The sequence below is a fragment of the Streptomyces odontomachicola genome (assembly GCF_039605595.1).
GTDB lineage: Bacteria > Actinomycetota > Actinomycetes > Streptomycetales > Streptomycetaceae > Streptomyces.
Genome location: NZ_JBCFOK010000017.1, coordinates 170892 through 215548 on the forward strand (window position 1 = coordinate 170892; position 44657 = coordinate 215548).

40 protein-coding genes (1 of these 40 only partly in view) are annotated in these 44657 nt (G+C 72.4%); 17 read left to right on the forward strand and 23 right to left on the reverse strand.

Going from position 1 to position 44657, the window contains the following annotated elements:
- The 3 genes from ABEE00_RS28220 to ABEE00_RS28230 form a co-directional block, all read right to left on the reverse strand.
- Positions 1 to 848 carry the 5' portion of an EamA family transporter gene (locus ABEE00_RS28220; RefSeq protein ID WP_345748520.1) on the reverse strand. The gene continues 49 nt to the left of window position 1, outside the view, so only the first 848 of its 897 coding nucleotides appear in the window; it begins with the start codon at positions 846 to 848; its stop codon lies off the left edge, out of view.
- A gap of 224 nt (positions 849 to 1072) precedes the next feature.
- Positions 1073 to 2035 (reverse strand): methylmalonyl Co-A mutase-associated GTPase MeaB, encoded by a 963-nt coding sequence (gene meaB / locus ABEE00_RS28225; RefSeq protein WP_345748521.1) that lies wholly within the window; start codon positions 2033 to 2035, stop codon positions 1073 to 1075.
- A 127-nt stretch (positions 2036 to 2162) separates the two neighbouring features.
- Positions 2163 to 3365 (reverse strand): acetyl-CoA C-acetyltransferase, encoded by a 1203-nt coding sequence (locus ABEE00_RS28230; RefSeq protein ID WP_345748522.1) that lies wholly within the window; start codon positions 3363 to 3365, stop codon positions 2163 to 2165.
- A gap of 141 nt (positions 3366 to 3506) precedes the next feature.
- Here ABEE00_RS28230 and mce point away from each other — a divergent pair, with 141 nt between their 5' ends.
- The 5 genes from mce to ABEE00_RS28255 all read left to right on the forward strand — a co-directional run bounded on the left by mce (position 3507) and on the right by ABEE00_RS28255 (position 10919).
- Entirely contained in the window at positions 3507 to 3950 is a 444-nt protein-coding gene (gene mce, locus ABEE00_RS28235; protein WP_345748523.1) for a methylmalonyl-CoA epimerase, read from the forward strand.
- Between the two features lie 244 nt (positions 3951 to 4194).
- The gene (gene scy / locus ABEE00_RS28240; protein WP_345748524.1) at positions 4195 to 7845 is read left to right on the forward strand and encodes a polarized growth protein Scy; all 3651 of its coding nucleotides are present in this window, start codon (positions 4195 to 4197) and stop codon (positions 7843 to 7845) included.
- 125 nt (positions 7846 to 7970) lie between these two features.
- On the forward strand, positions 7971 to 8921 hold the full coding sequence (locus ABEE00_RS28245) for a coiled-coil domain-containing protein (RefSeq protein ID WP_345748525.1): 951 nt from the start codon (positions 7971 to 7973) through the stop codon (positions 8919 to 8921).
- 207 nt (positions 8922 to 9128) lie between these two features.
- On the forward strand, positions 9129 to 10145 hold the full coding sequence (locus ABEE00_RS28250; protein ID WP_345748526.1) for an ABC transporter ATP-binding protein: 1017 nt from the start codon (positions 9129 to 9131) through the stop codon (positions 10143 to 10145).
- A gap of 3 nt (positions 10146 to 10148) precedes the next feature.
- Positions 10149 to 10919 (forward strand): ABC transporter permease, encoded by a 771-nt coding sequence (locus ABEE00_RS28255; protein ID WP_345748527.1) that lies wholly within the window; start codon positions 10149 to 10151, stop codon positions 10917 to 10919.
- Positions 10920 to 11009: 90 nt separating this feature from the next.
- Here the strand turns inward: ABEE00_RS28255 and ABEE00_RS28260 are convergent, their stop codons facing one another.
- Positions 11010 to 11354: an ATP/GTP-binding protein gene (locus tag ABEE00_RS28260; RefSeq protein ID WP_345748528.1), complete on the reverse strand. Its 345-nt coding sequence runs from the start codon at positions 11352 to 11354 to the stop codon at positions 11010 to 11012.
- A gap of 265 nt (positions 11355 to 11619) precedes the next feature.
- Here ABEE00_RS28260 and ABEE00_RS28265 point away from each other — a divergent pair, with 265 nt between their 5' ends.
- Complete coding sequence (locus ABEE00_RS28265) at positions 11620 to 12663, forward strand: LLM class flavin-dependent oxidoreductase (RefSeq protein ID WP_345748529.1); 1044 nt, start codon at positions 11620 to 11622, stop codon at positions 12661 to 12663.
- A 192-nt stretch (positions 12664 to 12855) separates the two neighbouring features.
- Here ABEE00_RS28265 and ABEE00_RS28270 read toward each other — a convergent pair whose 3' ends face one another.
- Positions 12856 to 13248: an SCO5389 family protein gene (locus ABEE00_RS28270; RefSeq protein WP_345748530.1), complete on the reverse strand. Its 393-nt coding sequence runs from the start codon at positions 13246 to 13248 to the stop codon at positions 12856 to 12858.
- Between the two features lie 370 nt (positions 13249 to 13618).
- On the opposite strand from ABEE00_RS28270, the gene nucS reads away from it, so the two are divergent.
- The gene (gene nucS / locus ABEE00_RS28275) at positions 13619 to 14296 is read left to right on the forward strand and encodes an endonuclease NucS (protein ID WP_345748531.1); all 678 of its coding nucleotides are present in this window, start codon (positions 13619 to 13621) and stop codon (positions 14294 to 14296) included.
- Between the two features lie 370 nt (positions 14297 to 14666).
- Here nucS and ABEE00_RS28280 read toward each other — a convergent pair whose 3' ends face one another.
- The 4 genes from ABEE00_RS28280 to ABEE00_RS28295 form a co-directional block, all read right to left on the reverse strand.
- Complete coding sequence (locus ABEE00_RS28280) at positions 14667 to 17273, reverse strand: ATP-binding protein (protein WP_345748532.1); 2607 nt, start codon at positions 17271 to 17273, stop codon at positions 14667 to 14669.
- A 122-nt stretch (positions 17274 to 17395) separates the two neighbouring features.
- A complete protein-coding gene (locus ABEE00_RS28285) occupies positions 17396 to 17728 on the reverse strand; it encodes an STAS domain-containing protein (protein ID WP_345748533.1) in 333 nt (110 codons plus the stop codon).
- 418 nt (positions 17729 to 18146) lie between these two features.
- Entirely contained in the window at positions 18147 to 18995 is an 849-nt protein-coding gene (locus ABEE00_RS28290) for a 3-hydroxyacyl-CoA dehydrogenase family protein (protein ID WP_345748534.1), read from the reverse strand.
- 329 nt (positions 18996 to 19324) lie between these two features.
- A complete protein-coding gene (locus tag ABEE00_RS28295) occupies positions 19325 to 20062 on the reverse strand; it encodes a TetR/AcrR family transcriptional regulator (RefSeq protein ID WP_345748535.1) in 738 nt (245 codons plus the stop codon).
- An 81-nt stretch (positions 20063 to 20143) separates the two neighbouring features.
- Here ABEE00_RS28295 and ABEE00_RS28300 point away from each other — a divergent pair, with 81 nt between their 5' ends.
- Together ABEE00_RS28300 and ABEE00_RS28305 are read left to right on the forward strand one after the other, a co-directional pair.
- Complete coding sequence (locus ABEE00_RS28300) at positions 20144 to 20959, forward strand: ABC transporter ATP-binding protein (RefSeq protein ID WP_345748536.1); 816 nt, start codon at positions 20144 to 20146, stop codon at positions 20957 to 20959.
- 52 nt (positions 20960 to 21011) lie between these two features.
- Entirely contained in the window at positions 21012 to 21776 is a 765-nt protein-coding gene (locus ABEE00_RS28305; protein ID WP_345748537.1) for an ABC transporter permease, read from the forward strand.
- Positions 21777 to 21836: 60 nt separating this feature from the next.
- Here the strand turns inward: ABEE00_RS28305 and ABEE00_RS28310 are convergent, their stop codons facing one another.
- Together ABEE00_RS28310 and ABEE00_RS28315 are read right to left on the reverse strand one after the other, a co-directional pair.
- The gene (locus ABEE00_RS28310) at positions 21837 to 22253 is read right to left on the reverse strand and encodes a hypothetical protein (protein WP_345748538.1); all 417 of its coding nucleotides are present in this window, start codon (positions 22251 to 22253) and stop codon (positions 21837 to 21839) included.
- Complete coding sequence (locus tag ABEE00_RS28315) at positions 22250 to 24667, reverse strand: hypothetical protein (protein WP_345748539.1); 2418 nt, start codon at positions 24665 to 24667, stop codon at positions 22250 to 22252. The genes ABEE00_RS28310 and ABEE00_RS28315 overlap by 4 nt, the downstream gene beginning before the upstream one ends.
- A 236-nt stretch (positions 24668 to 24903) precedes the next feature.
- Here ABEE00_RS28315 and ABEE00_RS28320 point away from each other — a divergent pair, with 236 nt between their 5' ends.
- Both ABEE00_RS28320 and dapF read left to right on the forward strand, forming a co-directional pair.
- Entirely contained in the window at positions 24904 to 25476 is a 573-nt protein-coding gene (locus tag ABEE00_RS28320; RefSeq protein WP_345748540.1) for a cob(I)yrinic acid a,c-diamide adenosyltransferase, read from the forward strand.
- Positions 25477 to 25589: 113 nt separating this feature from the next.
- Complete coding sequence (gene dapF, locus ABEE00_RS28325; protein WP_345748541.1) at positions 25590 to 26618, forward strand: diaminopimelate epimerase; 1029 nt, start codon at positions 25590 to 25592, stop codon at positions 26616 to 26618.
- A gap of 63 nt (positions 26619 to 26681) precedes the next feature.
- Here dapF and ABEE00_RS28330 read toward each other — a convergent pair whose 3' ends face one another.
- A complete protein-coding gene (locus ABEE00_RS28330; protein WP_345748542.1) occupies positions 26682 to 27299 on the reverse strand; it encodes a hypothetical protein in 618 nt (205 codons plus the stop codon).
- A gap of 167 nt (positions 27300 to 27466) precedes the next feature.
- Here ABEE00_RS28330 and ABEE00_RS28335 point away from each other — a divergent pair, with 167 nt between their 5' ends.
- The 6 genes from ABEE00_RS28335 to ABEE00_RS28360 all read left to right on the forward strand — a co-directional run bounded on the left by ABEE00_RS28335 (position 27467) and on the right by ABEE00_RS28360 (position 34439).
- Positions 27467 to 28708, forward strand: coding sequence for a sensor histidine kinase (locus ABEE00_RS28335; RefSeq protein WP_345748543.1), 1242 nt, complete (start codon positions 27467 to 27469; stop codon positions 28706 to 28708).
- Positions 28705 to 29421, forward strand: a complete 717-nt coding sequence (locus ABEE00_RS28340) for a response regulator transcription factor (protein WP_345748544.1) — start codon at positions 28705 to 28707, stop codon at positions 29419 to 29421. The genes ABEE00_RS28335 and ABEE00_RS28340 overlap by 4 nt, the downstream gene beginning before the upstream one ends.
- Positions 29422 to 29741: 320 nt before the next feature.
- Positions 29742 to 31592 (forward strand): glycoside hydrolase family 18 chitinase, encoded by a 1851-nt coding sequence (locus ABEE00_RS28345; RefSeq protein ID WP_345748571.1) that lies wholly within the window; start codon positions 29742 to 29744, stop codon positions 31590 to 31592.
- A 205-nt stretch (positions 31593 to 31797) separates the two neighbouring features.
- Positions 31798 to 32721 carry an AEC family transporter gene (locus tag ABEE00_RS28350; RefSeq protein ID WP_345748545.1) on the forward strand — a complete coding sequence of 308 codons (924 nt, stop codon included), beginning with the start codon at positions 31798 to 31800 and terminating at the stop codon, positions 32719 to 32721.
- Between the two features lie 99 nt (positions 32722 to 32820).
- A complete protein-coding gene (locus tag ABEE00_RS28355; protein WP_345748546.1) occupies positions 32821 to 33813 on the forward strand; it encodes a GlxA family transcriptional regulator in 993 nt (330 codons plus the stop codon).
- Complete coding sequence (locus ABEE00_RS28360; protein WP_345748547.1) at positions 33810 to 34439, forward strand: DJ-1/PfpI family protein; 630 nt, start codon at positions 33810 to 33812, stop codon at positions 34437 to 34439. The genes ABEE00_RS28355 and ABEE00_RS28360 overlap by 4 nt, the downstream gene beginning before the upstream one ends.
- Before the next feature lie 27 nt (positions 34440 to 34466).
- On the opposite strand, the gene ABEE00_RS28365 is transcribed toward ABEE00_RS28360, so the two are convergent.
- From ABEE00_RS28365 to ABEE00_RS28415, 11 genes are all read right to left on the reverse strand, one after another.
- A complete protein-coding gene (locus ABEE00_RS28365) occupies positions 34467 to 34928 on the reverse strand; it encodes a DUF2550 domain-containing protein (protein ID WP_345748572.1) in 462 nt (153 codons plus the stop codon).
- Positions 34929 to 35055: 127 nt separating this feature from the next.
- On the reverse strand, positions 35056 to 35433 hold the full coding sequence (locus ABEE00_RS28370) for a F0F1 ATP synthase subunit epsilon (RefSeq protein WP_345748548.1): 378 nt from the start codon (positions 35431 to 35433) through the stop codon (positions 35056 to 35058).
- A gap of 124 nt (positions 35434 to 35557) precedes the next feature.
- Entirely contained in the window at positions 35558 to 37000 is a 1443-nt protein-coding gene (atpD, locus tag ABEE00_RS28375; RefSeq protein ID WP_345748549.1) for a F0F1 ATP synthase subunit beta, read from the reverse strand.
- A 2-nt stretch (positions 37001 to 37002) separates the two neighbouring features.
- The gene (locus ABEE00_RS28380) at positions 37003 to 37947 is read right to left on the reverse strand and encodes a F0F1 ATP synthase subunit gamma (protein WP_345748550.1); all 945 of its coding nucleotides are present in this window, start codon (positions 37945 to 37947) and stop codon (positions 37003 to 37005) included.
- 3 nt (positions 37948 to 37950) lie between these two features.
- Positions 37951 to 39522, reverse strand: coding sequence for a F0F1 ATP synthase subunit alpha (gene atpA, locus ABEE00_RS28385; RefSeq protein WP_345748551.1), 1572 nt, complete (start codon positions 39520 to 39522; stop codon positions 37951 to 37953).
- Positions 39523 to 39610: 88 nt separating this feature from the next.
- Complete coding sequence (locus ABEE00_RS28390) at positions 39611 to 40426, reverse strand: F0F1 ATP synthase subunit delta (RefSeq protein ID WP_345748552.1); 816 nt, start codon at positions 40424 to 40426, stop codon at positions 39611 to 39613.
- Positions 40423 to 40953 carry a F0F1 ATP synthase subunit B gene (locus tag ABEE00_RS28395; protein WP_451918687.1) on the reverse strand — a complete coding sequence of 177 codons (531 nt, stop codon included), beginning with the start codon at positions 40951 to 40953 and terminating at the stop codon, positions 40423 to 40425. The genes ABEE00_RS28390 and ABEE00_RS28395 overlap by 4 nt, the downstream gene beginning before the upstream one ends.
- A 59-nt stretch (positions 40954 to 41012) precedes the next feature.
- Positions 41013 to 41252: an ATP synthase F0 subunit C gene (gene atpE, locus ABEE00_RS28400; protein WP_345748554.1), complete on the reverse strand. Its 240-nt coding sequence runs from the start codon at positions 41250 to 41252 to the stop codon at positions 41013 to 41015.
- A 76-nt stretch (positions 41253 to 41328) separates the two neighbouring features.
- A complete protein-coding gene (gene atpB, locus ABEE00_RS28405; protein ID WP_345748573.1) occupies positions 41329 to 42123 on the reverse strand; it encodes a F0F1 ATP synthase subunit A in 795 nt (264 codons plus the stop codon).
- A 261-nt stretch (positions 42124 to 42384) separates the two neighbouring features.
- Positions 42385 to 42825 carry a Cg1360 family ATP-synthase-associated protein gene (locus tag ABEE00_RS28410; RefSeq protein ID WP_345748555.1) on the reverse strand — a complete coding sequence of 147 codons (441 nt, stop codon included), beginning with the start codon at positions 42823 to 42825 and terminating at the stop codon, positions 42385 to 42387.
- A 234-nt stretch (positions 42826 to 43059) separates the two neighbouring features.
- Entirely contained in the window at positions 43060 to 44433 is a 1374-nt protein-coding gene (locus ABEE00_RS28415; protein WP_345748556.1) for an MraY family glycosyltransferase, read from the reverse strand.
- Positions 44434 to 44657: the final 224 nt, after the last annotated feature.

Below are 44657 nucleotides of genomic sequence, written 5' to 3' on the forward strand. Positions count from 1 at the left end.
ACGACGAGCACGGCGCCCGCCAGCACGGCGGCGGTGAGGTGCTCGTCCAGCACGAGCCGGCCGAGCAGCAGGGCCACGGCGGGATTGACGTACGTGTACGTCGTGGCGATCGAGGCGGGCGCGCGGGACACCAGCCACACGAACGAGGCGTACGCGAGGACCGAGCCGGGCCCGATCAGATACAGCAGCCCCAGCACGCTGCCGGCCGTCCACTTCCCGGGTGCGAACTCCTCGCCCGCCGCTAGCCCGGCCACCAGCAGCACGGGACCGGTGATCAGCATCTGCACGGCCGCCGACAGCACCGGGTCGTCGGGGAGCGAGAAGCGGGGCGTGTAGTACGAGCCGAGCGCCTCGGAGAGCGCGGCCAGCAGCAGGACCAGCACTCCGGCGACGGCGGCGCCCGACGCGTGCCCCGTTCCGCCGAGCAGCGCCGTCCCGCCGAGCCCGAGCACCACCCCGGCCCAGGTCAGCGCCCGTACGCGCTCCCCGTGCAGCGCCCGCAGCAGCACCACCCACGCCGGTACGGAGGCGATGAGCAGCGCCGCGAGCCCCGAGGGCACGGTCCGCTCGCCGACGGTCAGCAGCCCCAGACCGCCGCCGATCACCAGCAGCCCGACGAGGGCCGTACCGGCGAGCGAGCGGCGCCCGATGCGCGGCAGTCCGCCCCGCCGCAGAGCACACCACCCGTACAGCAGCACCCCGGCGACGAGAAACCGCACCCCCGCCCCCACCAGCGGCGGAACAGTCTCGACCATGACGCGAATGGCGAGATAGGTGGACCCGAAGACGACATAGACGACAACAAGATTGCCGACAAGAACAGCAGGCCGCGCAACAACAGCACCCATCGCCCCACGCGGTACCCCCACCAAGGCGCGGACAGTCGTCCCGCAAAGTCCACGCCCCTCCCCCCACCGAGGTGTGGGCAATCGTTCCGCAGGGGCGGAACGGGTGGGCACACCGGAACCGCAGCCCCCGGCCCCCACGCAACCACGCACCCAACGGGGCACGGGGCGAAGCCCCGAACAAGGGGGTCCGGGGCGAAGCCCCGGTTCAGAAAGCGGGGGGCCGCTCAGCCCTGCTCGGTCACACCAGCGACCAGCTCGTCCGCCGCGGAGTACGGGTCCAACGACCCACCCACCACACGCTCGGCAAGCGCATCCAGCCGCTTCCCCCCACGCAACTCCCCCATCTTCTCCCGCAACGCCGTCACCGCGATCGTCTCGATCTCCCGCGCGGCCCGCGCGGCCCGCCGCTCCGTGAGCACCCCGTGCTCCTCCATCCACGCACGGTGCTTCTCCAGCGCCTCCACGACCTCGTCGACGCCCTCACCCCGCGCCGCGACGGTCTTCACGACGGAGGGCCGCCAGTCGCCGGCCTCCCGCGCCTCGCCGAGCCCCAGCATGTGGTTGAGCTCCCGCACGGTGGCGTCGGCGCCGTCCCTGTCGGCCTTGTTGACCACGAAGACGTCGCCGATCTCCAGGATCCCGGCCTTGGCCGCCTGGATCCCGTCGCCCATGCCCGGCGCGAGCAGCACCACGCTGGTGTCCGCCTGCGCGGCGATCTCCACCTCGCTCTGCCCGACGCCCACGGTCTCCACGAGGATCACGTCGCACCCGGCCGCGTCCAGCACCCGCACCGCCTGCGGGGCCGCCCAGGCGAGCCCGCCCAGGTGGCCGCGGGTGGCCATGGAGCGGATGTAGACCCCGGGGTCGGAGGCGTGCTCGCCCATCCGCACCCGGTCGCCCAGCAGCGCGCCGCCGGAGAACGGCGAGGAGGGGTCGACGGCGAGGATGCCGACCCGCTTGCCCGCGCGCCGGTACGCGGAGACCAGGGCCGAGGTCGAGGTCGACTTGCCGACACCGGGCGACCCGGTGATGCCCACCACGAACGCGTTCCCGCAGCGCGGCGCCAGCTCCGCCATCACCTCGCGCAACTGCGGAGACGCGCCCTCCACCAGGGAGATCAGCCGGGCCACCGCCCGCGGCTGCCCCTCACGCGCCCGGGCCACCAGTTCGGGGACGTCCACCGCCATGCGTGCCGCGCTCCTCGCTCTCGTATCCGCTCGCGTACCCGGCGAACCGCCGCCGCACGCGCTGAACCGCACCGGCCGTCCGGCGCCGGGAGCCGCACCTCTCCGGCGCCGGAACGTGCCCCTGCGCCTACTTCCCGGGCACCTTGACGATCAGCGCGTCGCCCTGACCGCCGCCGCCGCACAGCGCCGCCGCCCCGGTGCCGCCGCCCCGGCGCTTCAGCTCCAGCGCCAGGTGCAGCACGATACGCGCGCCGGACATCCCGATCGGGTGGCCGAGCGCGATCGCCCCGCCGTTGACGTTCACCTTTTCGGTGTCGACCCCGAGGTCCTTCATTGACTGCACGGCGACGGCGGCGAACGCCTCGTTGATCTCGATCAGGTCGAGGTCGGAGACGCCCAGGCCGTCCTTCTTGAGCGCGTGCTGGATCGCGTTGGAGGGCTGCGACTGGAGGGAGTTGTCCGGGCCCGCGACGTTGCCGTGCGCGCCGACCTCGGCGATCCACTCCAGGCCCAGCTCCTCGGCCTTGACCTTGCTCATCACCACGACGGCGGCGGCGCCGTCGGAGATCTGCGAGGCCGAACCGGCCGTGATCGTCCCGTCCTTGGCGAACGCGGGCTTCAGCTTGCCCAGCGACTCGGCCGTGGTCTCGCCGCGGATGCCCTCGTCCTTGCTGAACAGGACCGGGTCGCCCTTGCGCTGCGGGATCTCCACGGGGGTGATCTCGGCCTCGTACGTGCCGTTCTTCTGCGCGGCGGCGGCCCGCTGGTGCGAGAGCGCGGAGAACTCGTCCTGCTCGGGCCGCTCGATGCCGAGCCGCGTGTTGTGCCGCTCGGTCGACTCGCCCATGGCGACCTTCTCGAAGGAGTCGGTCAGCCCGTCGTACGCCATCGAGTCGAGCATCTCGACCGCGCCGTACTTGTACCCCTCACGGGACTTGGGCAGCAGGTGGGGCGCGTTGCTCATGGACTCCTGGCCGCCCGCGACCACCACGTCGAACTCCCCGGCGCGCACGAGCTGGTCGGCCAGCGCGATCGCGTCGAGGCCCGAGAGGCACACCTTGTTGACGGTGAGCGCGGGCACGTTCATCGGGATGCCGGCCTTCACGGCGGCCTGCCGCGCCGGGATCTGGCCGGCCCCGGCCTGGAGCACCTGGCCCATGATCACGTACTCGACCTGGTCGCCGCCGATGCCGGCCCGGTCCAGCGCGGCCTTGATGGCGAAGCCGCCCAAGTCGGCGCCGGAGAAGGACTTCAGGGACCCCAGCAGCCGCCCCATCGGGGTGCGCGCGCCGGAGACGATCACGGAGGTGGTGCTGGACGTGGCGGTCATGAGGGTCCCTTCGAAGGTTCGAGCGGGAGTTAACGAGGGTTATCGCCAATGTACTGAGCAGTACGGGCCGAGGTCACCGGTCGGTCGGTGTGACCGTGCGCACGTTGCGTAACCGCGCCCGCAGGGGCTGCACTTGTCTCCATGCTGACGCGGATCGACCACATCGGGATCGCCTGCTTCGACCTGGAGCGGACCGTCGACTTCTACTCCCGGACCTACGGTTTCACGGTGTTCCACACCGAGGTCAACGAGGAGCAGGGGGTGCGCGAGGCGATGCTGCGCATCAACGGCACCGACGACGGCGGCGCCTCCTACCTCCAGCTCCTGGAGCCCGTACGGGAGGACTCGGCCGTCGGGAAATGGCTGGCCAAGAACGGCGAGGGCGTCCACCACATCGCCTTCGGCACGGAGGACGTGGACGCCGAGTCCGAGTCCATCCGCGACAAGGACGTACGCGTCCTCTACGACGAGCCCCGCACGGGCTCGATGGGCTCCCGCATCACCTTCTTGCACCCGAAGGACTGCCACGGTGTGCTCACGGAACTGGTCACATCCGCCGAGTCCCTGCGGGCGCAGGAGGACTGAGCGGCGCGGCCGCGGCGCACCCGACCGAGACGATCACCTCTGCCCCTCGGGTCCCCCGGGCACATAGGACCACTGACGTCCGCTTCCCGGGCCGGTAGAGTGACCACTCGGCCGGGGCGGACCCTCGCCTTCGACAGGGGGTCCCGGGCAGGGGCTCGGTCCACGTTCCGCCGATGATCTGACACCATTTGCACGATGGGCCAGTTCACCTTCACCACGACCAGGGGACGGATGGGACCGCGCAGTGCGGGGCTACGACCGCTACGAGGCTGACGACCACCTCTCGCAGTTCGAGGCCGAGATGGAGCGGCTGAAGAAGGAGCGGGAGAAGGCTGTACAGCACGCCGAAGACCTCGGCTACCAGGTCGAAGTGCTGCGCGCCAAGCTGCACGAGGCGCGCCGCACGCTCGCCACGCGCCCGGCCGGGTACGACAACCTGTCGCAGCAGGCCGAGCAGCTTCTGCGGAACGCGCAGATGCAGGCCGACCAGATGCGCGCCGACGCGGAGCGCGAGCTTCGCGATGCCCGCGCCAGGACGCAGTCGCTGCTGCAGGAGCAGGCCGAGCGCCAGGCGCAGCTGGAGTCCGAGCTGCACGCCGAGGCCGTGCGCCGCAGGCAGCAGCTCGACCAGGAGCTGGCCGACCGCCGCTCCTCGGTCGAGGCGCACGTCAATGAGAACGTGCAGTGGGCCGAGCAGCTCCGCGCCCGCACCGAGCAGCAGGCCCAGCGGCTCATGGAGGAGACCAGGGCCGAGGCCGAGCAGTCGCTGTCCGAGGCGCGCGCCGAGGCCCAGCGCCTGACCGAGGAGGCCCGCGCCCGGCTGAGCAGCGAGGCCGAGAACGCCCGCAGCGAGGCCGAGGCGATCATGCGCCGCGCCCGCAGCGACGCCGAGCGCCTGCTGAGCGCCGCCTCCACCCAGGCCCAGGAGGCCACCGACCACGCCGAGCAGCTGCGTACGAGCACCACCACGCAGTCCGAGGAGTCCCGGCGCGAGGCGGCCGAGCTGGTCCGCAAGGCCGAGCAGCGCATGCAGGAGGCCGAGACGGCGCTGCGCGAGGCGCGCACCGAGGCCGAGCAGAAGATGACGGAGGCCGAGGAGGCCGCCGCCAAGCGCCTCGCGGACGCCGAGTCGGAGAACGAGCAGCGCACCCGCACCGCCAAGGGCGAGGTCGCGCGCATGGTCTCGGAGGCCACCAAGGAGTCCGAGGCGATCAAGGCCGAGGCCGAGCAGCTCCGCGAGGACGCGCGCACGGAGGCCGAGCGGCTGATCGCCGAGGCCAAGGAGGAGGCCCGCGCCAAGACGGCGGAGGAGTCGGCCAACCAGCTCGCGGAGGCCGCGCGCACCGCCGAGGACGTGCTGAACAAGGCGTCCGAGGAGGCCCAGGCCACCACCAAGGCGGCCAACGAGGAGGCCGAGCGGCTCCGCAAGGAGGCCGAGGAGGAGGCCGACCGGCTGCGCAGCGAGGCCCACGACGTGGCCGAGCAGCTCAAGGGCGCAGCCAAGGACGACACGAAGGAGTACCGCGAGAAGACCGTCGAACTCCAGGAGGAGGCACGGCGGTTGCGCGGCGAGGCCGAGCAGCTGCGCTCCGAGGCCGTCGAGGAGGGCGAGCGGATCCGCGGCGAGGCCCGCCGCGAGGCCGTGGAGAAGGTCGAGGAGGCCGCGAGCCGCGCCGAGGAGCTGCTGGCGAAGGCCAAGTCGGACGCCGAGGAGACCCGCACCGACGCGGCGCACGAGAGCGAGCGGGTGCGCACCGAGGCCATCGAGCGCGCCACCGCGCTGCGCACCCAGGCCGAGGAGGCGCTGGAGCGCGCCAGGGCCGAGGCCGAGGAGCTGCGCGCCGGGGCCGAGGAGCAGGCCGAGCAGACCCGCGCCGAGGCGGACGAGGCCGGGCGCCGGGTCCGCGAGGAGGCCGAGCAGGCGGCCGAGGCCCGCAGGGCGGAGGCCGCGGCCGAGCTGGAGCGGCTGCACGCCGAGGCGCAGGAGAAAGTCGAGGGCGCCGAGCGGGAGTTGACCGAGGCCCGCACCGAGGCGGAGCGGCTGCGCGAGGAGGCACGCGAGGAGACCGAGCGGCTGCGCACCGAGTCGGCCGAGCGGATCCGCACGCTCCAGCAGCAGGCCGAGGAGGAGGCCGAGCGGCTGCGCACGGAGGCCACTTCGGAGGCCTCGGAGACCCGCGCCGAGGGCGAGGCGTACGTCGTACAGCTCCGCAGCGAGGCGGCGGCCGAGGCCGAGCGGCTGCGCACCGAGGCCCAGGAGACCGCCGAGCGGGTGCGCGCCGAGGCCAACGCGGCGGCCGAGCGCACCAACGCCGAGGCCGCGCAGGCCCTTTCGGACGCGCAGGAGGAGGCGGCGCGGCGCCACCGGGAGGCCGAGGAGGCCCTGGCGTCGGCGCGCGACGAGGCGCATCAGGAGCGCACCGCGGCCCGCGAGCAGAGCGAGGAGCTGCTCTCCTCCGCGCGCCAGCGGGTCGAGGAGGCGCAGGCCGAGGCCGAGCGCCTGGTCGAGGAGGCCGAGCGCCGGGCCGCCGAGCTGGTGTCGGCGGCCGAGGAGACCGCGCAGCAGGTGCGGGACTCGGTGGCCGGGCTGCACGAGCAGGCCGAGGCGGAGATCGCCGAGCAGAGGGCCGCCGCCGAGGACGAGGCGACGCGTACGCGTACCGAGGCCGAGGAGGCCGCTTCCGCGCTGCGCGCCGAGGCCAAGGAGGAGACCGACGCGGCCAAGGCGCTGGCCGAGCGCACCGTTGCCGAGGCGCTGGAGGAGGCCGAGCGCACCCGCGCCGAGGCCGACCGGCTGCGCACGGAGGCGTCGGAGGAGTCCGAGCGCCTGCGTACGGAGGCTTCCGAGGAGTCGGAGCGGCTGCGCAGCGAGGCCCAGCAGGAGTCCGAGCAGGTGCGCGCCGAGGCGCACGAGGAGTCCGAGCGCCGGCTCACCGAGGCCCAGCAGGAGTCCGACAGGCTGCACGCCGAGGCGCAGCAGGAGTCGGAGCGGCTGCGCGCGGAGGCCCAGGAGGCGTCCGAGCAGGTGCGCGCCGAGGCCCGCGAGGAGTCGGACCGGCTGCTGGACGAGGCGCGGCAGGCCGCGTCGAAGAAGCGGAGCGAAGCGGCCGAGCAGGCCGACCAGTTGGTCACGCAGGCCCAGGAAGAGGCGCTGCGCAGCCAGACCGCCGCCGAGGAGCAGGCGGACCAGATGGTCGGCGCGGCACGCAAGGAGTCCGAGCGGCTGGTGGCCGAGGCGACGGAGGAGAGCCGGGAGCTGGTCGAGAAGGCCCGTTCGGACGCCAACACGATGCTGGAGGAGGCGCGCAACGACGCCTCCGCGATAAGGGAGCGCGCCGAGGAGCTGCGGGCCCGCATCGAGGGCGAGGTCGAGGAGCTGCACGAGCGGGCACGCCGGGAGTCCGCCGAAGCCATGCAGAACGCCGGCGAGCGCTGCGACCAGCTCGTCAAGGCCGCCGAGGAGCAGCTCCGCGAGGCCGAGGAGAAGGCCACCGAGATGGTCAACGAGGCGAACGCGGAGGCGGGCAAGGTCCGCATCGCGGCCGTGAAGAAGGCCGAGGGGCTGCTCAAGGAGGCCGAGCAGAAGAAGGCCGCGATGCTCAGCGAGGCCGAGCGCACGCGCAAGGACGCGGAGGAGGAAGCGCGCTCCACGGTCGACGCCGGACAGCGCGAACTCGACCTGCTCGTAAGGCGCCAGGAGGACATCAACGCCGAAATCTCCCGCGTCCAGGACGTGTTGGAGGCGCTGGAGTCCTTCGAGTCGCCCGCGGGCGGCAAGGACGGCGCGAGCGGCGGAGGAAAGAAGGGCGGTGCCGACAACGGGTCAAATGGCGGTGTCAAGGCGGGGGTTGGTGCCGGTTCGGCCCGTTCGGGTGGCAAGGACTCCGGCAGTTAGCCACTCGAACGAGCGAGCATTCTGCACAGCAAACCCGCAATGGCTCGCTGCCACGCCGCTCAGGCCCCTAGGATTCCCTCTATCACTCCCCGTCTGACACACCCGGCTGACTCGACAGGAACCTCATGAGCGACACTTCCTCCCCCTACGGCTTCGAGCTCGTGCGGCGTGGTTACGACCGCGGGCAGGTTGACGACCGCATCGCGAAGCTCGTCGCCGACCGTGACAGCGCACTGGCCCGGATCACATCCCTGGAAAAGCGCATCGAGGAGCTCCACCTCGAGACGCAGAACGCCCAGGCCCAGGTGAACGACAGCGAGCCGTCGTACGCCGGCCTCGGCGCCCGCGTCGAGAAGATCCTCCGCCTCGCCGAGGAGGAGGCCAAGGACCTGCGGGACGAGGCGCGGAAGGCTGCCGAGCAGCACCGCGAGCTCGCCGAGGGCGCCGCCCAGCAGGTGCGCAACGACGCCGAGGCGTTCGCCGCCGAGCGCAAGGCGAAGGCCGAGGACGAGGGCGCGCGCATCGTCGAGAAGGCCAAGGGCGAGGCGTCGTCGCTGCGTTCGGAGGCCGAGAAGGACGCCCAGTCCAAGCGCGAGGAGGCCGACTCGCTCTTCGAGGACACCCGGGCCAAGGCGGCGCAGGCGGCGGCGGACTTCGAGACCAACCTCGCCAAGCGGCGCGAGCAGTCCGAGCGCGACCTGGCGTCCCGTCAGGCGAAGGCGGAGAAGCGCCTCGCCGAGATCGAGCACCGCGCCGAGCAGCTCCGCCTGGAGGCCGAGAAGCTGCGCACGGACGCCGAGCGGCGCGCGCGCCAGACGGTGGAGACCGCGCAGCGGCAGGCCGAGGACATCGTCGCCGACGCGAACGCGAAGGCCGACCGGGTCCGCAGCGAGTCCGAGCGCGAGCTCGCGGCCCTCACCAACCGCCGCGACAGCATCAACGCACAGCTCACCAACGTGCGCGAGATGCTGGCCACGCTCACCGGCGCCGCGGCGGCCGCCGGCGCCCAGCAGGGCGGCGAGGAGGCCGCGGCCGAGGAGACCACGCGCGGGGTTCCCGCGCAGCAGTCCCGCTGAGCACAGCAGCATCCTGAGGTCCCTGGCGGCCCAGCTTCTCCGCGCGGCGGGGACCGGCACACACGTGACCGGTCCCCGCCGCGCGTTGTGCCGCGTGCGGGGTGTGCGGGGGTCACGCGGGGTGTCGGGGTCACGCGGCGTGCGCCCCGCGGCCGGCCACGGCCTCCCGAGTCGCGGGCCCCCTGTCCTGCGCTTACCGTCGCTGCTGTGATCGAACTGCGCGGCCTGACGAAGCGGTACGGGGAGAAGACCGCCGTGGACGGGCTCTCCTTCACCGTGCGCCCCGGCATCGTCACCGGGTTCCTGGGGCCGAACGGCGCGGGGAAGTCCACGACGATGCGCATGATGCTCGGCCTCGACCGCCCCACCAGCGGCGACGTACACATCGACGGCAAGCGGTACGACCAGCTCCAGGAGCCGCTGCACCACATCGGCGCGCTGCTGGAGGCGAAGGCCGTGCACCCGGGCCGCAGCGCGTACCACCACCTGCTGTGCATGGCGCAGTCCAACGGCGTTCCGCGCCGCCGCATCGACGAGGTGCTGGACCTGGTGGGGCTCACGCAGGTCGCCAAGAAGCGGCCGAAGGGCTTCTCGCTCGGCATGGGCCAGCGGCTGGGCATCGCGCAGGCGCTGCTCGGCGATCCGCGGATCCTGATGTTCGACGAGCCGGTCAACGGGCTCGACCCCGAGGGCATCCACTGGATCCGCACGCTGATGCAGCGGCTCGCGGCCGAGGGCCGCACGGTGTTCGTCTCCTCGCACCTGATGTCGGAAATGGCGCTGACCGCCGAGCACTTGGTGGTGATCGGCCAGGGCAGGCTGCTCGCCGACACGTCGATGGCGGACTTCATCGCGGCCAACTCCCGCACCTACGTACGCATTCGTACGCCGCAGCCCGAGGGCATGCGGGAGGCGCTGCGCCGAGAGGGCATCGCGCCGGTGACGGTGGCCGAGGACGTCCTGGAGGCGGAGGACGTGGAGTCGGCGCGGATCGGCGAACTGGCCTCCCAGCACCAGGTGGTGCTGCACGAGCTGAGCCCCCAACGGGCCTCGCTGGAAGAGGCGTTCATGCGGCTGACCGCGGGGTCCGTGGAATACCACGCGCACGCGGCGCCGGATCCTGGCGCCTCCCCCGCCCCGCAGGCCGCACAGGACGGGAGCGGGGCCGGCGGCGCCGCATGGGGCGCCGGCTGGGACAAGGGACGCGGGCGGAAGGAGCGCTGAACGATGGCGCATGCGACGCGGGTTCTGCGCTCGGAGTGGACCAAGGTCAGCACGGTGCGGTCCACGCCGTGGACGCTGCTGACGGCGTTCCTGGCGACGACCGTGCTGGCCGGGGTGATCTGCTACTTCACCCGCTCCCAGGTGCAGGACATGCACCCCGTGCAGCGGATGTCCTTCGACCCGACCTTCACCAGCTTCGCCGGGATGGGCCTCGGGCAGTTGGCGATGATCGCCTTCGGGGTCATGTCGGTGTCGGCCGAGTACAGCACCGGCATGATCCGCAGCTCGCTGTCGGCCGTGCCGCAGCGCGGCACGTTCATGGCCTGCAAGATCGCCGTCACCACCCTGCTGGTGCTGGTCGTCGGGCTGGTCACCAGCTTCCTCAGCTTCTTCGTCGGCCAGGCGATGCTCGGCGACTACGGGGCGGACCTGGGCGATCCCGGAGTGCTGCGCGCGGTGTTCGGCGGCGGGCTCTACATGGCGCTGATCGCGCTGTTCTCCATGGGCGTCGCCTTCGTGCTGCGCAGCCCGCTGCTCACGCTGGCGATCCTGATGCCGTTCTTCTTCCTGGTGTCCACGATCCTCGACAACGTCCCCGCCACCAAGAAGGTCGCCCAGTACCTCCCCGACCAGGCCGGCACGGCCGTGATGGCGGTGCTGCCCGAGTCCCTGGACCGGCCGTACGGGCCGTGGGGCGGGCTGCTCATCCTGATCGTCTGGACGGCGGCGGCGCTCGTCGCCGGGTATGCGGTGCTCAAGCGCAGGGACGCCTGAGCGGGCCCGCGCACGGGGCGCGCTGCATGACGGCGCGCGTATGCCATCGGCGTAATTCCGGTGCCCCCGCGTCCGCCGCGGCCGCGCGGGTCAGTAGCGGGGAGCGTTGCGGGACCGCTGGAGCCGTGCGCCCCTGCGGTCCCGCGCGTTCCAGCACGCCTTGTGCCAGTGCCGTCTGTCGTCGCCGTCGCCGTGCGCCGGCCAGGCCACCAGATGCGGGACGCCGGGCGGAATCTCCTGGTCGCAGCCGGGGCAGCGGTAGTGCTTGGCCGCCGCGCCGCCGCTGATCTGGCGCACCGACCACTCCTCGCCGCGCCACTCCACGGTGTTCTGCAGCCCGTACCTGTCCTGTCCCTCCTCGCCCTCGCCGCGCCGTGCGGCGGACGGACGGGATGAGGCGGCACCGCCTCGCGGGCGGTTACGACGCGGGGACACAGGGCACCTCGACAAGTCGGCGTACGTACGGCACGGGCGTGGCCGATGACGGCACCAGCCTACGCATCCGCCGAGGCTCCGCTCACGTCAGACCACGGGCGGCGGCGCGGGTGTGAGCGGTCGGGCGGTGAGCGGTCGGGAGGCGGGCGGAAGGAACTTTCCGTTTCATCGGAAGAGCTCCCCCGGTTGCCGTGCCTTTGGCACGTGTCAGACGTTATTGCCTGTAGGGGGAGACGTGAGTCGCACTCCAAGGAGGGGGAAGGACATGCGAGTTGGAGTTTTCGTTCTGGGCGCGCAGTTCCCCGGCCAGGGCCAGGGGGAGGCGCTGCACCGGGCGGTGAGCACCGTGGAGGCGGCGGAGGAGTTCGGCCTCGACTCGGCCTGGCTGGCCGAGCACCACTTCGTTCCGTATGGCGTCTGCCCCTCCGCCGTGACGCTGGCCGGACTGCTCCTCGGCCGCACCCGCAGGATCGGCATCGGCACGGCCGTCTCCGTCCTGCCCAACCACCACCCGGTGGCGCTCGGCGAGCAGACCGCGCTGCTGCACCTCACCTCGGGCGGCCGCTTCACGCTCGGCGTGGGCCGCGGCGGCCCGTGGGTCGACCTGGAGGTCTTCGGCGGCGGCCTGCCGGCGTATGAGAAGGGCTTCCCCGAGTCGCTGGACCTGCTGCTGCGCTGGCTGCGCGAGCCGCGGGTCGGCACCGACGGCGAGCGGTACGCCTTCCGCGAGGTCGACGTCGTCCCGCGCGCCGACGAACCGTTTCCCGGGCTCGGCGCGTCCGACGGGCCGCCGGTCGTGGTCGCCTGCACCTCGCCGAATTCGGTGCGCCTGGCCGCGCGGCACGCGCTGCCGATGCTGCTCGGCATGCACTGCGGCGACGAGGAGAAGGCCGAGGTCGTCGCGCTGTGGCAGCGCGAGGTGCGGGAGGCGGGGCACTCCGCCGAGACCGTCGAGCGCGCCGCGGCCCAGCACGTCTCCGCCGGCGTCGGCCAGATCGCGGACACCACGGAGGACGCCAGGGAGGCGCTGGCCAAGGCCATGCCCGGCTGGCTGCGGCAGGGGCTCGGCGCGCACCGCACCGTCGACGGCCGCCAGCGCTCCATGCGCGACCCTGTCGCCTATACGGAGCTGCTCTGCGACCTGCACCCGGTGGGCACGCCGAAGCTGTGCGCCGACCGGCTCGCCGCGACCTCGGAGCGCACCGGGATCACCCGCTTCGCGCTGCTCACCGAGGGCTCGGGCGATCTCGTGGGGACCCAGCGCAATGTGCAGCGGCTGGGCGAAGAGGTGCTGCCCCAGCTGTCCTGAGGGAGCTGTCCTGAAGGTCGGGCCGAGCTTTCGTGAGAGCCGGGCTGCCGTGAAGGGCGGGCCCTCCCGCGAGCCGAGGGGGGACACGGCTGCGCGAGGGAGCGGTGTCCCGGCCGCCGGGGCGTGCCCGGCCAGGAGGGCCTGGCCGCGCGGTGCCCCGGCGGACCGGGACGGGCCTTTCAGCCCTCCGGATCAGCAGTCACGCAGCTCCGGGGACTGGTTGAGAAGCTGGCCGCGGATCGAGGTGAAGCGGGCCAGCCGGTCATCGGCCGAGGCGTCCAGGGGGAAGACGGCGACGCGATGACAGTTCTGGAAGGCGAGACGCACACCGAAGTGCCGCTCCAGCGCACCACGTATCGCGTCACTCGCCATGGCACGCAGCAGTTGGCCGCGCGCCTGTTCGTCCGGAGGCGGCGTCTGGTTGTCGGCGAACTCGCCTCCGTCCACCTTGAGTTGGGCCACTAGTGAGCTGACCATCTCCCACGCGAAGGGGAGGGATGTACGGACGCAGTCGACGAAGGACGCTTCGTCGACATCGCCTCGCTCGGCCTGCTCCAGAAGGGCCGGTGAGACGTCGAGCGACATGGGTTCTCCTCTCGCGATCCCGAGAGCGCGGGATCTTCCGGACCGTACGAGGCCCACCGCGCGGCGTAGTCACGCATACCCGGACGGCGACGCCCCGTCCTCTCACGGTAAGGGCTGACGGACTCCGCTTCAGGGGAATGGACATACATCGGCCATCCGTTGGCCTGTCATGCCACGATCCCCGGCGTGCCCGGGGGAAATGCCTCCGGAAACAGGGGATTTGCCGCCCGCGCGGCCGACGGCTTCCGGTTGCCTGCGGGGGCGCCTCGACGGCGTACGGGTGCCGAGGTGCGCCGCGCCCTCGCCGACGGGTGACCGGGGCCGGGGGCGAATCGCGTCCGATGCCGGATGTCCAGTAGCGTTTCCGACCATGCGTCTCGTCATCGCGCGCTGCTCCGTCGACTATGCGGGCAGGCTCACCGCTCATCTTCCCTCGGCCCCCCGGCTGATCCTGGTGAAGGCCGATGGCTCGGTCTCCGTGCACGCGGACGACCGCGCCTACAAGCCCCTCAACTGGATGTCGCCGCCCTGCACCCTCAAGGAGGCGGACGGCGAGGGCGAGGCCGCGGCCAAGTGGACGGTGGAGAACAAGGCCGGCGAGAAGCTGATCATCCACATGGAGGAGGTTCTGCACGACTCCTCGCACGAACTCGGCGTCGACCCCGGCCTGATCAAGGACGGCGTGGAGGCGCACCTCCAGGAGCTGCTCGCCGACCGCATGGAGACGCTGGGCGAGGGCTGGAGCCTGATCCGCCGGGAGTACCAGACGGCGATCGGGCCCGTGGACATCCTGGGCCGGGACGCGGACGGTACGACGGTGGCCGTGGAGATCAAGCGGCGCGGCGAGATCGACGGCGTGGAGCAGCTCACCCGCTACCTGGAACTCCTCAACCGCGACCCGCACTTGGCCCCGGTCAAGGGCGTCTTCGCCGCGCAGGAGATCAAGCCGCAGGCGCGGGTGCTGGCGGAGGACCGCGGGATCGAGTGCGCGGTGCTGGATTACAACGCGCTGCGCGGGGTGGACGACGACAAGCTGCGGCTGTTCTGAGCCGCCCCCGTTCCGCTCCGGTTGCCTTGCGCTCAGGGGTGCCCCCTGAGCGCCCCCTTTTCGGGGCTGCGCCCCGGGCCCCCTTTGAGCGATTGCTTGCTGCGTGCTTCGTGGCTTGGGAGCCCGGGGCCTCGTGGTGACGGTTGGCTTTTGACCGCCGGCCGCTTCTGCTGTGGGTGCTTTCCGCTGCGGCGGAGTGAGTGTGTTGGCGGCTGGCGCGTCGCCGGGCGGCGCCCCGGGGCCCCTTTGCGTGATTGCTTGCTTTGTGGCTTGGGAGCCCGGGGCGCTGACGTGTGTGCGGGCCGGGCTTTGACCGCCGGCCGCTTCTGCTGTGGGTGCTTTCCGCCGCGGCGGAGGAGTTTGTGACCGTCTAGCGCGTCGTTGTTGTTGTCGGGGTCGAGCCCAGCGTTCCCGTGCTGCTCGGGGTCGTGCCTGCTGTGGTCTGGCCGCCGGTCGGGGTGCCGCCCGTTGTCGGGCCACCCGTGGTGGGGCCGCCGGTCGTCGGGCCACCCGTTGTCGGGCCGCCGGTCGTTGGGCCACCCGTCGTGGGGCCACCCGTGGTCGGACCGCCCGTCGTGGGGCCGCCCGTGGTGGGACCGCCGGTACCCGAACCACCGCTGCCGGAACCGCCGCTGCCCGAGCCGCCCGTGCCCGAGCCGCCTGTGCCGGAACCTCCGCCCGTACCGCCGCCGTTGGCGCCGCCGGTGCCGCCTCCGTGGCCGCCCGTGCTGCCGCCGGAAGCGCCGCCCGAGGTGCCCGAGCCTCCGGTGCCGCCGGTCGTGCCGGTGCCCGTCGCGGCGTCGCCGTTCGGGGGCCGGTGGGAGGAGCTGCCGTCCCTGCCGGGGGTCCTGCTCCCGTAGCCGCCGGCCGGGGCCTCGCGTGGCCTGCTCGTGGAGCCTGTCAGGGTGTCGTTGCCCGAACCTGTGCCGCCCGAGCCCGCGCCGGGGCGGTCGGCGGTGAGGTCGTTGTCGCCGCCCTGCTGGGAGGCGGAGTGCTCGGGCTTCACGCGCTCCGCCGGCTTGTCGCCGCCGTGCGACATGTTGCCGAGCGTGACCACCGTGCCCAGCACCGCGGCGAGCAGCGCGCCGGCGCCGGCGGCGATGAGGTTGCGGCGGGTGCCGCGTACCGCGAGACCCCGGGTCGGGGGCTCGGCGCCGAACGCCACCTCCTGCTCCGCCGCGCCGCCCGCCGGCCAGGCGCCCTCGGCCGGAGGGAGCGAGGACTCGTCGGCCGAGACCGTCTCCGCGTACGCCTGCGAGACGCCGGGGGACACAGGGGGCGAGACCTCCGTCGCCGGGTGCGGCTCCTCGGCCGGGCCCGCCCCCGTACGAACCCCCGCCGTGCCGCCCAGCAGGTCACGCACCAGTGCCAGCGCGCGCCGTCCCGCGACCGCGCCGCGCTGGTCGGCCAGCGCCTCGCGGAGCCCTAAGGCCCGCTCCAACTGGCCCTTCGCACGCCCTGGTTCGCCCTCGCACAGGGCGAGCACCCCCGACTCGTGCCGGAAGTACGCCTCCTCGGCGACCTCGCCCGCGGTCTCGGCGGCCTCGGCCCCGTACCGCAGCGCCCTCTCCCAGGCGCCCCAGCGCAGCCCGGCCGCCAGCACCGGGGCCGCCGTGCGGCACAGCAGCACGGCGACGCTCGGGTTGCCGCCGCGCTGGGCGCCGCGCACGGCGGCGAGCACCGCCTCCGACTCGGCCGCGACCCGCTCGGGCGGCACCGAGGGGTGGCCCGCCCAGAACGCGTAGTGCCGCGCCGCGGTGAGCGCGCGGTGTGCCGCGCCCGCCGCGTACCCGGCGGTGGCCAGCTCGACGGGGACGCCGTCCGCCAGTCTGTAGTGCCCGTCGGCCGCCGTGACCAGCCCGGACGCCGCCAGCTCCGCGACCGCCTCGTCCGCGCGCGGGTCGCCGACCAGGGCCGGGAGGTGGGTGTGGTGCGGGAGTTCGCCGTCGAGCGCGAGGGCGTACCGCAGGGCCTCGCGGGCCGGGTCGCCCAGGCCGCGCGCCGCCGCGTCCGCCAGGCCCTGCGCCGGTGTGCCCTCCGGCGCCCCGCCCGCGCGCAGCACCGCGGCCGCCTGCACGAAGCGGAGCGGCAGGCCCTCGGTCTCGAACCACAGGTCGGCCGCCCAGTCCGCCTCGGCGTCCGTCAGCGGGCGGCGCACGGCGTGCTCCAGCAATTCGAGCCCGGCGTTCCTGCTGATGCCGGGGAGGAAGACCTCGGCGACCGGTGCGTCGGCGGGCGGCGCGGGGACCTCCGGGGTGGCCGAGAGCAGGAAGGCGCACTCCGGCGTCGCGGACAGCAGCCGCCCCAGCCCCTCCCCGCCGAACTCCAGGTCGTCGACGAGCACCACGGCGCCGACCGTCTGCAGGGCGCCGGCCAACTCGCCCTCGCCAGGCCGGTACAACGGAGCCTCGTGCACCGCGGCGAACAGGTCGTGCAGCAGGTCGTCCGGCGTGCGCCGATAGCCGCTCAGCCGTACGAGGCCGTCCGGCGCGAGGGCCGCGACCCGCCCGGCGACCGCGTCCAGCAGGGTGCTGCGCCCCGAACCCGCGGGACCCGTGAGCCGCACGGAACGGCCCTGCGCGAGCAGCCGCGCCAGCTCCTCGCACTCCTCCTCACGCTCGAGTACGGGTAACGGCCGGGCGGCGGCCGGAGTTCCGCCCGTGGGCGCCGCCGCGCAGCCCTGCTCGGGGCGCTCGTCGGGGGCCAGCTTCTCGGGCCTGCCCGGGAGTTCGCCCGGCGGGCAGGGTTCGATCTCGCTGCCGTCGACCGGGTTGACGGTCAGCAGGTAGGGGCCCGCGAGGAGTTGGACGGCGCGGGCGAGTCCCCCGCCGCCCGATACGCCACCGCCCGATACGCCGCCCGCCATGCCGCCGTTCGGTATGCCGCCGCCCGCCGGGGCGCCGTCGGCCCCGCTGCCCCCGTTGTCCTTGCCGCCATTGCCGTGTTCGCGCTCGTGTGGTGCCCCGTGCTGAACCATCGTCAATGCCCCCCATTAACCCGTGTGGTGAGCGGCGCGGTCCGTTTCCCCACCCCTTGGCGGACGCGCGTCACCCGGCTCAGTATCGCGGAGCTCCCCCTCCCGGAGCCCCGCGCGAGACGTCACGACTTGGTGAGAATGTGCGCCCCCACGGCGCCCGTACCACCCTCGATGGCGAGAATCCGGTGCAGCCTGGTGGCGACCAGCAGGCGCTGCATCTGCGGCGGCACGGCGCGCAGCACCAGCCGCCTGCCGCAACGCCCCGCACGCCGGTGCGCCCCCATGATGACCCCCAGGCCCGTGGCGTCCCAGGAGTCCAGCTCGGCCAGGTCCAGCACGAGATCGCCGACGCCGTTGTCGACCGCGGTGTGCAGGGCCGTACGGGCGTCCGCCGCGCTCCGCACGTCGAGGCGACCCCCGACGGCCAGCTCGGCGTGGTCGCCCCTGATGTGCATATCCGCTCCCCGGATGTGTGGCTGTCGTTGTCTTCGTCTTCGTGCGCCCGGTCTTCGTGCGCCCGGTCTTCGTGCGCTCAGTCTTCGTGCACTCGGTCTTCGTGCGCTTCTCGGTGCGCCTCTTCGTGCGATGCGCCGTGCGCCGTGTCCCGCGCGCTGTCCCCGTACGCCGCGGTCCGTGCGTGCCGCCGCCTGTGCCGGGCACGCGTCCTTGCGTCCGGCCCCGGCCGCGGGCTCCGAGTGGTCACCGCCCGCGCCGGCGGTCACCGCCGGGGCATCCGTACGTACGAATGCCCTTACACAACTGACTCCCGAACCGGCGGCGAAGTTGCCGCCGGCGGCGGAACCGGTCCCGATTTCACCCCTGGGGGCGAAGGCGTTCCCGGTCCGTTCCCCGTCGGGGGAAGGAGGTCCGCTCTCAGTGCGGGTAGAAGCCCCGGCCGCTCTTCCTGCCGAGGTCGCCCGCGTCGACCATGCGCCGCATCAGCTCCGGCGGCGCGAACTTCTCGTCGTGCGACTCGTCGTAGATGTTCTCGGTGGCGTGCAGCAGGATGTCCACGCCGGTGAGGTCGGCCGTCGCCAGCGGGCCCATCGCGTGCCCGAAGCCCAGCCTGCAGGCGGTGTCGATGTCCTCGGCGCTGGCCACGCCCGACTCGTGCAGCTTGGCCGCCTCCACGACGAGCGCGGAGATCAGCCGGGTGGTGACGAAGCCGGCCACGTCGCGCTCGACGACCACGCAGGTCTTCCCGGCGGACTCGGCGAACTCCCGCGCCGTGGCGAGGGTTTCGTCGCTGGTCTTGAGTCCGCGTACGAGCTCGCAGAGCGCCATCATCGGCACCGGCGAGAAGAAGTGCGTGCCGACGACCTGCTCGGGGCGGTCCGTCGCCGCCGCGATCTTGGTGATCGGGATCGCGGAGGTGTTGGACGCGAGCACCGCGCCGTCCTTCGCCAGCTTGTCGACCGCGGCGAAGATCTCGCGCTTCACGTCGATCTGCTCGAAGACCGCCTCGACGACGATGTCGGCGTCGGAGACCGCGTCCAGCTCCGTGGTGGGGGTGATCCGCGCGAGCGCCGCCTCGGCGTCCTCCTGCGAGAGCTTGCCCTTGGCGGCGAACTTCTCGTACGACGCCTTGATTCCGTCGGTGCCGCGGGTCAGCGCCTCGTCGGTCACATCGCGGAGCACCACGTCCCAGCCCGCCTGCGCGGAGACCTGTGCGATTCCGGAGCCCATCAGTCCGGCCCCGATGACGGCGAGCTTCTTCGCCACGACTACACCCACCTTGCTCTGACTCTGCCGAGTCGCCGTAGTAAGCGGTCCAGTGCGCCCCGCGCGGAACGGGTCCGGCGCGCGGCTGCTGCGCTGTACACAGTTCCCGTGGAGTCGGGCGGCGTGCGCGCCGCGGCTTCCCGTCCCGTACGCCCGTGCGCTGACGGTGCGTTGACACCCGATGACTCCCCCGGGGTCCGGACTTTATCCGCTCCGGGGGCGGCCTGGGGAGGCCGGAGGCGCGTGTCACGCCCCACAGGACGTAGGTCACACCCGGCGTACGGCCGTGGGTACACCCGGCGTACGGGGGCGTGCTCGGCCGGGGCGGCTCAGCCCCCGTCGCCCGGGGTCTCCGCGCCCGCCTCCGCGCCCGTCTCCCCGCGCGTGGCATAGCGCAGCAGCCGCGGGGACGTCAGGCTCTCGAAGGCGTCCAGCTTGGCGCGCGCGGCGCGCTCCACGTCCGCCGGCCGCCCACCGCCGTCCAGCGCGCGGGTGGCATCGCGGAAGACGAGGTTGGCGATCTCGACGAGCTGGCTCGCCACCAACTCCGGTACGGGGTCGTCCGCTTCGGCCCCGGTCTCGGCGCGCAGCGTCCGCGCGAGCCGGTCGGCGGTGTGCTGCTGCATCAGGAAGAGCCGCGCCATCAGCGAGGGCGCCTCATGGATGCGCTGCATGAACCGGTCGAACCCCTCCATCATCCCCGCGTAGACGGCGCGTTCGCCGATGTCCGCGCGCAGCTGCCCGAGGACCGCGTCGGCCGCCGACTGCCCGTGACTCCGCTCCCGTACGAGGCGGGACGGGCGGTCCACCATCTCTTCGGCGCGGTCGAAGAAGAGGTCTTCCTTGGAGGGGAAGTAGTTGTAGACCGTGTTCACCGAGACGTCGGCGGCCTCCGCGATCTCGGCGATCGTCACCTGGTGGAAGCCGCGCTCGAGGATCAGGCCCGTGGCGATGTCGGAGAGCCGCTGCCGGGTCTGGCGCTTCTTGCGCTCCCGCCGCCCCTCGGGCTCGTGCGCCACGTCCGCGGCGCCCCTTTCACGCTCTTCGCTGCTCCGCTGCCTGGCCATGCGGCCATCGTAGATCGTGTTGGTCACGGTCAAAAATTGGTGACATTGCAATTTTGGGGAGACTCTGTTTTTCTGGGCCGCATGCCTGCTTCCTCAGCCGACTCCGGCGCCGCTCTCCAACTCACCGGCCTGGCCAGGAGCTTCACCACCAAGTCCGGCACCGTGGAGGCGGTGCGCGGCATCGACCTGACCGTCGCGCACGGCGAGATCCTCGGGCTGCTCGGGCCGAACGGCGCCGGCAAGACCACCACCCTGCGGATGCTCACCACCCTGCTCGCGCCCACCGGCGGCAGCGCGACCGTGGCCGGCGCCGACCTCGCCGCCGACCCCGCGGGCGTACGGCGGCGGATCGGCTACGTCGCGCAGTCCGGCGGCGTCGACCCGGCCGTCTCGGTGCGCGAGGAGCTCACCACCCAGGCGCGGCTGTACCGGCTGCCCAAGGCCGAAGCCGCCGCGCGCGCCGAGGAGTTGGCCGGGCAACTGGACCTGCGCGACCTGCTGGACCGCAAGTGCGCCGCGCTCTCCGGCGGCCAGCGGCGGCGCCTGGACATCGCGATGGGCCTCACCCACCGCCCCGGCGTCCTCTTCCTCGACGAGCCCACCACGGGGCTCGACCCGGGCAGCAGGGCGGCGCTGTGGGACCTCGTACGGGGGCTGCGCGCCGAGCACGGCATGACCGTCTTCCTCACCACGCACTACCTGGACGAGGCCGAGGCGCTCGCCGACCGGCTGGTGATCGTCGACCGGGGCCTGGTGGTCGCCGAGGGCACGGCGGAGGAGCTCAAGCGCGCGTACGGCGGCGGTCCCGGCGCCTCGCTCCAGGACGCCTTCGTCGCGATCACCGGGCGGCACGCGGCCGGGCGGGACGCCGCGCAGGACGCGCCCCTCGCGGTGTGAACGCCGCGGTCCGACGCCCCACCCCTGTCCGAGTCACGGAGGTACGTACGCCATGACCCCGCTCCCCCATCTGCTCGCCGACACCCGGGTCGTCTTCGGGCGCTATCTGCGGCAGACGGCGCGCTCGCGTCCCGCGATGCTCTTCGGGCTGCTCCAGCCGATGCTGTTCCTGGTCTTCTTCGGGCCGCTGCTGCGCGGTGTGCCGCTGGGCGGCCGCGGGGACTCCTGGCAGACCCTGGTGCCGGGGCTGCTGGTCCAACTCGGGCTGTTCAGCTCGGGGTTCGCGGGGTTCACGCTGCTGCTGGAGAAGTACGCGGGTGTGGTCGAGCGGATGCGGGTGACCCCCGTGAGCCGTCTCGCGCTGCTGCTGGGCCGGGTGCTGCGGGACATCGTGGTGCTGCTGGTCCAGGCCCTGGTGCTGGTGCTCACCGGCTTCGCGCTCGGGCTGCGCGCGCCGCTTCCCGGAGTGGTGCTGGGCTTCGTCTTCGTCGCGGTGCTGGCGGCCTCGCTGGCCTCGCTCTCGTACGCGCTGGCGATGCGGGTGAACTCGCCGCAGGAGTTCGCGCCGGTGATCAACTCCGTGAACATGCCCGCGATGCTGCTCTCCGGGGTGCTGCTGCCGATGGCCCTCGCGCCCGCCTGGCTCGACGCGGTCTCGCACGTCGTGCCGTTCCGCTATCTCGTGGACGCAGTGCGCGCCGCGTTCGTCGGCGACTACGGGGACGGCACGGTCCTCCTGGGCGCGGCCGTCGCGGCGGCCCTGGCCCTGGTGTCGCTGACGCTGGGCTCGCGGGTCTTCCGGAGGGCAGGGGCGTGAGGCGCCCCCGGGCGTGGTCGGCGCCGGGACGTGACCAACGCGGCGCGCGGCGGGCCGGTTTCAGCGGGACTTGCGCACCGCGACCGTGAGGGGCTCTCCCGCGCGGACCTCCAGGACGACGCTCTCGAAGGCGAGCAGCACACCCACACGCGCGCCCCTCTCGCCGGTGATCTCCACGACGCCGCTCGTGCGGCCGGGGGACTCGTTCTCCGGGAGGCCGGGGAGCCTCCTGCGCGTCCAGTCCTCCGCCGGCACGCACCAGTCGGGCATCGTCCGCGCGCCGCCGAGGGCTGCGGAGAGTGTCCCGTCCGCGGTGGAGGTGAGCGTCACCGAGCGGCCGTCGGCCAGGACGAAGACCACGGCCTCGGGCCGTGTTCCCTCCGTCTCCTCCCCCGCCGGCTCGTCGGGAACGGAGTAGATCCCGCGCACGTCGACGGTCGCCTGCTCCTCCAGGGCACGGAAGCCGCCGCTCGTCATGTCCCCTCCGGTATGAGCCCCGGCGGGCCGGTGCGGCCCAGCGGATCCGGTACGTACGCGTGCGGGTTCGAGGCCGGGCCCGGGCCGGGACCCGGGCACGGAACGAGGCTCGGGCACAGGGCAGGGCACAGGGCAGGGCTCGCGGCGGAAGCCCCGGAGACCGCGGGCGTGCCCCGTACCTGCGGCCGGTGGCTGGTCCGGGTCAGCGGCCGGTGCGTTCCCGGCGCGTGGTCCCAGGTGGTCACCCGTCCGTCGGCGGTGGTCAGCTCGGCGAGGCGGGGGCCGTCCCAGGTGGAGACGGTGCCGCGCGCGGGGTCCGTCTCGCGGCGCTTGGCGGTCCGGCGGCCCAGCGGGTCGTGTGCGTACCGCCGGCGCTCGCCCTCCGGGATGGTGACCGCGACCGGGCGGTCCTCGGCGTTCCAGGCGCAGGTCCAGGTCAGCAGCCGCCCGTTCGGCAGGGTGCGGGTGCGGCGCACCAGCCGTCCCGCCGCGTCGTGCGCGTAGGCCGTGTGCCCCGCGCTGCGCGGCAGGGTGCCGGCGAAGTCGCGCACGCCCGGGGCCCCGTGCTCGGGGGCGGAGGCGCGGGACATGTTGCGCGCGGCGTCGTACGCGTACCCCTCGGTCCAGCCGTGCGCGCTCACCCCGGTGACCCGGCCCAGCGCGTCGAGGCCGAACCGGCGCGTGCCGGCGGTGAGTTCGCGCACCTCGGCGCGGAAGCCGTCGGGGCGGTACGCGTATTCGCGGTGCTGGACCAGGCGTGACCCGGCCCCCGCCGTCTGCGCGGTCAGCCTGCCGTCGCCGTCCCAGTCCTGCGCCAGGCGCACGCCGGTGCCCTCGCGCGCCGCCGGGCCGCCCGCGACGCGCCGCCCGGTCTCCCGTCCGGCGGCGTCGTGCGCGAAGGACAGCGCGCCGTGCGGGGAGGAGAGCCGCACCGGGCGGTGCCGCGCGTCGTACCGCCAGGAGGAGGCCAGGGCCGAGGGCGTGGTGCGCTGCGTGCGGCGGCCGAGCACGTCGTACGCGTGCGTCGTGGTCCGCCCGTCGGCCGTCTCCGCGAGCACCCGGCCCGCCGCGTCGTACGCGAAGGACACCTCGGCGTCCGGATTCGCCGCGTGCGTCGGGCGCCCGGCCGGGTCGTACGCGTACGTGGTGACCGCCCCCGACTCGTCTCGCCAACTGGGCCCGCCCTCCGTGGTCCAGCCCGTCCGTATGCGGTGGCCGAGCGGGTCGGTGCGCTCGACGACGCGGCCGAACGCGTCCCGGCGCACGGTCGTGGTGTGCCCCTCCTCGTCCGTCACCGAGAGCGGCAGCCCCGCGGCGTCGCAGACCACACGGCGGATGCCGCCCGCCGCGTCGGTGACCGCCGTCGGATGCCCGCGCCTGTCGTACGCGCGGCCGGTCACGGCGCCCGCCGGATCCGTGCTGGAGATCAGGTTGCCGCGCAGGTCGTAGGCGTGGCTCCACACGGCGCCGTCGGGCCCGGTGATCCGCACGGGGCGGCGCCGCGCGTCGTACCCGGCGGTCTCGCACGCGCCGTCGGGGTGGGTGACCCGGACGAGATCGCCGTCCTCGTCGTACGCGTACCGGGTGGTGCGCCCCAGCGGGTCGGTCACGGCGAGGGGCCGCTCGCCGCGCTCGTCCCACGCGGTGCGGGTGGTGCGGCCCAGCGGGTCGGTCTCCTCGGTCACCCGGCCGTGCGCCGAGTACCGGAAAACGGTGCGGTGGCCGAGCGGTCCTGTGCGCACGGTGCGGCGCGCGGCGGCGTCGTACGCGAAGGTCCCGGCGGACGCCCCGCCGCTGCCCCCGGTGCGCACCACACGGCCCCGCGCGTCGTAGCCGTACGAGAGCGAGGCGCCGGTGCGGTCGGTCCACGAGACCAGCCGGCCCTCGCCGTCGTAGCGGAAGCGCAGCGGCACGCCGCTGGAGTCGGTCACCCCGGCGAGGTTGCCCGCGCGGTCGTAGGCATAGCGCGCGATCACCGTGCCGCGCTCCCCCGGTGGGCACTCGCCCGCGCCGTAACCGGTCCCGAAGCCGGGCCCGTATCCGGTGCCGAAGCCGGGCCCGTATCCGGGGCCGATGCCGAGGCCGGTCCCGTAGCCGGGGCCGTAACCGCCGCCGTACCCGGGCGTGGGCCCGTGCAGCTTGAGCGCGGTGACGCGGCCGTCCTCGGTGTCGAGGGCGAGGCAGTGTCCTGCGGAGTGGCGCAGCGCCGTGGGGGCGCCGTCCGCGTCGCGCTCGACCTCGACGCGCGCGCCGTTGCGGTCCTCCCAGGACTCCAGGAGCAGCAGCGCGGCGTCCGCGCGTCCGCCGGTCGCGGAGTCGACGGGCTCGCCCGCGCACGGCATGCGCGGGGCCGGCAGGGACGCGGGCCCCTCCCCCGCCGGCCTCGGGCGGAACACGTCTGCCGCATCGTGCACGGCCTCCCCGGGCCCGGGCCCGAGCCCGTGCACGCGTGCGCCGCTCCGCCACCGCACCCGTTCCTGCCCCATCAGCGGTGCCTCCCCACGGGCTCGAGCAACGCCGCTGACCAGCCTAGATAGGCGGCGGCCATCCCGGACTCAAGGAGCGGCAACGCCCCCGCAAATGTTGGGCACTCCGGGGGTCACGGCGCACGCCCTGCTCCGCCCGGCGCGCGCGCCGATACGCTCGGGCCATGGTCAATCTGACGCGCATCTACACCCGCACCGGCGACAAGGGCAGCACGGCACTCGGGGACATGAGCCGCGCCCCCAAGACCGACTCCCGCATCGCGGCGTACGCCGACGCCAGCGAGGCCAACTCGGCGATCGGCGTGGCCCTCGCGCTGGGCGGGCTCGACGAGGAACTGGTCACGGTGCTCACCCGGGTGCAGAACGACCTGTTCGACGTGGGCGCCGACCTCTCGACGCCGGTCGTCGCCGAGCCCGAGTTCCCGCCGCTGCGCGTGGAGCAGCTCTACATCGACCGGCTGGAGGCCGACTGCGACCGCTTCAACGAGCGGCTGGACAAGCTGCGCAGCTTCATCCTCCCCGGCGGCACGCCCGGCGCCGCGCTGCTGCACCAGGCGTGCACGGTGGTGCGCCGGGCCGAGCGCTCCACGTGGGCCGCGCTGGAGGAGCACGGCGAGATCATGAACCCGCTCACGGCGACCTACCTCAACCGCCTCTCCGACCTGCTGTTCATCCTCGCGCGCACGGCCAACAAGGAGGTCGGCGACGTGCTGTGGGTGCCGGGCGGCGAACGCTGAAAGCCCTGCGTACGAGGGGGTGCCGCGGGTGCAGGGGACGGATTCCGGTGCGCTGACCCGCCGTCGTGCGGCGTGGGAATGTGCCGGAGGATCACGCCGTTAAAGTGGTCATCATGCCTGGTCTCCCGATCGCCAAGACCCACGGGTCGCGCAACGACATCCTCGTCATCGACGGCACCCCCGACGAGCACTTCGCGTCCCCTGCCGCCGTGCAGCACGCGGTCGAGCTGCTCTGCGACCGGGAACGCGGCCTGGGCGCCGACGGCGTGTACTTCGTGAAGGACGACGGCGACGGCACGGCCCGCGCCTGGTTCTTCAACCCGGACGGCTCCGAGTCGCTGCTGTGCGGCAACGGCATGCGCTGCGCAGGGCGTCTCCTGCTGGACCGGCACCAGGCGGAGTCGGTGAGCGTGCACACGGGTCCTTACACCTTCACCGTGCGCGACGCGGGCACCACCGTGCACGGGGTGCGCGAGGTCGCCGTCGAGCTGCCGCCTGTGGACTTCGCACCGGGGCAGCCGATCATCGCGGGCTCGGGCCCGTCCTTCATCGACCAGCCGCTCGCCGCGTACCACCCGGCCCGCCGCGTCACCGCGCTCGCGGTGCCGAACTCGCACCTGGTCTCGGTGATCGACACGTACGAGGAGGCCGAGCTGGTGGAGACGGGGCGGCGGGTCGCCGACACCCCCTCCACCTTCCCGGTGGGCGCGAACGTCTCCTTCGTCCTGCCCCTGACCTCGGACGAGGTCTTCATCCACACCTATGAGCGCGGCGCGGGCCTGACCCCCTCCTGCGGCTCGGGCAACTCCGCGTCCCGCGCTGTGCTCTCCCGCCTCGGCCGCGTGGACCCGGGCCACCCGGTGCTGATCCGCAACCCCGGCGGCGTGGCCCGCAGTTGGCTGCAGAGCGCCGCGGCCGGCTCCACCACGGCGGCCTCGGGCCCCGCGTGGCAGCCCGTCCTGGAGGGCAACGCCACGGTCGTCTACCGCACCGAGCTCGACCCCGCCCTCCTCCTCAACGGCAGCCCCCTCCCCCCGCCCCCGGAGGAGGACACCACGGAGACCAGCGCCTTCGCGGCCCTGACGGCGGACAACCTCAAGTCCCTGAGGGAGTCGGGGGTTCATCCTTCGCCGGTGCTGTGAGGCATTGCGGCCGTACGCCGCGAGGGCCCGGCAGGGCGTTTCGTACAGAGGCTGTACGGAGGCTCAGTGGCGGCCCGAGAGGCTCTTCTCGGGCCGCTCTTCCGTGCGGGGCCCCTGGCTCCCCCGGCTCTCCTCGTCCCGGTGCCCGGCGGGGGCCTGTTTCGGCCACAGGGTGTAGCTCGCCGCGATCACGAAGTTGATGCCCGCCACGAGGCCCATCTTGGCCTGCCACGCGTGCAGGGGCGCGGTCTGGGACGGGTCGCCCACGTACCAGGCGGCGAGTTGCAGCAGGGCCGCGGCGATCGCGGCGGCGCCGATCCAGCGTGCCGCGGTCTTCCACTCGTGCTTCATGCGCGCCACCCCGTAGCGCGGCGGCTTCGCGGGGCGCGGCCCGCCGCGGAAGCGGTGGACGAAGTGCGCGTCGGCCCACCTGACCATGTGGTGTCCGTTGGTGGCGGTGAAGCCGATGTAGACGGCGGCGAGCCCGTGGGTGATGCCGGGCGTCGCGCCGTTGCGCAGGTCGATGGCGGTGACCACGAGCAGCACCAGCTCCAGCAGCGGCTCGCACAGCAGCACGGCGGCCCCGGTGCGCGGCATCCTCGCGACGTACCGCAGCGCCAGACCCGCGGCGAGCAGCACCCAGAAGCCCACCTCGCAGATGACGATCAACGTGACGATCACGGAAACCTCCGGTCAGCAGAGCCGTCGAGAGGCCACCAGGATCCCGCGCCGGACCCGTCGCACACCTCCTCACCAGCGGTGATTTCCCGGCGCGCGCACTGCATCCTTCGATGTACCGCGGCCTCGGAGCGCTCTCGGACCGGCGCCGGGCGTGCTGAGATGGGGCCATGACCGTCCCCCGGCGCCGCCACCTCGCCGCCCCGCACCGCGACGACGCGCTGATCGCGCTCGCCGGGCTGCTCGGCGGCCTCGTGCTCTGGGCGCTCGGGCTCTACAGCAACCCGGTGTACGCGGCGCAGCGCGGCGACTGGACGCTGGCCGCGCTCGCCGCGATGTGCCTCGCCGCGCTGGGGCGGCGCACCGCGCAGCCGTGGGCGCTGGGGCTCGCGGTGATCGCGACCGCCGCCGACATGGCCTGCGGCTCCCTGGTGGCGACGCTGATCCTGTTCTCCGACGTGGTGTACGCGGCCGTGCTGTACGGATCGAGGCGGCTGGCCCGCGTGGTGCCGCCCGCGAGTGTGGCGGCGACGGTAGCGGTGACCTTCGCGGTGCTCGCCGTGTTCCGGAAGCCCGAGGCGCTGCTGCTCGGGGTGCTGTGCGGGGCCCTCACCATCGCCCCGGCGTGGACCGGCACCATCGTGCGGGACCACAGGAACGCCGCGGCGGCCGAGCGGCTGCGGGCCGAACAGACCGCGCTGCTCGCCGAGATGGACCGCGCCCAGGCGGTCACGGCCGAACGCGCGCGCATGGCGCGGGAGTTGCACGACGTGGTGGCCAACCACCTCTCCGCCATCGCCATCCGCTCCACCGCCGTACAGGCCATGGACCCGGAGGGCGCGGAGACCGGCGCCGCGTACCGGGAGGCCCTCGGGGTGATCCGCGAGAACAGCGTGCGGGGCCTGGCCGAGATGCGCCGGCTCATCGGGCTGCTGCGGGAGGCCGAGGGCGCCGGCGCTCCCGAGCCCTCCGAGGAGATCTCGCCCACCCTGGACGGGCTCGACGCGCTGCTGGAGCGCGCCCGCTCCGGGGAGCACCGGGGCACGGCCGCCGCCCGGCACGACTTCGTACTCCGCGACGAGAGGCCCCCGGGCCCGCTGCCCGCTCCGGTCGAGCTCGCGGCGTACCGCATCGTCCAGGAGTCCGTGACCAACGCGCTCAAGCACGCGGCGCCCGGTACCGTCACGGTCGCGCTCCGGCAGGAGGGCCACGGCGTCGAGGTGTGCGTGAGCAGTCCGCTCGGAGGGGAGCCGGCGGCCGAGCGCGACGTGCCGGGCTCGGGGGCGGGCCTCATCGGCATGCGGGAGCGCGTGGAACTGCTCGGCGGCGAGCTGTCGGCGGGGCCCGAAGGCGACCGCTGGACCGTGCGCGCCCGGCTGCCGGTGACCGGCGCGGGGGAGAGTGCGGAGTGAAGGGGGACAGCGGAGTGGGCGGGACGGCTACAGGGAACGGACCGATCAGGGTCCTGGTCGCCGAGGACCAGCAGGCCGTACGCGCCGGGCTCGTGCTCATCCTCCGCTCGGCACCCGGCAGCCCGGCGATCGAGGTCGTGGGCGAGGCGGGGGACGGCGAGGAGGCCCTGCGGCTGGCCCGCGAACTGCGCCCCGACCTCGTCCTGATGGACATCCGCATGCCGCGCCTCGACGGCGTCACCGCGACGCGGCGGATCACCGGCGAGCGGCTGGCCGATGTGCTGGTGCTGACCACCTTCGACCTGGACGCGTACGTGTTCGGGGCGCTGCGCGCCGGCGCCGCCGGGTTCCTGCTCAAGGAGAGCGAGGCCGCCGAGGTGGTGGAGGCGGTGCGCACGGTCGCGCGCGGCGAGGGGATCATCGCGCCGGGGGTGACCCGGCGGCTGATCGCGGAGTTCGCCGCGCCGGGCCGCGAGGGCGCGCGCACGGGGGCAGCTGAGCCGCCGCCCGGCATGGCCGACCTCACCCGCAGGGAGCGGCACGTGCTGGGCTGCCTCGGCGAGGGGCTGTCCAACGCGGAGATCGCGCGGCGCCTGGACATGGCGGAGGCCACCGTGAAGACCCACGTGAGCAGGCTGCTCGGCAAGCTGGACCTGCGCAGCCGCACCCAGGCGGCCGTGCTGGCGCAGGAGTCGGGCGTCCGGGCGCCCTGAGCGCGGCGGCGTAGGCGCGGGGCGACGCGGCGGCGTACGCGCGGGGCGATGCGCGGGCCGTCCGGGGGCGATACGCGGGGCGCCATGGGACGCGATACGTGAACTGCCCATAGGTACAGACCTATTGACCACTGGTCCAGACCTCCCTAATGTCCGGCTCACTGCGGTGAGCGTGGCCCCACACGTGCTCGCAAGGCGGCGCAGGCCCCCTTCCGTCCCCACGGACCCAGCGATGAGGAGCACTTGTGAGACCCAGAAGCGCACCCGACTCCCCCTGCCCCGGCAAGAGATCACGGGGGTTACGCAACAAGGCCACGCTGATGGCCGTCGCCCTGGCCCTCCCCCTCGGGCTGGTCGGCCTCGCCACCCCCGCGCAGTCGGCGCCCGCCCCGGCCCCCGCCTCAGCGGCCCCGGCCCCCGCCGCGCGCCAGGCCGCGGCGCCCGCGATCACCGCCACGTACACCAAGGGCTCCGACTGGGGCTCGGGCTTCGAGGGCAAGTGGACGGTGAAGAACACCGGCACCCAGGCCGTCGACGGCTGGACCGTGGAGTGGGACTTCCCCTCCGGCACGCGGGTGACCTCGGCGTGGGACGCCCAGGTCACCAACTCCGGTGACCACTGGAGTGCCAAGAACCTGAGCTGGAACGGGAGCCTCGCCCCCGGCGCCTCCGTCAGCTTCGGCTTCAACGGATCCGGCAGCGGCGCGCCCACCGGCTGCAAGATCAACGGCGGCTCCTGCGACGGCAGTTCGGAGCCCGGGGACAGCGCGCCCTCCGCGCCCGGCACCCCCACCGCCTCCGAGGTCACCGACAGCTCGGTGAAGCTGAGCTGGACCGCCGCGACCGACGACAAGGGCGTCAAGAACTACGACGTGATCAGGGACGGCGCCAAGGTCGCGACCGTCACCGGCACCTCGTACACCGACACCGGCCTCAAGGCGGGCACCGACTACGCCTACACCGTGAAGGCGCGTGACACCGCCGACCAGGTCGGGCCCTCCAGCGGCGTGCGGCAGGTGCGCACGAAGGGCGACGGCGGCGGCGAGCCGCCCACCGGCGACAAGGTGAAGCTCGGCTACTTCACCAACTGGGGCGTCTACCAGCGCAATTACCACGTCAAGAACCTGGTGACCTCAGGATCTGCCGACAAGATCACGCACATCAACTACGCCTTCGGCAACGTGCAGGGCGGCAAGTGCACCATCGGCGACGCCTACGCCGACTACGACAAGGCGTACGGCGCCGACCAGTCCGTGGACGGCAAGGCCGACACCTGGGACCAGCCGCTGCGCGGCAACTTCAACCAGCTCCGCAAGCTGAAGGCCAAGTACCCGAACATCAAGGTGATCTGGTCCTTCGGCGGCTGGACCTGGTCCGGCGGCTTCACCGAGGCCGCGAAGAACCCGGCCGCGTTCGCCGACTCCTGCTACAAGCTGGTCGAGGACCCGCGCTGGGCCGATGTCTTCGATGGCATCGACATCGACTGGGAGTACCCGAACGCGTGCGGCCTGAGCTGCGACACCTCGGGCCCGCAGGCGTTCACGAACATGATGAAGGCGATGCGCGAGCGCTTCGGCTCCAACAACGCGGTCACCGCCGCCATCACGGCCGACGGCTCGGACGGCGGCAAGATGGACAAGACCGACTACGCGGCCGCCTCGCAGTACACCGACTGGTACAACGTGATGACGTACGACTTCTTCGGCGCCTGGGACAAGGAGGGGCCGACGGCTCCGCACTCCCCGCTGCGCACGTACGACGGCATCCCGCAGAAGGGCTTCGACACCGAGTCGGCGCTCAACAAGCTGAAGGCCAAGGGCGTCCCCGCGAAGAAGCTGCTGCTCGGCATCGGCTTCTACGGCCGCGGCTGGACCGGCGTCACCCAGGCCGAACCGGGCGGCAAGGCCACCGGACCCGCGCCCGGCGCCTACGAGGCGGGCATCGAGGACTACAAGCTCCTGAAGGCCAAGTGCCCGGCCACCGGCACCGTCGCCGGCACCGCGTACGCCAAGTGCGGCAGCGAGTGGTGGAGCTACGACACCCCCGCGACGATCGCCGGGAAGATGGGCTACGCCAAGCAGCAGGGCCTCGGCGGCGCCTTCTTCTGGGAGTTCAGCGGCGACACCGACAACGGCGAGCTGATGACCGCGATCGACGGCGGCCTCAAGTAGCCGCACGCCGGGCCCCGTTCGCGGGGGCCCGCACCTGAACCGGGGCCGGGGACGCGGGGCCGCCTCCCGCCTCCCCGGCCCCTTCCACACCCTCCCCGCTCCGCCCTCCCCCGGGCCGCCTTCCCCCGGCCCACCCGTTACGCGCCGTGCGCCCGCGCCGAGAATGATCCCGGCACGGGCGTACGGCGTACGGGAGGACAGGCGGATGGGCGGGGTCGTCACCAGCTTCGCGGTGATCGCGAGCGTCATCGGCACGGGATACGTGCTCGGCAGATACGGGCTGCTGGGCGACAACGGGCGCGAGGTCCTCACCCGCCTCGCCTTCCATGTGGCCACCCCGGCCCTGATGTTCGTCACCCTCGCCAAGGCCGACCTCTCGGTCATGGTCTCCGGGCCGCTGCTGGTCATGGCGCTCAGCACGGTGGGCACGGTGCTGGTCTTCTCCGCGGTCGCCGTGTGGCGCGGGTGGCCCGTCGGGTACGCCACCGTGGGCGCGCTCTGCGCGAGTTACGTCAACGCGGGCAACCTCGGCATTCCCGTCGCCGCCTACGTCCTCGGCGACGCCTCGCTGGTCGCGCCGGTGCTGCTGCTCCAACAGCTCGTGCTCTCCCCCGTGTTCCTCACCGTGCTGGACCTGAGCACCGCGAGCGCGCGGATGACCACGTTCCAGCGGCTGACCAGCCCGTTCCGCAACCCGGTCGTGCTCGGCACGCTCGGCGGCGTGCTGGTCGCTGCCCTGGGCCAGCCGCTGCCGCGCCCCGTGCTGGAGCCCTTCCACATGATCGGCGCGATGTCCGTGCCGGCCGTGCTGCTCGCCTTCGGGATATCCCTGCACGGCAGCACGCTGCCCGCGCGCGGCCCCGACCGCGTCCCCGTGCTGCTCTCGGTCGCGCTCAAGTCGGCCGGCATGCCGGTGCTCGCCTGGGCCCTGGGCGCGGGGGTGTTCGGGCTCTCGGGCGCGGCGCTGTTCACCGCCGTGGTGACCGCCGCGCTCCCGGCCGCGCAGAACCTCTACACGTACGCCTCCCGCTACGGCGTCGGCACCCGCCTGGCCCGCGAATCCATACTGCTCTCCACCCTCCTCGCGATCCCGTCCCTGCTGGTCATCGCGGCACTGCTCGCGCCCTGAGCTCCCCGGAGCCTCCGGGCCCGGGCCCCGAACCGCCATGGCAGGAAAGGTGGGGAACCTGTCATTGCTGTCACCCGCACCCGCTGCGAGGCTGAGCCCATGCCGAACCGCGCGGCGGACCGCAGCGTGCTCCTCGTCCTCTTCGAGGGCGTGCAGAGCCTCGATGTCACCGGCCCGCTGGAGGTGTTCGCGGGCGCCGGCAGGGTGGCCGGGGAGCGCGGGTACCGGGTGCGCACCGCCTCCCCCGGCGGGCATCCCGTACGCACCGACAGCGGACTGCGCCTGACGCCCGACGAGGACCTGGAGGCGGCCGAACCCCCGCACACCCTCGTGGTCCCGGGCGGCGCCGGCACCAGGACCGGCGACCCCGGCGTCCTCGCCGCGCTGCCCCGGCTCGCCGCGGGCGCCCGGCGCGTGGTGTCCGTCTGCACCGGCGCCTTCCTCCTCGCCGAGGCGGGGCTGCTGGCCGGCCGCCGGGCCACCACCCACTGGGCGTTCTGCGACGCCCTCGCGCGCCGCCACCCCGACGTCACCGTGGACCCCGAGCCGGTCTTCGTGCGCGACGGCAAGGTCGCCACCTCGGCGGGCGTCACCGTCGGCATCGACCTCGCGCTCGCCCTCGTGGAGGAGGACCTGGGCCGCGAGCGCGCGCTCGAAGTCGCCCGCCACCTCGTGGTGTTCCTCCGCAGACCGGGCGGCCAGGCCCAGTTCAGCGCCCAGCTCTGCGCGCAGCTCGCCGAGCGCCCCGCGGTCCGCGAGCTCCAGCAGTGGATCTCCGAGAACCCCGCCGCCGACCTCTCCGTCGAGGCGCTGGCCCGCCGCGCCTCCCTCTCCCCGCGCCAGTTCGCGCGCGTCTTCCACGCCGAGACCGGCACCCCGCCGGGACGGTACGTGGACCGCGTACGGCTCGAAGCGGCGCGCAGGCTCCTGGAGGACTCGGCGCTCGGCATCGAGGAGACCGCGCGCTCGGCGGGCTACGGCACGCCGGAGGCGATGCGCCGCGCGTTCCTGCGCGCCCTCGCCGTGCCGCCCGCCGACTACCGCGCACGCTTCCGCACACCCGACACCGCACCACGGAAGGGCACCCCATGAAGACCGCGATCCTGCTCTACGACCGCTTCACCGCCCTCGACGCCGTCGGCCCGTACGAGGTGCTCTCCCGGCTCCCCGGCGCGGAGACCGTCTTCGTCGCGGCCCGGCCAGGACCCGTCACCGCCGACACCGGGGCGCTGACCCTGACCGCGCACGCCGGGCTCTCCGATGTGCCCTCGGCCGACCTGCTCCTGGTGCCGGGCGGTCCGGGACAGGAGGCGCTCATGGAGGATGCCGGGCACCTGGAGTGGCTGCGCGCGGCGGACGCCACGAGCGCGTGGACGACCTCGGTCTGCTCGGGCTCACTGCTGCTGGCGGCCGCCGGGCTGCTCAAGGGGCGCCGGGCCACCTCGCACTGGGCGCTGGCGGAGGGGCTGACCGGCTTCGGCGCCGTACCGGCGAAGGAGAGGGTCGTGATCGACGGGAAGTACGCGACGGCCGCGGGCGTCTCGGCGGGCATCGACCTCGCGCTGACGCTGGCCGGGAAGATCGCGGGCGACGCGACCGCGCAGGCGGTCCAGCTCCTCGTGGAGTACGACCCGCAGCCGCCCTACGCGGCGGGGAACCCCGCCACGGCGCCCGAGGGGACGGTCGAGCGCGTGCGGGAACTGATCAGGGAGAGCTGAGGGCTCTTCCCCGCTCAGGGGGCTGGGTCAGGCCACGTTCACGCGCTGGCCGGGCGGTGCCGCCTCCAGCCACGCGAGGAAACCCGTCAACGCGTCCTCGCTCATGGCGAGTTCGACCCGGTCGCCGCGCACCGAACAGGCCAGGATGAGCGCGTCCGAGAGCAGCGCCAGCTCCTCCTCGCCGCGCGGGTGCCGCCGCTCCAGCACCTCGATGCCGTCCCGCTCCAGCACACGCCGCGGCCGCGGTGCGTACGAGAAGACCCGGAACCACTCGATGCGGTCGCCGTTGTAGCGGGCCACGCCGTAGGCCCAGCCCTTGCCCGAGGGCTCCGCGCCGGAGTCCCCGGGCGAACTCGGCGCGTTCCAGCGCACGTTGCAGTCGAAGGTGCCGCCCGAGCGCTGGATCAGCCGCCGCCGTACCCCGAAGGCCAACAGCCCCGCCAGCGCCAGCAGGAGGACCGCGCCGCACAGCAGCAGGGCGAGGACCATCTTCACCGACCTCCTCGCTGTGTCTCGTACTGTGCGAACCGTGCGTGTATGGCTTCAGCCGCGGCCCGCACCGAGGGGTGTCCCCGGCGCAGCCCGCGGCTGAGCGTATGTCGAGTCGGCGCCCGCCTCAGTGGGCCACCGCTCGCAGCCGTACGTCGGCGCGCCGCTCGGCGTTCGCGTCGGCGTCCGACTTGGCCTTGTCGAGCGCGCGCTCGGCACGCTCCTTGTCGATCTCGTCCGACAGCTCCGCGATCTCGGCGACCAGCGAGAGCTTGTCGTCCGCGAACGAGATGAACCCGCCGTGCACCGCGGCGACGACGGTGCCCTCGCCGCTCTCACCGGCGGTCCGGATGGTCACCGGCCCCGACTCCAGCACGCCCAGCAGCGGCTGGTGGCCGGGCATGACGCCGATATCACCCGACGAGGTCCGCGCGACGACCAGGCTGGCCTCGCCCGACCAGACCTTGCGGTCAGCGGAGACCAACTCGACGTGCAGCTCAGCCACTGTGGCTCCTTCGTAGGGGTCCGGGGGCCTGCCCCCGGATGAACTCATGCCCCGGGATGGGGAAAGGATAAGGGGTACGCGGCGGGGGCGGACCGACCGGCCCGCCCCCGCCGGGGCTACCGCGTCAGGAGACGCCCAGCTCCTTCGCCTTGGCCTTGAGGTCGTCGAGGCCGCCGCACATGAAGAACGCCTGCTCCGGGTAGTGGTCGAAGTCGCCGTCCGCGATCGCGTTGAACGCGGCGATCGACTCGTCCAGCGGCACGTCGGATCCGTCCAGGCCGGTGAACTGCTTCGCCGCGTGGGTGTTCTGCGACAGGAAGCGCTCGATGCGGCGCGCACGGCTCACCGTGAGCTTGTCCTCCTCGGACAGCTCGTCGATGCCGAGAATCGAGATGATGTCCTGGAGATCCTTGTACTTCTGCAGGATCGTCTTGACGCGCGAGGCGCAGTCGTAGTGGTCCTGCGAGATGTAGCGCGGGTCCAGGATCCGGGACGTCGAGTCCAGCGGGTCCACCGCCGGGTAGATGCCCTTCTCGGAAATCGGACGCGAGAGCACCGTGGTGGCGTCGAGGTGCGCGAACGTGGTCGCCGGCGCCGGGTCGGTGAGGTCGTCGGCGGGCACGTAGATCGCCTGCATCGAGGTGATCGAGTGGCCGCGGGTCGAGGTGATGCGCTCCTGGAGCACACCCATCTCGTCCGCCAGGTTCGGCTGGTAGCCCACCGCGGAGGGCATCCGGCCGAGCAGCGTCGAGACCTCGGAACCGGCCTGCGTGAAGCGGAAGATGTTGTCGATGAAGAACAGCACGTCCTGCTTCTGCACATCGCGGAAGTACTCCGCCATGGTCAGACCGGCCAGCGCGACCCGGAGACGGGTCCCCGGCGGCTCGTCCATCTGACCGAAGACCAGCGCGGTCTGCGGCAGAACGCCGGACTCCGCCATCTCCTCGATCAGGTCGTTGCCCTCACGGGTGCGCTCGCCGACACCGGCAAACACGGAAACGCCCTCGTGCAGCTTGGCCACACGCATGATCATTTCCTGGATGAGGACGGTCTTGCCGACGCCCGCGCCGCCGAACAGACCGATCTTGCCGCCCTTGACGTACGGGGTCAGCAGGTCGACGACCTTCAGGCCGGTCTCGAACATCTCGGTCTTCGACTCGAGCTGGTCGAACGCCGGGGCCTTGCGGTGGATGCTCCACCGCTCGGTGACCTCGGACTCGGCCTCGGGCTCGTTCAGGATCTTGCCGAGGGTGTTGAACACCCGGCCCTTGGTGACGTCGCCGACCGGCACGGTGATGCTCTCGCCGGTGTCGGTCACCGCGGCCTGGCGGACCAGGCCGTCGGTGGGCTCCATGGCGATGGCCTTCACCAGGCCCTCGCCGAGGTGCTGCGCAACCTCGAGGGTGAGGATCTTCTTCTTGCCGTCCTCGGCCGGGTCGGCGACCTCGACGGTCAGCGCGTTGTAGATGTCCGGCATGGCGTCGACGGGGAACTCCACGTCGACGACCGGGCCGATGACCCGGGCGACGCGGCCCGTCGCCGCAGCCGTCTCAACAGTGGTGGTCATGGTTAGCGGTCACTCCCCGCAGAAGCGTCAGCCAGCGCGCTCGCGCCACCGACGATCTCGCTGATTTCCTGGGTGATGTCGGCCTGGCGGGCCGCGTTGGCAAGCCGCGTCAGCGACTTGATGAGCTCTTCGGCGTTGTCCGTCGCCGCCTTCATCGCGCGCCGCGTGGCGGCGTGCTTCGAGGCGGCCGACTGCAGCAGCGCGTTGTAGATGCGGCTCTCGACGTACCGCGGCAGCAGCGCGTCGAGCACCTCCTCGGCGCCCGGCTCGAAGTCGAAGAGCGGCAGCAGCTCGGGACCGTTCTTGCGATGGTCCTCGATGACCTCGGCCGACTCCTCGGCGCTCTTCTCGAAGCTGAGCGGCAGCATCCGGTTCTGCACCGGGGTCTGCGTCATCATCGAGACGAACTCGGTGTAGACGATGTGGAGTTCGTCCACGCCGTTCTCGGCGCCGGTGTCCGCGCTGATCGCCTCGATCAGCGGCGCGGCGACCCGCTTCGCGTCCGCGTAGGTCGGGCTGTCCGTGAAGCCGCTCCACGACTCGGCGACGGGGCGCTGGCGGAAGCCGTAGTACGCCACGCCCTTGTTGCCGACGACGTAGTTGGCGACCTCCTTGCCCTCACCGATCAGCCGGTTGTTCAGCTGCTCCGCCGCCTTGATGGCGTTGGAGTTGTAGCCGCCGGCCAGGCCGCGGTCGCTCGTGATGAGCAGCACCGCGGCGCGGGTCGGACGCTCGGCCTCGGTCGTGAGCGGGTGCTCCACGTTCGAGCCGGTGGCAACGGCGGTCACCGCGCGGGTGAGCTCCGTCGCGTACGGCTCGGAGGCGGCCACCCTGCGCTGCGCCTTGACGATGCGCGAGGCGGCGATCATCTCCATCGCCCTGGTGATCTTCTTGGTCGCAGTGACGGACTTGATCCGCCGCTTGTAGACCCTGAGTTGGGCGCCCATGGATCAGTCCTCGCCCAGGAGCTTGCCGTCCGAGGTCTCGAACTGCTTCTTGAAGGAGTCCACGGCCTCGCCGAGCGACTGCACCGTGTCGTCGGACATCTTGCCGCCCTCGACGATGCCGGTCAGCAGGCCCTTGTACTCGCGGTGCATGAAGTCCAGCAGCTCGCGCTCGAACCGGCGGATGTCCTCGACCGGGACGTCGTCCATCTTGCCGTTGGTGCCCGACCACACGGAGACGACCTGGTCCTCGGTGGAGAACGGCGCGTACTGCGGCTGCTTCAGCAGCTCGGTCATCCGCTTGCCGCGCTCCAGCGCCTTCTTGGACGCGTCGTCCAGGTCGGAACCGAAGGCGGCGAACGCCTCCAGCTCGCGGTACTGGGCGAGGTCCACACGGAGCGAACCGGTGATCTGCTTGATCGCCTTGTGCTGGGCGGAACCACCCACACGGGAGACCGAGATACCGACGTTCAGCGCCGGGCGCTGGCCCGCGTTGAACAGGTCCGACTCCAGGAAGCACTGGCCGTCGGTGATGGAGATGACGTTGGTCGGAATGAACGCCGACACGTCGTTCGCCTTGGTCTCGACGATCGGCAGGCCCGTCATCGAGCCCTTGCCCATGTCGTCGGAGAGCTTGGCGCAGCGCTCCAGCAGACGCGAGTGCAGGTAGAAGACGTCGCCCGGGTAGGCCTCGCGGCCCGGCGGACGGCGCAGCAGCAGGGACACGGCGCGGTAGGCGTCGGCCTGCTTGGTCAGGTCGTCGAAGACGACCAGGACGTGCTTGCCCTGGTACATCCAGTGCTGGCCGATGGCCGAGCCGGTGTACGGGGCGATGTACTTGAAGCCGGCCGGGTCGGACGCGGGCGCGGCCACGATCGTCGTGTACTCGAGGGCACCGGCCTCCTCCAGCGCGCCGCGCACGGACGCGATGGTGGAGCCCTTCTGGCCGACGGCGACGTAGATGCAGCGGACCTGCTTGTCCGGGTCGCCGGAACGCCAGTTGTCCCGCTGGTTGATGATCGTGTCGACGCAGAGCGCGGTCTTGCCGGTCTGCCGGTCGCCGATGACCAGCTGGCGCTGGCCGCGGCCGACCGGGGTCATGGTGTCGACGGCCTTGTAGCCGGTCTCCATCGGCTCGTGGACCGACTTGCGGTCCATGACCGAGGGGGCCTGGAGTTCGAGGGCGCGGCGGCCCTCGCTCTCGATGTCACCGAGACCGTCGATCGGGGCGCCCAGCGGGTCCACGACGCGGCCGAGGTACCCCTCGCCGACCGGAACCGACAGGACCTCGCCGGTGCGCTGCACCTGCTGGCCCTCTTCGATGCCGCTGAACTCACCGAGCACGACCGCACCGATCTCGCGCTCCTCAAGGTTGAGGGCGAGGCCGAGGGTGCCGTCCTCGAACTTCAGCAGCTCGTTCGCCATGGCCGAGGGCAGCCCCTCGACCTTCGCGATGCCGTCGCCGGCAACGCTGACCGTCCCGACCTCTTCGCGCGAGGCCGCGTCCGGTTCGTACGACTGGACAAAGTTCTCCAGCGCGTCCCGGATCTCATCCGGCCGGATCGTGAGCTCCGCCATCTGGGTTCCCTGCTCTCCTTGTTGGGCCCGTATCAATTCTCTACGGCCCAACTCGGGCCGCTAAGTGATGCTGTTGAGTTGGTGTGCGTCAGCCGGCCATGCGGCGCTGCGCGTCCTCGAGGCGGTCGGCGATGCTGCCGTTGATGACCTCGTCCCCGATGCGCACCTGGATTCCGCCGAGGACCTCGGGGTCCACGTCGAGGTTCAGGTGCACCTGGCGCCCGTACAGCTTGGCCAGTACGGCGCCGAGGCGCTGCTTCTGCCCGTCGCTGAGCGGCACCGCCGAGGTGACGACCGCGACCGAACGGTCCCGGCGCTCGGCCGCAAGCCTGGAAAGGGTCTCGAGCCCGGCTTCCAGGCTACGACCGCGCGGCTGCGTCACAAGACGCGTCACCAGACGCTCCGTGGCGGGCTTGGCCCGGCCGCCGAGCAGCCGGTGCACGAGCGCGCCCTTGGCCTCGGTGGTCGCCTTGCTGTCGGACAGCGCGGCCCGCAGCTCGGACGAGGAGGAGACGGTCCGGCCGAACCGGAACAGCTCGTCCTCGACGTCGTCCAGCGAGCCGTCCCGCTCGGCCGCCACGAGATCGGCGATGTCCGCCAGCTCCTCGACGGCGTCCACGAGATCGCGCGGTGCGGACCAGCGGGACCGGACCATGCCGGTCAGCAGGTCGAGGGTCTCCCCGCCGACCTGGGTGCCCAGCACGCGTCCGACGAGCCCGGCCTTGCCGACCCCGTCCCGCGCCGGGTCGGTGAGGACCCGGCGCAGCGCCACCTCACGGTCGAGCAGCGCGGTGACGGCGGCGAGCTCGTCGGCCAGCACCGTGGCGTCGGCCGAGGTGTTGTCGGTCAGCGCGGCGAGGTTCTCCTTCGCCGCGGCCAGTGCCTCGCGGCTCGCTCCGTTCATCGTGTGGCCTCGGCCTTCTCCTCGAGGTCGTCGAGGAAGCGGTCGATGGTGCGGCTCTGCCGGGCGTGGTCCTCGAGGGACTCGCCGACGAGCTTGCCCGCGAGATCCGTGGCGAGCCGGCCCACGTCCTGACGCAGGGTCTGCGCCGCCTGCTTGCGGTCGGCCTCGATCTGCGAGTGGCCGGCGGCGATGATCTCCTCACGCTGCCGCTGGCCCTCCGCGCGCATCTCGGCGATGAGCGCGGCGCCCTGCTCCTGCGCCTCGGAGCGCAGGCGCGCGGCCTCGTGACGGGCCTCGGCGAGCTGGTCCTTGTACTGCTGGAGGACCTCGGCCGCTTCCTGCTGAGCTTCCTCGGCCTTCTCGATGCCGCCCTCGATGGCCTCACGGCGCTCGTCCAGAACCTTGTTGATGTTCGGGAGGAGCTTCTTCCAGAGGAAGAAGAAGACGATGGCGAAGGCGATCAGGCCGATGACGAGCTCTGGGATCGGCGGGACGAGAGGATTCTGCTCCTCCGCCTCTGCCGCCATCTGAACCAGAGGGTTCACATCAGTGCCTTTCGTGGGAACGATCTGTCAGTTCGCCCGGATTACTTCACGCCGTAGACGAACGGCATGACGATGCCGATCAGGGCGAGCGCCTCACAGAAGGCGAAGCCGAGGATCTGGTTCTGCCGGATCAGGCCGGCGGCCTCGGGCTGACGGGCCAGGGCCTGGGTGCCGTTACCGAAGACGATGCCGACGCCGACGCCGGGGCCGATGGCGGCGAGACCGTAGCCGATGGAGCCGATCGAGCCACTGACGGCAGCGAGGTTCTGGAGAGCGGACATGCCGTATCTTCCTTCTGTTTCACGGACCGGTGGGGGTTGGCCACCGGACAACTGACGTGGTCTGGGCGGGGCTTGCTCAGTGGTTCTCGGCGAGCGCGCCCTGAATGTAGTTGCAGGTCAGCAGCACGAAGACGTACGCCTGAATGGCCTGGATGAAGAGCTCGAAGGCCACCATCACGATCGTCATCACGAAGGAGACGCCCGCGTAGGCGATACCGATGCCGTTGAAGAGGTACCAGCTCGCGATCGTGAACATCACGATGAGCAGGTGACCCGCGAACATGTTGGCGAAGAGCCGCACCGCGTGCGTGAAGGGGCGCACGAGCAGGTTCGAGAAGAACTCGATGCCCATGGCGAGCGGCAGCACCGGACCGAGCGACTTGTCGTAGCCGGTGAAGTTCTTGAAGGCGCCGACGAATCCGTGCCGCTTGAACGTCAGCGAGACCCAGGTGATGTAGACGATCGCCGCGAGGCCCGCCGGGTACGAAATGATCGACGTCACCGGGAACTGGGCGAGCGGGATCACCGACCAGAGGTTCATCACCCAGATGAAGAAGAACAGCGCGACGGCCAGGGGGACGTACTTTTCGCCCTCCTTCTTGCCGATGGTCTCGTAGACGATCCCGCGGCGTACGAAGTCGTACCCTGCCTCGCCGATCATCTGGAGCTTGCCCGGCACCAACTTGGGCTTGGCGAAGGCCGCCCAGAAGAACCAGACGATCGCGACGGTGCCGATGAGTGCCAGCAGCATCGTCTTGTTGATCTCGATGCCGCCGATGGTGAACATCGGCTTGAACAGGAACGAGTGGAGCCCTGGAGCCGGGAAGCCGCAACCGCTAAAGATGTGGCAATCGGTCTCGAAGGCGAGCATCTGGTCAGCACTCACCGCGAGCTCCTTCTGCGTGACGCATGGATACGGCTACCTCGATGTGTCGGCGCGGCGTCGACCGCGGAACGGCACTGGACTTGGTCTTACGGATGTGGGGACGGCGGTTGTCCGGCGAGGGGGGCCTTACGTTCCGTAGAGCGGAACGCGATGGCCCGGCTGCCTGCGCCTGCTGCACCGCAGTTGGCATCGGACGATAGCAGTTGCTCGAACGAGCGCTTATCCCGCCCCTATGTGTCCCCGGCGTCACGAATTGACCCCGCTGGTGGCGGACTTCTGCGCTTCACCACCAGTCTCAGGCTGCACATACATGATCTTGGCCTTCATATGCGCACGCGCCTGTGCGGCGACCCATACGAGAGTGCTGCCGAGCAAGGTAAAGGCGAAGACCTGCGGATTGAACAGAGTCGTGGTCCTGAAGGCGATCAGGAAGACCGCGAGGAGCAGGATCTGCGTCGTATAAAGCAGCAGGCCCATCGCCTGAAAGAGATGCGGCAAGGACTTGGCGGTCCGCTGGAGCACATACAGTCCGATCCCCATGAAGAGGATCACCACGACGGCTCCCACCACTGCGCCGAGCGCACCCTTGCCACCCGCGAGCGCACCGCTCACGGCCGCGGCCACGGCGCCGGCGATCGCGGTCGGGACGGCGCACTGCACCAGCATGCGAGCGTCGTTCGACTGCATGGGAGTTGCTCCGGAAAAAGTCGGGGGCGTCTGTCGTCGTTGACGAGCGTATCCCCGGCACTGAGGGCGTAGCTCACGCCGAGGACCCCTCTGCACAGGGTCCTTCGGCCTTGTCACCGGGTTTCGTGAACGGTATCACAAACTATTTGATGCGGTCTTTACCCACATCGTGTGCTGCCGGTCACACGGTCGAGCTAGATCGGCGCGCCGGACTGACGCGCCCCAACTTGTCTGTTATGAGCGCCTGTCCCCGTGCCGCCGCGCCATGAAGTGGTGCCGCTCCCCGATCGCCGTCGCGCCGCTCAGGCCCGCCATCGCCGCCTCGCGGTCGGGAGCCGGCCGGCCGTCCTGCGCCGCGGCGCCCTCCGACTCGGCGTCCACCGAGCCCTGTTGGCCCTCGGACAGGCCCTCGGCACCGCCCTCGGCGGAGTGCGCGTCCCGCGGCGCCCTGTACCGGGGCGGAACCAAGGCCTGGGCCCAGGGGGGCACCTTCGGGGTGAAGCGCGGCAGCAGGAGCACGATCAGGCCGACCGCGCTCAGCAGCACGATGAGCAGCACGATCGCGAGGCTGGAGGACTGCACGGAGAAGGCCACGGCGCCGAAGGCGATCAGCGCGGACCAGAAGTACATGATCAGCACGGCGCGGCTGTGCGAGTGCCCGATCTCCAGCAGCCGGTGGTGCAGGTGCCCCTTGTCCGCCGCGAACGGCGACTGGCCGCGCCAGGTGCGCCGGATCACGGCGAGCAGCAGGTCGGCGACCGGCACCGCGATGATCGTGAGGGGCAGCAGCAGCGGCATGTAGACCGGCACCATGGAGTGCACGGCGGCCCGTACGGAACCGGTGCTGTTGGTGATGCGGTCCGGGTCGACCTGGCCCGTGATGGAGACCGCGCCCGCCGCGAGGACGAGCCCGATCAGCATCGAGCCCGAGTCCCCCATGAAGATCCGCGCCGGGTGCATGTTGTGCGGCAGGAAGCCCAGGCACATGCCCATGAGCACGGCCGCGAACAGCGTTGCGGGGGCGGCCTCTTCGATGCCGTAGCCGTACCACATGCGGTAGGCGTACATGAAGAACGCCACCGCGGCGATGCACACCATGCCGGAGGCGAGGCCGTCCAGGCCGTCCACGAAGTTCACCGCGTTGATGGTGATGAGCACCATGGCGACGGTGAGCAGGGTGCCCTGCAGGGGCGTCAGCGCGACGTTCCCCACACCGGGCACGGGCAGCCACAGGATCGTCAGCCCCTGGAGCACCATGACGCCCGCGGCGATCATCTGCCCACCGAGCTTCACCAGGGCGTCCACGCCCCATTTGTCGTCCAGCACACCGAGCAGCCAGATGATCCCGGCGCCGGAGAGCAGCGCCCTGGGTTCATCGGAAAGGGTGAACAGCTCGCCGATGTTGGTGAGTTGGGAGGCCACCAGGAGCCCGGCGCACAGTCCGCCGAACATGGCGATGCCGCCCATCCGCGGCGTCGGCTCGCGGTGCACGTCGCGCGCGCGGATCTGCGGCATGGCGCCGGCCGCGATGGCGAACTTCCGCACAGGGCCGGTGAGCAGATAGGTGACCGCGGCGGTGACGCACAGCGTCAGCAGATACTCACGCACGGGGCTCCCAGGGGTCTCGCTGGCTGGTCTCGGGAAACGCTCTCGGGAACTGCTCCCAAGAAGCTTCTCGGGAAAATTCGGAGGCCCACACGATAAGACACCGGGGACGTCCCGGCGGTTCCCCGTACCGCTGCGGACCTGCCGGCGCGTGCGCGCGCACGCGCGGCGCGGTGGGGTGCGCGGGCGGTGGCTGCACCCCGGGCCGCGCCGTGGCCCCGGGGGCC

What these genes read in the sequence shown, in the direction of transcription:
- meaB (WP_345748521.1), bottom strand. Translation starts at nt 2,035, where the DNA reads ATGGCGGTGGACGTCCCCGAACTGGTGGCCCGGGCGCGTGAGGGGCAG.
- ABEE00_RS28230 (WP_345748522.1), bottom strand. Translation starts at nt 3,365, where the DNA reads ATGACCGCCACGTCCAGCACCACCTCCGTGATCGTCTCCGGCGCGCGC.
- mce (WP_345748523.1), top strand. Translation starts at nt 3,507, where the DNA reads ATGCTGACGCGGATCGACCACATCGGGATCGCCTGCTTCGACCTGGAG.
- ABEE00_RS28245 (WP_345748525.1), top strand. Translation starts at nt 7,971, where the DNA reads ATGAGCGACACTTCCTCCCCCTACGGCTTCGAGCTCGTGCGGCGTGGT.
- ABEE00_RS28255 (WP_345748527.1), top strand. Translation starts at nt 10,149, where the DNA reads ATGGCGCATGCGACGCGGGTTCTGCGCTCGGAGTGGACCAAGGTCAGC.
- ABEE00_RS28265 (WP_345748529.1), top strand. Translation starts at nt 11,620, where the DNA reads ATGCGAGTTGGAGTTTTCGTTCTGGGCGCGCAGTTCCCCGGCCAGGGC.
- ABEE00_RS28270 (WP_345748530.1), bottom strand. Translation starts at nt 13,248, where the DNA reads ATGTCGCTCGACGTCTCACCGGCCCTTCTGGAGCAGGCCGAGCGAGGC.
- nucS (WP_345748531.1), top strand. Translation starts at nt 13,619, where the DNA reads ATGCGTCTCGTCATCGCGCGCTGCTCCGTCGACTATGCGGGCAGGCTC.
- ABEE00_RS28280 (WP_345748532.1), bottom strand. Translation starts at nt 17,273, where the DNA reads ATGGTTCAGCACGGGGCACCACACGAGCGCGAACACGGCAATGGCGGC.
- ABEE00_RS28285 (WP_345748533.1), bottom strand. Translation starts at nt 17,728, where the DNA reads ATGCACATCAGGGGCGACCACGCCGAGCTGGCCGTCGGGGGTCGCCTC.
- ABEE00_RS28295 (WP_345748535.1), bottom strand. Translation starts at nt 20,062, where the DNA reads ATGGCCAGGCAGCGGAGCAGCGAAGAGCGTGAAAGGGGCGCCGCGGAC.
- ABEE00_RS28300 (WP_345748536.1), top strand. Translation starts at nt 20,144, where the DNA reads ATGCCTGCTTCCTCAGCCGACTCCGGCGCCGCTCTCCAACTCACCGGC.
- ABEE00_RS28305 (WP_345748537.1), top strand. Translation starts at nt 21,012, where the DNA reads ATGACCCCGCTCCCCCATCTGCTCGCCGACACCCGGGTCGTCTTCGGG.
- ABEE00_RS28310 (WP_345748538.1), bottom strand. Translation starts at nt 22,253, where the DNA reads ATGACGAGCGGCGGCTTCCGTGCCCTGGAGGAGCAGGCGACCGTCGAC.
- ABEE00_RS28320 (WP_345748540.1), top strand. Translation starts at nt 24,904, where the DNA reads ATGGTCAATCTGACGCGCATCTACACCCGCACCGGCGACAAGGGCAGC.
- dapF (WP_345748541.1), top strand. Translation starts at nt 25,590, where the DNA reads ATGCCTGGTCTCCCGATCGCCAAGACCCACGGGTCGCGCAACGACATC.
- ABEE00_RS28335 (WP_345748543.1), top strand. Translation starts at nt 27,467, where the DNA reads ATGACCGTCCCCCGGCGCCGCCACCTCGCCGCCCCGCACCGCGACGAC.
- ABEE00_RS28345 (WP_345748571.1), top strand. Translation starts at nt 29,742, where the DNA reads ATGGCCGTCGCCCTGGCCCTCCCCCTCGGGCTGGTCGGCCTCGCCACC.
- ABEE00_RS28350 (WP_345748545.1), top strand. Translation starts at nt 31,798, where the DNA reads ATGGGCGGGGTCGTCACCAGCTTCGCGGTGATCGCGAGCGTCATCGGC.
- ABEE00_RS28355 (WP_345748546.1), top strand. Translation starts at nt 32,821, where the DNA reads ATGCCGAACCGCGCGGCGGACCGCAGCGTGCTCCTCGTCCTCTTCGAG.
- ABEE00_RS28360 (WP_345748547.1), top strand. Translation starts at nt 33,810, where the DNA reads ATGAAGACCGCGATCCTGCTCTACGACCGCTTCACCGCCCTCGACGCC.
- ABEE00_RS28365 (WP_345748572.1), bottom strand. Translation starts at nt 34,928, where the DNA reads ATGGTCCTCGCCCTGCTGCTGTGCGGCGCGGTCCTCCTGCTGGCGCTG.
- atpD (WP_345748549.1), bottom strand. Translation starts at nt 37,000, where the DNA reads ATGACCACCACTGTTGAGACGGCTGCGGCGACGGGCCGCGTCGCCCGG.
- ABEE00_RS28380 (WP_345748550.1), bottom strand. Translation starts at nt 37,947, where the DNA reads ATGGGCGCCCAACTCAGGGTCTACAAGCGGCGGATCAAGTCCGTCACT.
- atpA (WP_345748551.1), bottom strand. Translation starts at nt 39,522, where the DNA reads ATGGCGGAGCTCACGATCCGGCCGGATGAGATCCGGGACGCGCTGGAG.
- ABEE00_RS28390 (WP_345748552.1), bottom strand. Translation starts at nt 40,426, where the DNA reads ATGAACGGAGCGAGCCGCGAGGCACTGGCCGCGGCGAAGGAGAACCTC.
- ABEE00_RS28395 (WP_451918687.1), bottom strand. Translation starts at nt 40,953, where the DNA reads ATGGCGGCAGAGGCGGAGGAGCAGAATCCTCTCGTCCCGCCGATCCCA.
- atpE (WP_345748554.1), bottom strand. Translation starts at nt 41,252, where the DNA reads ATGTCCGCTCTCCAGAACCTCGCTGCCGTCAGTGGCTCGATCGGCTCC.
- atpB (WP_345748573.1), bottom strand. Translation starts at nt 42,123, where the DNA reads ATGCTCGCCTTCGAGACCGATTGCCACATCTTTAGCGGTTGCGGCTTC.
- ABEE00_RS28410 (WP_345748555.1), bottom strand. Translation starts at nt 42,825, where the DNA reads ATGCAGTCGAACGACGCTCGCATGCTGGTGCAGTGCGCCGTCCCGACC.